The sequence below is a fragment of the Marinifilum caeruleilacunae genome, assembly GCF_013141825.1.
Lineage (GTDB): Bacteria > Bacteroidota > Bacteroidia > Bacteroidales > Marinifilaceae > Marinifilum > Marinifilum caeruleilacunae.
On sequence record NZ_RZNH01000015.1, the window covers coordinates 57,672 to 102,456 of the forward strand.

Consider the following 44,785-nt stretch of genomic DNA (forward strand, 5'->3'; position numbering starts at 1 on the left):
TTTATTTGGTACAAACCACAAGTTTAATGGTCATATGGATTATTTCTACGTTGGAAACCATGTTGGTAATGTTGGTTTGACAGATATTTATGGTGGATTGAACCACTCTAAAGGACAATGGTCTTTTGCAACAGCAATCCACTTGTTCTCAACAGCTGCTGATCTTTATTTAGGTCCTGAAAAACAAGATAAATACTTAGGTACTGAGGTTGATTTATCAGTAGGATACAAATACTCAAAGAATGTTTTGATTAAAGCTGGTTACTCGCACATGTTTGCTACCGATTCTATGGAAGCATTAAAAGGTGGTGACAAGGACGAAACTCAGAACTGGGGTTGGGTAATGCTTGTATTCAAACCAAACTTCTTGAAAAAATAAGGCAAACTCCATACATCAAAACTTTTGCTAATGGTAAGACTATTAAAATTTTTAACACCACCTCCAAAATGGAAGCTTCCGGTTTATGTGACGCTTGGGATATTCTTCGGATTAGGGTGCTATGTGCTTTACTTATCTAAAGCTGCATCTTATTTGTCCGATGCTCCTGAGACCTGTGTGAACTGCCATGTGATGGCTCCACAGTACGCTACATGGAATCACAGCTCGCATCGCGAAGTTGCCACGTGTAACGATTGCCACGTTCCACACAATAACGTCTTTAACAAGTACTTTTTTAAAGCTAAAGACGGTTTACGCCACGCAAGTATGTTTGCGTTAAGAATGGAACCAGAGGTAATTTTTATACTCGATGAGGGTAAGGAAGTAGTTCATAACAACTGCATCCGATGTCACAGTCAGCAGCTGACTGATCCGAAACTGGCAACTAAAGTGCCAAATCACGCTCACAATACTCAGGATAGAGTATGTTGGGAATGCCACCGCGAGGTTCCACACGGAAGAGTGAACAGTTTATCAAGCGTTCCAAACGCCAGAGTTCCACTTCCAGAAAGTCCGGTACCAGACTGGTTAAAAGAATACATGAAAGAATCAGAATTAGAAAACGAATAAAACTTAAACTAAATATACTATGAAACCAATACAAGAATCTGTAGGCAAAAAACCAATGTTGGGATGGTTCATCTTCCTGGTTACTTTGGTGGTTGTATTCCTACTTGGATTGTTAGCTTCATCTATTATGGAAAGAAGGGCAGAATCTGTTTATGCCTATACACCACAAGTGGAGCACGAACAGTGGGAACCAAGAAATGAAGTTTGGGGTGAAAATTTCCCAAGAGAATTTGAATCGTACTATAACACTGCTGACACTACTTTCCGTAGTAAGTATAACGGTGGTGCTATGATTGATATGTTAGAGGTTGATCCTCGACTAGTTGTACTTTGGGCTGGATACGGTTTTGCGAAAGATTACAACCAGGGACGTGGTCATTATTATGCAGTTGAAGATTTGAGAAACACATTACGTACAGGTGGTCCGGTGGATGATAAAACGGGTCCTATGCCATCTACTTGTTGGACATGTAAATCTCCTGACGTACCTCGTTTGATGAACGAAATTGGTGTTGCTGAATACTATGCAGGAAAATGGTCGTCAAAAGGACATGAAGTTGTAAATCCTATTGGATGTGCTGACTGTCATGATTCAGAAACAATGAATCTTAAAATTACTCGTCCTTACTTAATCGAAGCTTTCGAAAGAATGGGTAAAGATATCAATGATGCAACTCATCAGGAAATGCGTTCTTTGGTTTGTGCTCAGTGTCACGTAGAGTACTACTTTAACAAGAATCGTGTAAAAGGATCTGCATTTGTTCAGCTGCCTTGGGATAAAGGTATGGGTGTTGAAGAAATGGAAGAGTACTATGATGAAATGGAATTCAAAGATTGGACTCATGCTTTAAGTAAGGCTCCAATGTTGAAAGCTCAGCATCCAGGTTACGAAGTATACCTGAAAGGGATTCACGCCGATCGCGGAGTATCTTGTGCAGACTGTCACATGCCATACAAATCAGAAGGTGGACAGAAATTCACAGATCACCATATTCAATCTCCTTTGAACAATGTAGCAAACTCATGTCAGGTTTGTCACCGTGAGGAGACAGATAAGTTGATCGAGAATGTGTACACTCGTCAGGATCAGATTATTCACAATCGCGACAAGCTGGAAGAATTGTTGGTACGTGCTCACGTAGAAGCTAAGAAAGCTTGGGATTTAGGTGCTAAGGAAGAAGAAATGAAGCCAGTATTGAAGATGATCCGTCACGCACAATGGCGTTGGGATTATGCAGCTGCTTCTCATGGTGGTTCATTCCATGCTCCAACTGAAACTGGTCGTATTATTACCACTGGTGTAGAGCGTGTACAGGAAGCTCGTATCGCTTTGGTGAAGATCTTCCACAAGTATGGTTTCACAGGCGAAGTTCCTTATCCAGATATTACTACAAAAGCTAAGGCTCAGAAATTTATTGGTTTACCAATGGATAAATTGAATAAAGAGAAAGAAACATTCAAGAAGAACTTAGTTCCAGAGTGGGATAAGAAAGCAAAAGAACGCGAAGCAACTTACCAAGTAAAAGTGCAATAATTTGCAGTTCAAATATCAGGTTCATATGCCGTCCAGTTTTGGGCGGCATATTTTTTAAGTTTCAAAAATTGTTACGATCTTAAGATTCTTGTTAATAACCTGAGTTCGATTAAAAATATTGTCACAGTTTGTTCTGGTTTTGAGTAGAAATTTTCTCAAATACTCGAAGTAATATCGGGATATTTCGAGTATTTGAGGAAATTTATGCCAAAAGCAGGTAAATTCTTTTAAAAACCATCTTCATCCAATCTTTACATTAAAAAATCTTCAAAATACCCCGGTATTCTTTTTGATTTTTTAATGCAAATCCCGAATAAATATGATTTTCTGTGAACGATATTTTTAATCGGACTCAGGTTAATAAATTAAGATATGAGTAAACCCACTAAACCATTATGGCAAACCCCATGGGGATATGCCGAGAGTTTTTTAATAGCATTTGGATTGATAATTATTGGATTTCTTCTTGAATTTACAATACAAAGCTCTACAGGTACATCCATTCGTTATCCAATGAATCTGATTTTAGGAGCTGTATTCCTGGCGCTCTTATTGGGTTTTTACCGATTGATTCGAAAATCAAGTCTGTTCCTGTTTTTATCAGGAATACCCGCTTCAATCGGTGCAATAAGTGTTCTTACACTTTTGGTTATTATAATGGGACTTACTCCGCAAGTGCCAATGCAAGAAGAAAATCTGATCACAAAACTGAGTTTAAATCAGTTGACTACTTCCTGGCCTTTCCTATTCATTAACTTTTACTTGCTAATCGTATTGGCATTGGTCATCATTCGAAAAAGTATTCCATTTAAAATGAAGAACTGGGGCTTTGTTTGCAGTCATTTAGGTTTATGGATTACCATATTTGCCGCAGGTTTAGGTTCTGGCGATCTGATGCGCCTGAAAATGGATTTACATGAGAATAAAACGGAGTGGAAAGCTTACGATGACAAAGGGAATTACTACGAATTGCCACTTGCCATTAAACTGAATGACTTCATGATCGACGAATTTAATCCGAAGTTGGCAGTTGTTGAAAACGAAACAGGAAAACTGTATGAACCAAGCAAACCATCTATGATCATGATTGAAAACGATTTGACTACTCAATTGCATGATTGGTCGGTTACAGTAGATGAGTTTTTACCTGTATCGGGAAGAGCAGGAGATAAATACCATCCATTACATGATTTTGGTGCTGCTCCTGCTGCCAGAGTGAGCGTTAGCACAAGTACCTCAGAAACTCTAACGGGTTGGATTTCTTGCGGTAGTTTCAATCGACCACATGAATCGCTTAAACTAAACGAAAACTATTCCTTGTTGATGACAGTGCCGGAACCAAAGAAGTTTTCTTCTAAGGTTACCATATTTACTCCTGATGGAAAAAAGGAAGAACAGGTTCTTGAAGTGAACAAACCACAAAGTGTAAATGGGTGGAAAATTTATCAATTAAGTTATGATGAGAAAATGGGGAAATATTCCACTTTAAGTGTGGTTGAAGTCGTAAAAGATCCTTGGCAAATTTATGTGTATATCGGCATTTTCATGATGATGATTGGATCCATTTACATGTTTTGGAGAGGTAATAAAGTAACAATTAACAACGAGCAGTAAAAAAGAAGATATGATTTGGAACTATTTTTTAATGGCGGCAGGTGTGAGTTCTGCAAGTTGGATATTATCTGCATTGATACCCAAAAAAGAGATACTTAGAAATGCACTGGTACTTACGGGAATTCTGAGTATGGCCATTTACATTGGCTTTCTATGGACCAGTTTGGAACGGCCTCCTTTACGAACTCTAGGTGAAACCAGGTTATGGTATTCTTTTTTTATTTCTATTATTGGCTTGATTACCTATTTTAGATGGAGATATTTATGGATGTTGTACTACTGTTTGTTCATGTCCTTGCTATTCTTGTTCATAAACTATTTGCATCCCGAAAATTTTTCGAAAACATTAATGCCTGCTTTGCAAAGTCCATGGTTTGTACCACATGTGGTGGTTTATATCATTTCATATGCATTTTTGGCGGCTTCAACTCTTGTAGCCATTTATGGTTTGTACCAAATTAAACGCGATAAATTCGAGGAAAAATATATGCTTGTCGCCGATAACCTGGTTTACCTTGGCTTTGCTTTCCTTACATTTGGCTTGCTGTTTGGAGCTTTATGGGCGAAAGAAGCCTGGGGGCATTACTGGACCTGGGACCCAAAAGAAACCTGGGCTTTTATTACCTGGATGGGATATTTGGTTTACATTCACCGCAGGTATCAGAAACCTAAAAAATATGTATCAGCTTTATGGATATTGGCACTTGCCTTTGTAATTCTTCTGGTTTGTTGGTTTGGTGTTAATTATATGCCTTCAGCACAATTTAGTGTTCATACCTATAGCATGCAGCCTTAAAGCAAACTAAATTCTATAATATAAAAACGCCGATTCATATGAATCGGCGTTTTTTATACTTGTAGCTTAAAGCTTTTAATTATCCTTCAATTTTGTGAAGTACCATTTTCTTTGCAGTTTCGATAGCTTGTTGCAATCCTTTTGGATCTTTACCACCTGCCGAAGCGAAGAATGGTTGTCCACCACCACCACCTTTAATTTCTTTGGCAGCTTCGCGAACAATATTTCCTGCGTGTAAATCGTATTCTTTCACCAGGTTATCAGAGAACATGATTGTTAAGTTTGCTTTTCCACCCAAATCAGCTCCTGCGATAAATACAAGGTTTTCAACCTCACCTTTTAATTGGAAGGCAATATCTTTTAATTCTCCTGCATTTTGAACCATTACCGTATCAGCAATAATTCCTACATTGTTTGTAATAGAAATGTTGGCCTTTAAATCATTCTTGGTAACCTTTAACTGATCTGCCATGAAGGCATCCAGATCTTTTTTCATATCAGAATTTTGAGAAATCAAGTCTTCAATATTCTTAATCAGATTTTGATTAGACTTAAAAATTTTCTCGATATCACGCAAAGTATTTAATTTATCGTTGATGTATTGCTCAGCTTTGTCGGCAGTAATTGCTTCGATACGACGAACACCAGCAGAAATAGCACCTTCTGATGTAATTTTGAATAATCCGATTTGACCCGTTGCATCCACATGAGTACCTCCACACAGCTCAACCGAGTCTTCGAATTTTACAACACGTACCAAATCGCCGTATTTCTCACCAAACAATGCCATTGCTCCCATATTAACCGCTTCGGTCATTGGAATGTTATTGTGAATATCAACAGCAATATTTTCTCTGATCTTCTTATTGACAATTGCCTCTACCTTTGCAATTTCCTCTTCACTTACTTTTTGGAAGTGCGAGAAGTCGAAACGCAAGTGATCAGGATTTACCAATGAACCTTTCTGCTCAACATGATCGCCTAATACTTCGCGTAAAGCGTGGTGCATAAGGTGAGTAGCAGTATGATTGTTGGCTGTAAGTGTTCTTTTACTTCCACTTACTACAGCTTTAAATGTTGCTGTTGGATCGTTTGGTAACTCTTTGGCAAAATGAACAATTAAGCCATGCTCTTTTTTGGTATCGATGATAGAAATTTTCTGACCATTGGCTTCGATATAACCGGTATCGCCAACCTGTCCACCACTTTCTCCATAGAAAGGAGTGATATTGAATACCATCTGATAAGAATCTTTTCCTTTGCTCGAAATTTTTCGATAGCGAGTAATTCTAACATCAGTGCTTAGGTAATTGTAACCAATAAATTCTTCAACATCGTCTTTTAAAAGCTCAACCCAATCGCCAGTATCAACCGAAGTTGCCGAACGAGATCTGTTTTTCTGAGCTTCCATTTCCTTGTTGAATTCCTGGCGATTTACTACCAAATCTTGTTCTTTAAGAATCAGTTCTGTTAAATCCAATGGGAATCCGTAGGTATCATATAACTCAAAAGCCAATTTACCCGACACTACTTTGTAGTCATCAGCCTTTGTTTTCTCAATAATCTGATCCAATAAGCGAATACCATTCGCAAGTGTTCTAAGGAATGAATTTTCTTCTTCCTTCACCACTTTTTCAATCAAAGTTTGCTGCTTAACCAACTCTGGGAAATGCTGTCCCATTACTTCAATTAAAACAGGAATCAAACGATACATGAATGGATCTTTGAAGCCTAAGAATGTATAGCCATAACGAACTGCTCTACGAAGAATACGACGAATTACATATCCTGCTTTGTTGTTCGATGGTAATTGTCCATCGGTAATTGCAAAAGCAATGGTTCTGATATGATCGGAAATTACACGAAGAGCAATATCAATTTCTTCATCCTTGCCATATTCCTTACCACTCATTTTGGCAATAGACTGAATAATTGGCTGGAATACATCGGTATCGTAATTTGAAATTTTGCCTTGCATTGCCATACACAAACGCTCAAATCCCATGCCTGTATCAACATGCTGGTGAGGAAGCGCTTCCAACGAACCATCAGCCTTACGGTTGAATTGCATAAATACAAGATTCCAGATTTCGATAACCTGCGGGTGATCCATATTTACAAGATCTCTACCCGAAGTAATTTTTCTTTCTTCGTCGCTTCTTAAGTCGATGTGAATCTCGGAACAAGGACCACATGGACCCTGATCACCCATTTCCCAGAAATTATCCTTCTTGTTTCCATTGATGATATGATCTTCAGGAAGGTATTTCATCCAATATCCAGCTGCTTCATCATCGCGTTCTAATTTGTCTTCGGCACTGCCTTCAAAAACAGAGGCATACATTCTATCAACAGGAAGTTTGTACACTTCAGTTAAAAGCTCCCATGCCCAGTCTATGGCCTCTTTTTTAAAGTAATCGCCAAACGACCAGTTACCCAACATTTCGAACATGGTGTGGTGGTAGGTATCGTGTCCTACTTCCTCAAGGTCGTTATGTTTCCCCGATACGCGCAAACATTTTTGCGAGTTTGCGATACGATTGTATTTAACTGGTGAGTTACCAAGAAAAATATCCTTAAACTGATTCATACCAGCATTGGTAAACATCAGAGTTGGATCATCTTTTATTACCATCGGCGCCGATGAAACGATTTTATGTTGCTTTGAATTAAAAAAATCCAAAAATGCTTGTCTGATTTCGCTAGAATTCATGAGTCTATTATGTTTTAAATAGATGAGATTTCGATACTTAGCTTGCAAAGTTAGATTAATTCCTTAATTTTGTTGACTTAAATGAGGAAAATTTTACTCCTCTTCTGCAAAATTAATCTAAAAGTATTACATGGCGAAAACCAAGTATCAGTTTAATCCTGAGTCGGTTAGCTACGAAAAGGTAGAAATTAACTTTAAGACACGTTTTGTCAATGTTCTTAAGCACATGGCTTCCAGTTCTGTACTGGCAATTGTGATGGTAGTAGGATTGTTTTATTTCTTTGGTTCCCCTAAAGAAAGATCCTTGGAGCGAGAGAACCAAAGGCTAATAAATCAATACACTTTGCTGAATACAAAATTACAACAAATACAGACTGTATTGGGTGATTTAGAGCAGAGAGACGATAATATCTACCGAGTGATTTTCGAAGCAGAACCCATTCATTCGAACATTAGAAAAGCCGGATTTGGCGGTGTTAACAGATATAAGCATTTAGAAAGTATGGATAATGCCGATTTGGTCATTTCAACCACTAAAAAGTTGGACCAGTTGGCAAAATCCGTTTACGTTCAAACCAAATCTTACGACGATGTGGAAGATATGGTGAACAACAAATTCAAAATGCTTGCTGCAATACCGGCTATTATGCCTGTTGCAATTAAAGATTTTGGACGAATTTCGGCTGGTTATGGTTGGAGAATCCATCCCATTTACAAAACACGTAAATTCCACGATGGAATGGATTTTACGGGAAAAATTGGAACTCCTATTTATGCTACCGGCGATGGTGTGGTTAAGGTTGTGAAAAAGGAGAGAGGTTACGGTAAAAAAATTGTAATCGATCATGGATATGGATACACTACCATTTATGCTCACCTTGATAGCTACAGAGTAAGAAGAGGGCAAAAAGTAAAAAGGGGTGAAATTATTGGAGAATTAGGAAATACTGGGATATCTACGGGACCACATTTGCATTACGAAGTGCGTAAAGGTCGTAAAACATTAAATCCAATTAACTATTATTTTAATGACCTTTCGGCTGACGAATACGACCAAATGGTTGCTTATGCTGAGAACACCGGTCAAGCAATGGATTAGTTCTATCGTAAAAAACCAGGAGAACATAAAAAGTGGCACGGAAAAATTTATTCCGTGCCATTTTATTTATTACTTTTAGTTAATAATTTATTCCCAAATATTTAGCATCGCCCTTCTTTTTAAAAAAGGGTATGAATAAAAATTAATCGACGTGCCTTATAAAGAAAAGAAAATAGAGAAGCTTTATTATTCAATTGGCGAAGTAGCCGATATGTTTAAGGTAAATACCTCTTTAATTCGATACTGGGAAAAAGAGTTCGATATTATTAAGCCAAAGAAAAATAAGAAAGGAAATCGATTTTTCACACAGGCTGATATTGAGAATTTTCATTTGATTTTTCACCTGGTTAAAGAAAGAGGAATGACTCTGAAAGGTGCAAAACAAAAACTTAAGGAAAACAAGGAAGACACGGAAAATAATTTTACCGTTGTTTCGCGCCTGCAAGAGATCAAGGATCTGTTGCTGGAAATCAAAGATGAATTATAATCATTAAAACTTATTAGAATTGAAAGTACGGGATATTATTTCGTCGATAGAAGAAGTTGCGCCATTATCTTACCAGGAATCCTATGATAATGCAGGTTTGATTGTAGGAGATTACAAACAGGAGGTACATGGCATATTAATCTGTCTTGATGTTATAGAAAGTGTAGTTGAAGAGGCGATAACAAAAGGAGCAAATTTGATTATTGCTCACCATCCGATTGTTTTTAAAGGTTTAAAAAGGTTTAACGGATCAAACTATGTGGAGCGAACCGTAATGATGGCCATTAAAAATAACATTGCCATTTATGCAGCACACACAAATATAGATTCGGTTCGTGGTGGAGTGAGCGAAAAAATTTGCGATCTAATTGGACTGAAAAATAAGAAAGTATTATCTCCGCTTGATGAAGATTTAAAGAAGCTGGTTACTTTTGTACCGTCTGCTGATGCAGAAAAAGTGAGAGAATCCATTTTTAAAGCCGGAGCTGGAAGTATTGGCAATTACGATGCGTGTAGTTTCAATTCGGAAGGAACAGGAAGCTTTAGAGGAGGAGAGGATACTAATCCGCATGTGGGAGAAAAAGGGAAACTACATTTCGAAAAAGAGGAACGTATAGAAACGATTTTTCCAAAACATTTGAAAGGAAAAGTGATTGGCGCCTTATTAGATGCTCATCCATACGAGGAGGTGGCATATGATATTTATTCGCTCGACAATACGAATCCACAGGTTGGATTAGGTATGGTAGGAGAGTTGGAAAAGGAAGAAAATGCCATTGAATTTTTAAAGAGAATAAAAGATATCTTCGGTTGTGGCTGCATCAGGCATACAAATATCACAAAAGATAAGATTAGAAAAGTTGCTGTTTGTGGAGGAAGTGGAAGTTTCCTGCTGCGAAAGGCAATTGCTTCAAAAGCTGATATTTTTGTTACCGGAGACTTTAAATATCACGAGTTTTTTGATGCCGAAGACAAATTAATAATTGCCGATATCGGACATTATGAAAGTGAACAATTTACTCGAGATATTTTTTATGAGATAGTTACAAAAAAATTACCTAACTTTGCGGTTCATATTTCTGAGATAAATTCGAATCCAATAAATTATTTGTAAAACATATGACGACACAAGATCCAAAAGCTTCAGATTTAAAGGATATTTCAGTTGAAGAAAAATTACGTACCCTGTACGAAATGCAGTCTGTTGATTCTGAAGTAGACCAGATTAGAACGCTAAGAGGAGAGCTTCCTTTGGAAGTGCAGGACTTGGAAGATGAGATTGCCGGACTTGATACCAGAATCGAAAATCTAAATACAGAGGTTAAAGAACTTGTTGATACAATTGCGAAGAAGAAGCAAGAGATTAAAGAAGCTGGTTTGTTAATTAAAAAGTACGAAGCTCAGCAAATGAATGTTCGCAATAACCGTGAGTTCGACTCTATTTCTAAAGAAATCGAATTCCAGAACCTTGAAATTGAATTGTGCGAGAAGCGCATCAAGGAATTTACTGCTGAGATGGGCAATAAGAAAGCTTTAATCGAAAATTCGGAAGCTGTTTTTGCTGAGAAGAAAGCTGACTTGGAGTCTAAAAAAGGTGAGTTGGATGCGATTGTTTCCGAAACTCAAAAGGAAGAAGAAAAGTTGATTGAAAAGTCGGAAACCTTCAAAACCAAGATTGAAGAAAGACTTTTAACAGCTTATTCAAGAATTCGTTCGAATGCAAGAAACGGATTAGCAGTTGTAACTGTTGAACGTGATGCTTGTGGAGGTTGTTTTAACAAGATTCCACCACAGCGCCAGATGGATATTCGTTCGCGTAAAAAAATTATCGTATGTGAGTATTGCGGCCGTATTTTGGTTGACCGTTATATTTGTGATTACGACCATAGTCTTGAGGAAGCAGATAAAGCTGCAGCTGCTGCAAAACCAAAAAGAAGAACTCGTAAAAAAGAATAGTACGATTTTAAAAAATACAGAAACGGTTATCTTTAAGGTAACCGTTTTTTTTATTCCATATCAAGCTATGAAAATTGAAAACTTGAATGAATTGCTTCGTTTGAAACAAGAAAATGAATCCTTCTATATTTATTTTTCGGCTCCAGGCTGCGGAGTTTGTGAGGTTTTAAGACCAAAACTGGGGGAGATGTTTCAGAATAAATTTCCCAAATTAAAGGGCTTTCATATTGATACTGCCTTGCAGCCCGAAATTGCAGCTCAAGAGGGTTTATTCACCAATCCATCCTTACTTGTTTTTATCGACGGACAGGAAGTTTTAAGAAGAAGTCGAGCCATAGGGCTAGATGAGGTATACGATGCTTTAAATCGTTATTATGAGATGTATTTTTAAAAAATAAAACAGCCGGCTTAATGAAAATTGCCGGCTTATTTGTTACAACATTTTTTAATATGTACCTGTGTTAAGCATCACCAGGGGACAAGCCTCTTCGGTTTCTATGCCCAGGGCATTTGCTTTTTTGTAAAATTCAGGGTTTTCGGTTCCCGGAGGAAATAAAATTCTTTCGGGTTTCAAACCTACAATGTATTCATGATACGATTCTAGGTTTTTTGGCGATAAATAAATGGCAATGGTTTGCAACTTCGATTCGCATGGTCGGCCAGTTTGAATTTCCACATCGGCAATTGTACCAGCTTTATTTCCCAAAGCAATGGTTTCGATATTGTGTTTTCTCAACAATTTTACACATTTATTAGAGTATCGGTCTTCTTTCGTGCTTGCACCGATTACAAGAGTTTTACCTGTATTTTGCATGTCTATTTATTTAGATATCTACATGTAATAAATATAATAAAATAGATGATACATTCGTAGAAAGAGGGCAGAAAAAAGCCTTTCACAAAATGCAAAAGGCCTCTCTAAAATTAAAATTAAAAATCATCTTTGGCATTGCCAAATAGTTTGAAATTGTAGGTTACCGTAAAAATGGGCTTTCCGAAAATAGACATTTTGTAACCATTTACTTTATCTTCTTCTGTTCTGAAAAAGATATTATAGGCATTTTGTCGGCCAAGAGCATTATAAATTGCAAATGTCCATGAACTATGATTCAGTTTCTTCTTGATTAAGCTTCCATTGATGGTGGCGGCAAAATCCAAACGGATATAATCGGGCATGCGCATCGAATTTCTATCGGAGTAGTATACTTTATCAGTACCTTCTAAATGATAGTAAGCTACAGGAGCGGTAAAAGGTCTACCGGTGCTGTAAGAGAAATTTGTTGATACATTCACCCTTCTGCTAAATTTATAATTGGCAACAAATTTAAAGTCGTGTGGTTTGTCGTAATTTGCTGGAAAATATGAACCACCATTTACTCTTTCTTCTTCAAATTCGCTTTCTATTTTGTGCAATATTTTAGAATAGGTGTAGTTGAACCAACCAGTCAACTTTCCTTTTTTCTTCTGGAGCATAAACTCAATGCCATAAGCTTTACCAACTCCGTTCAAAACATCGGTTTCAAGATGTTCATTCATGAGCAATTGTGCACCATCCTTATAGTCTATAATGTTATTGATTTTTTTATAGTATGTTTCCAAGGATGCTTCTAAACTTTTCGATTTTATTTGCCTGTAAAATCCAACGGAGTATTGATGACTGTACTGAGGCTTTAGGTATTTATCGCTTAGTTTCCAAATATCTGTTGGGGTCATTGCAATTGTATTGGAAATCATATGAATGTATTGGCTCATTCCATTGTAGCTTATTTTTAGTGAGTTATAGCTGCCTAACCTGATGTTTGAAGAGATCCTAAATTCAGGTTTAGAGTAAGTTGTAATGAAACCATTTTTTTGCTGGTAGGTACCTATCTGAGACTCGATGGTTCTGGCCTGACCTTCGGCATAATTGTATTGCGTTTTTGGACCAAGATTTCCATATAAGGAATATCGAAGACCAACTGATAATGACATGAAATGTGAGATGTCAAATTCATCACTAAGATATGCTGCCAATTCTAGAGCTTGTTCACTTTCAAGTTTCTTATTGCGAATTAGCGACTCAGAATTGCTGGGCTTTTGGTTTCCAGGCGAAAGGTCATAGTAGATTGCATGAAGACCAAACTCTATTTTGTGGTTAAGATCTGATAAGTATGAAAAATCCGCATTAAAAAGATATTGATTCAAATTATAATCAACACTATAATGTTGACTGGTTTCCTGTCTTGAGAACAAGGTGTAATCATATTTGCTGATAGCAGATGAAAAGGTAGAAAACAGTTTAGAATTGTATTGATGTTTCCATTTAAGTGTAGAGGCCAAGGTTTTGTATTTAAACTCATCTTGTAAATGATAGTCAAACTCATCATTACTTACATAAGCAGATAAATATAAGCTGTTTTTATCATCTAAATCCCATGAGAAATTGCCTTGCAAATCATAAAAGTTGGCGCTACTTTTTCTCAAATCTTTATCATCTAACAGTTTTAATACCCAGTCTGAATAGGTTGTTCGACCAGCAAGAATAAATGAACTTTTTTCTTTTTTTAAAGGGCCTTCCAGGGTCACTCTTCCAAATACCGGACTAACTCCGCCATTTAGTTTGAACTTTTTTCTGTTTCCATCCTTAAGATCCAGATTCATTACCGAAGATACTCTTCCCCCATATTTGGCAGGAACACCACTTTTGTATAAGGTAATATCTTTGATGATATCAGAATTGAAACCCGAGAAGAAACCAAAAAAGTGAGATGTATTATTAATAGGAGCTTTATTTAGCAACACTAAATTCTGATCCGTATTCCCTCCTCTTACATTAAAACCGCTCGAAGCTTCCCCAACACTCTGAACACCAGGCAAAAGTAAGGCGCTTTTAATAATGTCAGTTTCCCCCATTCCCAAAGGAAGTTGTTTTAATGCTTTTACAGTGATCTTATTTGTCCCCATTCTGAGATTTCTTACAGGATCTTCACTTTTAGCTGTAATCACTACTTCTTTTAATGGAGTAGGTTTGCTATGCATTTCAACATTAAGTTTGCCATCGGAATGAATAATAATATTGCGATAAGTTGTTTTCATACCAACTGAGCTGTATTCAACCTTGTACTTTCCAACAGGAATGGAGATAGAGTATTCTCCATATTGATTGGTTGTGCTTCCTTTTTTTAATTCTTGGATGTAAATGACAGTTCCGATTTGAGATTCGCCGCTTTCAAAATCTGTTATTTTACCTCCAAATGTTGCTTTTTGCCTTCTTCGGTTCCGAGAGAAATCGCCAATCTTAAACAATTTGTATTCTTCACTGATATTTTTGTCGGCTTCAACTATTGAAACAGGTGATTTATATTGAACCGTATCCAACGTACTGATCTTGTTTTTTAAAATGAAACTTGCATATAGATCGGAGTAATTGGTTTTGACTTTGTAGTTTTTGGTAAAGATCACTTTTGTACTATCCAGAATTTGATAATGTAATTCAGATTCTTTACCCAACCAATCAATAATCTTTACAATTTTTTCGTTCTCAAAATTGGCATTAAAATAGAGGGAATCAACCCACTCGTTTGCATAATTGAACTTGAATGATGAGGAATCTTCTAATTTTTGAATGAACTCATTAAAGCTTATAGAGTCCTGTTTTATGCTTATAGACTGCCCATAAATTGAGCAGTGAATGCATATAAAGATCAAGGTGATGAGTGATTTACGCATAGTAATTGAATTATAAGCTTTCTGCGTGCTGAAGTAGTTTAACTAATTTCAGTCGATTTGGGAAATCAAAGTTTATCTTAAGTAATCGTATTTTTCTTCGAACTGATTTTTTATGATTTGGGAATTGTCTGATAAACTTTTTCTTTGAGCTTATGTCATAAAAATGATTTTCTCTTTTTAACCATAGTACTTGTTTGTAGGTATAGGTGATCATTACATGATCATTTTGTTTATGCACGAGATGCTTGATGAATAACTGAAGTTTCCCATGATGTGGAATTTCATAAAAACCATCTTCTATTCCATTTGCATTTTTAACATTTGAAAGATTGTATATTTTGTCATTGAAACGGATGGAAAAAGAATCAACCTTCTCTTTGTTTATTTGAACATAGAATTTCGAAAAATTCTCATCATTTAGGTCAACGATTACCTCATCACGAAATATATCGTACATTATTATGCTAGCTTTAAATGTTCTTCCATTGCTATAAATCCTTCCAGTGCCCATGCTTGAATTTAGATAGGGTTTGTCCTGCCTTAATATATGATATGGTTTATACTCTTTCCCAATTATGTAATCATATTTTGAATAGTGTAAATTGTTATAATATGAAATCAAAGAATCTTCAGGAATATTGTATGCGGACTTAAGAGTCTGATTGAAAGAGGTAAGAGGCAGGTGTAAGAGCAGGGATGCAATAAACACATAAATTTTCATAGTGTTACATTAAGTTAGGTAAAGGGTTGTATTAAAAATAGAAAAAATATTTATTAAAATTATTAGATAGAAAAAAAAATGCTTAATTTAAAACAGTTCTTTTGTATGAAAATACAATTTTGATTGATTTTTTTATTGTGTTATTAAAAAATTATGTATATTAAAACCGACTCATTAAAATCCCTGTTAACAATATTATTACTAGTGTTTGCTTCTTGCTTAGATCCCTATGAAGTTGAAGTTAATAATTATGAAAATTTACTTGTAATTGAGGCAATGGTAACTGATGAATTTAAAACTCATAAGGTTCAAATTACTCGATCCATATCAAATCTTGATGAAATTCCACTACCAGAAGAAAATGCGCAGGTAACTATATCCTGTAGCGATGGAACTAATGAAGTATTAAAAGAAATTACACCGGGGGTTTATGTTACAGATAGCACAAAATTTAGAGCTACATTCGACAAATCTTATAAATTGCAAGTGAAAACTTCGGGGGGTGCAATCTATGAGTCAAACAATTGTAAATTAGCCAATCGCACTACCATTTCGGATATTTATTACCAAAGAGATGTGGAATACAATCGGGAAAACAACAGAATCGAAGGGGTTCGTTTTTTTGTTGATGGAATTGCAAAAGATGGAGATCATATTCGTTGGATATACGAAGAAGATTGGAAATTCTCGGTACCATTTCCAAGTCAATATGAATTTACCACAGAACAGGAATTGGAGCCGATATCTGCCTATAACAAGTATTGTTGGAAAAAAAATAAATCCATTAACATCACCTTAGCTTCGTTTAGCAATCAGGAACTGCCGATCATACAAGGAAAAGAAATTTGCTTTATTCCTTCAACACTTAGCGATCGATTTAGTTTGAAATATAGTATTCTGATTAAACAATTATCAATTTCAGCAGAAGAATATAATTATTGGAATAAAATAAAACAATCGAGTGAAAATGTTGGTGGTATATTTGGGAATCAACCTTTCCATGTTCAAGGGAATATAAAGAATATTGCCAATGATAAAGAGGTTGTTTTAGGATATTTTCAGTTGGCTACGGTTTCGAGCGAGCGAATTTATATAGATTATAATGAAGCCTTTTCGATGGGAATGACAAGTATGAACGTAAAATCAGGCTGTAAAACCGATACAATTTTTATAGGTAATGATGAATTTTATTCCTTGTATGAGATATACGATTACCATGTTTTAAACGGAAAGTTAGCACTTTTTGATCTTACCTATGATCAGGATGGACTCATATTGACTGACCCAGAATGTGCCGACTGTTCTTTATCGGGTTCACCTAGAAAACCATCATTTTGGGAGGATTAACTATGAATAAACAATGTGTACATTTCGGAATTGTATTGATCTTGCTTTCGCACTTCTTATTTGGCATGAGCAAAGACCTTTGTGCCCAGGAAAAGGTGCGATTTACAACCGATAGAGATTTTTATATTGCTGGTGAAAATATTTGGTTTGGATTAGGAATTTTTGATTTAGAGGGAAATGATAAGTCAAAGCTAAGCAAGGTGGTTTATCTAGAGCTATTAAACAAAGAGAATAGCCCTGTAGTGAAGCATAAGTTCTACCTGAAAAATCAAAATATACAATCATGTTTTCAATTGCCTGATGACTTGCCTACGGGCAATTACCACCTAAGGGCCTATACTCGTTTGATGAAAAATAGAGATGCAAGTTTATTTGCAACAAAGTATATTGGCTTATTCAATCCATTTTTGAGAAAAAATTTTCCTAAAGGGGATAAACGATATAATCGGGATACAGTCTTTTATTATATGGAAAATGAGAGGCTACTTGCCAATGAAAGTAATCAATTACTTATTTATGCATGCGATCAATATGGGAAACCAAAATCGATAAAAGGGAGCGTACTCAATAAAGCTGAAGAGCCAATTGAAGTATTGAATACTGAAAGTTCGGGCTATGGTGTATTAAACATTGTACCCAAAATTGATGAGAAATACATGTTAAGCATCGACGGCCTTAGAATTCAATTGCCCGATGTGACTACAGAAACCTGGATTTTGAAACTTGTAGAAACTGATGAAAGTTATACCCTTAGAGTATTAGGTAAGGATAAGGAGGGTTTATTTTTAGATATTTTAAATGGTGATGGCAAGTTTATTAAGCATTATAAAATACAGGCGAATAAGTCGATTCGAATTGAAAAAAAAGACCTTCCAAACACTCTGCTGTATGCATTACTGGTAAACGAATCGAAAGAAATAAAAGCATTTCGAGGATTTCAGAACTACTCCAATTCCCATCAGCTTAAAATTTCACACGATCATAAAAACTATAAAACAAGAGAATTGGTTAAAGTTCATACGAGCGGATTGGATTCCATAAAAAATATAAGTGTGTCTGTTGTTAAATCTTGCTTGATAAATGATATATCAGATCAAAATTATACTGAAAATAAGGAGCAGTTATTGATGCTAAAAAAACCATCTTTTCTAATTCAAAGACGAGGTGAGAATATATTGCTACCAGAGATTGATGGTGATTTAATTTCCGGGGAAATTATAGATTTAGATTCAGGATTGCCAATAAAAAATGAGGAGTTCACATTAAGCTTTGTATCCCAAAATCCGAGTTTAAATGTTCTTACCACCGATTCTTTGGGCGCTTTTAGAGCGGTTGTTAATAGATACGGGAGAGAAGAGTTGGTGATACGACCTAAATCAGAGATCCCTTTTTCTAACTATAAAGTAAATCTGAACGATGATTTTTCTTACCAATTACCCGATACAAAACTGACAGACCTTATAATAGACACAATTCAAATGAAGAATATCAATAAGGCGATAATCAACATGCAGGTGAATTCTATTTATGGCAAGCATTTGTCAAAAACTGTCGATAAGATACTGATAGATGCCAATCCTCCTTTTTATATCAAAGCTGATCACACAATTAAAATCGATAAGTTTATTGAATTACCGACGGTAGAGGAGGTAATTCGGGAAATTGTACCTTTTGTAAATCTAAGGAAGAATAAAGATTCATACGAATTTGTAGTATTTGAGGAATTATCATTGTATCCAAGATTCTGTGAAACAATGGTGTTTTTTGATGGTGTTCCCATAAAAAATACTCAGGCAATTTTAGATATTAACCCTCAGTATTTGGATAGAATCGAAGTAGTTAACCTTGATTTTTTTCTGAAAGGAGAAGGATTGGGATTTTTATTATGTTTTTACAGCAGGAATTCCGATATGGCTAATTTAGATTTTGACAATAGTATCTTTAGGCAAGTACACCAGGGATATCAATATGAATACAAATATAATAGTCCTGATTACTCAAAACCGGAATTGAAAAACTCACGCCTGGCTGATTATAGAAACCTGCTCTATTTTAATGTTTGGGACAAAGGAAATGCAGACGGAACAATTGATTGGGAATTTTATACCTCTGATGATGAATCGGAGTATACAATAATAATCAAAGGCATTGATAAGAATGGAGATTCGGTGAGTACAAGCACCACTTTTAATGTTGCAAATTGATTTTACCAGGCTCATAAATTAACATTAAAAAGCCTTTCACAAAATGCAAAAGGCCTCTCTAAAATCAATTTTAAAAATCATCTTTGGCATTGCCAAATAGTTTGAAATTGTAGGTTACTGTAAAAATTGGTTTTCCGAAAATGGACATTTTGTAGCCTTGTACTTCTGTACCATCATTTCGAAAGAAGATATTATAAGCATTTTTTCTACCCAGTAGATTAAATACAGAAAAAGTAAAGGAGCTATGATTTAGTTTTTTTGCAATTAAATTCCCATTTAGTGTTGCAGCAATGTCAAGTCTGCTGTAATCAGGCATTCTTAATGTGTTTCTGTCGGAATAGTGCACCTTGTCGGCTCCCGAAAAATTATAATAAGCAATTGGAGGCGTAAATGGTCTGCCTGTGCTGTATGAATAATTTATCGAGAAATTGAATCTTCGACTCACCTTATAATTGGTAACCAGGTTAAAATTATGAGGCTTGTCGTAGTTGGCTGGGAAGAAATCTCCTTTATTAATTTTTTCTTCGGCAAACTCCCCATTTACCTTGTGCAAAATTTTCGAGTAAGTATAGTTGATCCATCCGGTAAGTTTCCCTTTCTTCTTTTGCAGCATTAACTCTAAACCATATGCTTTACCTTTGCCATTTACTACATCTCTTTCCAGGTATTCATTCATTAATAACTGAGCTCCACCTTTGTAATCCAGAATATTGTCAAGCTTTTTATAATATGACTCTATCGAAGCTTCAATACTATTTTGTTTGAAATTTTGATAATAACCTATTGAAAATTGATGTCCTTTCTGCGGCTTAATATATTCATCACTTAGCTTCCAAATATCTGTTGGTGTCATTGTAGCCGTATTCGAAATCATTTGAATGTACTGGTGAATTTTATCGTATCCCAGTTTTACCGAGCTGTTATTACTAAGTTTTATATTCGTTGAAATTCTAATTTCCGGACCTGAATATTTATTAATTAAGCCTGATCTGCTTCTTTCGTCCTGAACAAATGTTTGCTGATTTCTAGGTGAATCTTCCAAATAAACAGCTCTGCTATTAGGGCCAATATTGGCAAAGAAGGAATATCGGATTCCTGCCGATACCGACATAAAATGCGTAAGATCAAATTCATCGCCAATGAATAACGCCATTTCCAAAGCCTGCTCTTTTTCAAGTTTTTTGTCACGAATTAGTGATTCTGAAGTATATGGACTTTGAATTCCTGGCGAAAGATCATAAAAAGTTGAGTTAAGACCGAAGTCCAGTTTGTGATTCAGGCTCGACAAAAATGAAAAATTTACATTAAATAGGTATTGGTCCAACTTATATTTTACCTGGTAAGAATTGCTTGGTTCATGTCCCGAAACATTAGTGTAGTTGTACTTACTAATGGCTGAGGAAATGGTTGAAAATAACTTTGGATTATAAATGTGTTTCCACTTTAAAGTAGAAGCAAATGTGTTGTAGTCAAACTTATCCTCTTCGTAATAGTCAAACTTGTCATGACTGTAATATCCAGATAGGTAAATGCTGTTTTTCTCATCCAAATCCCAGGATATATTACCCTGTAAGTCGTGAAAATTAGCACTACTGTTTTTTAGCTTTTTGTCGTCTAATAATTTAAGAACCCAATCGGAATAGGTGGTACGACCGGCTAAAATAAAAGAAGCTTTATCCTTTTTTATTGGACCTTCGAACGACACCCTACCCGAAACTGGGCTAATGCCACCACTTAATTTATAATTTTTTCGGTTGCCATCTTTCAATTTTATATCCATAACGGAAGATATTCTTCCGCCATATTTTGCCGGAATACCACTTTTATATAAAGTAATGTCCTTTATAATATCGGAGTTAAAACCCGAAAAGAAACCAAAAAAGTGGGATGTGTTAATAATTGGAGCATCATTTAATAGTATTAGGTTCTGATCGGTATTTCCACCTCTAACGTTAAATCCGCTAGCCGCTTCGCCAACGCTTTGAACACCTGGTAGTAATAAGGTACTTTTTATAATGTCGGCCTCGCCCATTCCCAAAGGCAATTGCTTAAGCGTTTTGAGCGTGATTTTCTCCATGCCCATTCGCAAATTTTTAACCTGGTTTTCGGATTTGGCAATTACGGTGACTTCTTTTAATGAAGTAGGCTTGCTTTTTAATTCTACATGTAAACTTCCATTGGAATGAATATTAATTTGGCGGAAAGTTGTTTTCATACCAACCGATCGAAATTCTATTTTATGACTGCCAACTGGTAAAGAAATTGAGTATCGTCCATATTGGTTGGTTACAGTTCCTTTTTCTAAGCCTTCGAGATAAACAATAGCACCAATAATTGATTCTCCTGTTTCCAAATCGCTTATTTTACCACTCAATGTTGCAATTCCATCTTTTGCTGTTTGCTGTTTATTACCAATGGTAAATATTTTGTATTCATCACTTATTGTTTTTGTTTTTTCAACTGCATGCAATGTTCTAACATAAGTAGTAGTATCTATTATTTTCTCATTTGCTTTTGAAATATGGCTCAAGTACTGATCGTAAAAATTAGTTTTTATAACATTGTCCTTTGAAAAAATTACGTTTTTCTGCTTGATTATTTTATAATTCAACTGAGCTTCCACTTTCAGCCAGTTTAATATTGTTAGAGGTTTTGCATCTGCAAAATCAGGTGAAAAAGTAATCTGATCAACCCAATTGCTTTGATAGAAAAATCGATATTCGCTTTCTGCTTCCAGGATATTAATGATTTCATTAAAACTTACCGAATCCTTTTGCAGTTTAATCGTTTGTGCTTGAATTATTGGCAGTTGAATTATCAAGCATATAATAATTGCAATATAACGCATGTTGTTTTTTATAATGATTCAAGATATTTGATGATATCAACCAGGTGTGACGTTGAAAGTTTTTTATAACTACACTGAAAGGAAGAAACTTTCTGTTTTATCATCTTCTTTTTTTCAGGGAAAAGTTTGAATAGCTGTTGTTTAGAATTGATTTTATACAATTTATTATCGATGGCTAAATATTTATGAATCTCAGGAACATAAATTGTTAATCCTTCTTCAACCAATTTACGCGAACGATGTTTGTATACCAGTTGCAGTTTATTTTGATAAATAATTTCGTAATAACCACCTAATGCATCACTTGCAGTATATTCCTCAGGATTTAAATATTCAAAATGATGTGTTGTTAGATCTGTATTGATGGCAAAGGAATCAATCCTGTTTTGCGATAGCACCACACTTGCGGTAACACCTGACGTAAATAATGAACGTACGATAATTTCATCTTTAAATGTATCGTAGCTTATAAGCAGATCTTTAAAAGTTCTGTTTTTCCAATACAATGTACCATTGCAAAATTTTCCATTAAAAATTGGGCTGTGTTTTTTTTGAAAATGGTATGTTTTATACTCTCGTCCAATTAAAAAATCGTATTCGGTGTGGGTTGCATGATTGTATATCGACCTTACCGAATCGATTGGAATTGTATATTCAGTTTTATGTTCTTGTGAGTAAATAGAACATGGTAGAACTACTAATATTAATAGTTTTAAAAATTTATACATAATGACATAGCTTGGGTCAGCGGTTGATTATTGTCTAATTCACAATTAAGAATACAGATTTGATGTGAAAAATACTTTATAAACTTAGGTAAAATATACTTCAATATATTAAAATGTTAAATTAATTTTTAGAACTTTAAGAAGTAATATATTTAATAAAATTATGAACCGTAACAATACAATTATTGTTTTATTTATTCTCTTTTCTATATGCTTTGGTTTAACCAAGTGTGTCGATCCATATCATGTAAATGTTACCAATGGTAAAAATGTACTGGTAGTTGATGCTTTAATTACCAACGAGGATAAATCTCACTTTGTAAAACTATCAAGATCCAGAGCCAATCTCGAAGATGAAAACCTTATGGAAACTGGAGCTTTTGTTTCTATAAAAGGAGATCATGGAGAAAACGAAGTCTTAAAAGAAACGGAACCTGGAGTTTATAAAACCGATCAATCAAAATTTATTACTAGAATTGGTGGGAAATACATACTATCCATTATCACATCCGATGGAAAACATTATGAATCTCAGGAGTGCGAAATTTTACAACCTTCAGAAATAAATAATGTTTATTATAAAGCCGATACGATTATTAATGGAAACAACGAGGAAGTTGAAGGGCTTCGTTTCTATGTTGACGGAACATCAGCAAATAATGATTATCTAAGGTGGTTGTGCGATGAGAACTGGAAATTTAACGTTCCTTATGCTACCAAAATTGCTTTTGATGAGAACAAGCAGTTATATCACATTCCCGAGATTAATAAATTTTGCTTTAAATCTTTTGCCCCATACGAAATAAGTATACAGGCTTTGAATGAATATACTTCACGTGAAATTGTTGGAAAATCGGCCTGCTTCATCCCTACGAATTATAGTGATAGATTTCAGATCAAATATTCTATATCCATCAAACAGATGTCGATTTCGGCCGAGGAGTATGAATTCTGGAGCAAAATGAAAAAAGTGAATGAGGATGGAGGTGATATGTTTGGAATTCAGCCATTTTCGATACCCGGAAATATTGTGTGTATGGATGACGACAATGAAGAAGTACTTGGGTATTTTCAAACCGGTGGAGTTGCGTCGAAACGTTTGTTTATCACCCGTGCGGAAGCCAGAGATTTGGGTTTGAGACTTTTATATGATCATGGATGTGTGACTGATACTGTTATGGTAGATGAATGGCATCCAAGCTTGTATGAGTTGTATGAGAAATATGTTTTAACCGATGGCTATGGCTTGTATGATCAGCCTGTGGGTGAGATGGGATCTCCTCTAAATGGACTGTTGATTGTAAAGAAAAAATGTACCGACTGTCGACTTACAGGATCAAGTGAAAAACCTTTGTTTTGGGAGGATTAATAATGATGCGGAAAACTATATTACAATATATTACAGTTTTACTATTGCTAATAAATTGCTTTAGTGGCATTGTTGTTGCACAGGAAAAAGTGCTAATTACTACAGATAGGGACAATTACATTGTTGGTGAGGATTTGTGGTTTAATGTAGGCGTGTATCAACTAGATTCTCATGCTTATTCTGATTTAAGTAAAATCGTGTATGTTGAGTTGCTGAATCAAAAAAATATCCCAGTTTTTCAATGTAAGTGCAATACGAAGAAAGCAAGTATGCAATCGAGAATTATATTGCCCGATTCGATTTCCACGGGTAATTATAATATCAGAGCTTATACACGTTGGATGAAAAATAAGGATGTTAGCTTATTTGCAACAAAAAGTATAAGCATTATCAATCCGTTTGCACAGGATTTTAACGACAATAAAGTTAAATATTACAGTAAGGATACAATATTTACCTATCCCGAGAGCGGTTACTTATATCCTGGGGTAGAGAATAAAATTCTAATTCGATCGGTCGATAAGTTTGGTGTAAATAAAAAAATCAAAGGAAAGATTGTTGAGGAAAATGGGAAAGAAATCAAAGTTTTCTCTACAAATGAGAAGGGAAGTGGCATCATATACTTTAGGCCTGAAAAGAATAAAAAGTATTTGTTTGTGTATGATCATAAAACAACACAATTTCCTGATATTGAGGTGAAAGATTCTTATTTAAAATTAGAGAATGAAGGAATCGACTATTACAAATTCAAAATATACGGGAATTTCAAAAGCTTAAAATGTGTTGATATTGTAAGTAAGGATGGAGCTTTAGTAAAACGATATCAAATTCCTGAAAACGGATTGGTAAATGTAAGTGTTAAGACTTTGGAAAATAACAAGCTATTTGCATTGTTACTAGATCAAAATAAGGAAATAATTGCCAGTCGTGCCTTTTACCCGAAAGCTAAAAAGTCTATCGACTACATTGCCTTGAAAAAAAGTAAGAAAACTTATGGAATTCGGGAGTTGGTTAACTTAAAGCTTGATGCTTTCGACAATTTTGAGGAGCTTTCTGTTTCGGTTGTGAAAAAGTGTTTGCTTAAGGATCAGAACAAGAAATTAATTACCAATGATGATTTGCTAGCTGCGAAATCACCCAATTTTATTGGTTATTCAAAGGATTTTCTTTTGCCAGAACTCGAAGGTGAGATAATAACAGGTAGAATTACCAATTCCCTAAGCAAAGAGCCGATAGTTGATGAAGAGTTTGTTTTAAATTTTGTTACGCCAATTCCAGAGCTTAAAGTGGTTACTACCGACTCTTCAGGTCGTTTCAGGTTTATTGTTGATCGATATGGCGCAGAGGAAATGGTAATTCAACCACTTAAAGACGATTCGACCTTAATGAATTATAATGTTTGGCTTGATAATACATACTCTCAGGTGTATAATGATAGTTCTGTTCTTCCTTTTGGCCTTGATTCCCTAAGGGCAAAAGGAATGAATGAGGCCGTCATTAATACGCAGATAAATGCTGTTTACAATTCGCACATTAAGGATGTTGCTTTTGCAGATTCTATTGGTAAAACCGATGCTTTTTATGGTAAGCCAAACCATACTACAATCGTAGATAAGTATATTGAACTACCAACAGTAGAAGAGTTGGTTCGCGAGCTTGTTCCGCTTACTGTTGTCAGAAAAAAGGCTGGATCGTACTATTTTAAGGTGATGGGTGATTTTTCAAATGACTTATATAAAGGTAGAACTTTAACTTTTTGGGATGGAGTGTTATTGAAAAATATCGATGAAATCATAAAACTTAGTCCCTTAAAAGTAAAGAAAGTGGAAGTTGTAAATTCCAAATTTTTTCTTCAGCATGTCGATTTTGGTTACCTATTGAGTTTTACTACTAAAGAAGGAAATATGGCGGATATAGAATTTGACTCCAGGATTTTTCGACAAATTCATAAGGGATACGTTAATAGTTACAGGTTTAAAGGTCCTTCTTACTTAACACAAAATGAAAAGAAATCCCGACTGCCAGATTTTCGAAACACCTTGTACTTTAATACTTTTAACAAGCAAGATTTGTTAGAGCCGCTAAATATTAACTTCTACACTTCAGATGAGGAAACTGAGTTCACAATTATTATAAAAGGGATTAATAAATTTGGCCAGGTAGAAGAAAGCAGGGAAGACTTTGTAGTGAGCGATAGAAAATAATTTAGTAGAGTTATTCCATAAAATAAAGGGCTGTCTCAATGGAATGAAACAGCCCTTACATATTTTTTATTCAACAAATTTACTTCTGTATAAGTACCGTGGCATAGGCCGATATTCCATCTTCTGTTCCAACAAATCCCAATTTTTCGGTTGTTGTAGCCTTAATGGCGATATCTTCAATATCAATGCCCATTACTTTTGCCAGTACTTCCTGCATTTCGGCAATTAAAGGCTTAATTTTAGGTTTTTGCAAGGCAATGGTCGAATCGATATTGCCAATGGAGTAGCCTTTTTCACCTATTATTTCAACTGTCTTTTGAAGTAGTATTTTACTATCAATTCCTTTAAAATCGTTTGAAGTATCAGGAAAATGATACCCGATATCCCTCATGTTGGCAGCGCCTAAGAGTGCATCGCATATGGCATGAATCAATACATCTCCATCTGAATGAGCAACACAACCTTTGTGATGCTCAATCTTAATTCCTCCCAACCAAAATTCTTCTCCTTCAGCCAACTGATGAACATCATAGCCAAATCCAACTCTAATCTTCATTATTTAATTATTTTATCAAGATTAGCAGTTAAACTGAATCTTAAAGTGTTTTTAAGAGGATTGTTCTGAGTAGTAGGAATCAAGTATGAAAAATCAAGATCAAACATATTTAGTTTTACTCCCAAACCAGCAGTAAAATATTTACGATTTCCCTTGTCTTCGTGTTCGTAGTAATATCCACCTCTTAATGCAAATTGCTCCTGATACCAGTATTCTAAACCAAGCGACCATGCAATTTCTTTAAATTCTTCGCCCATTCCACCCGGAGCATCGGAGAACGAACTAAAAATACCTGAAACAACCGATTTGTCAGAAGTTTCGCTTCCAACAATAACACCGCCATCTTCACCTTCTTCTAAATTCCCGCTATTTGGAGTTGGAACCAAAAGTTTGTTCATGTCGGCAGCAATGGTAAGTGTATTGTATCGGTCTAATTCCATTTTTAAAGCAGTTCCTAATTTCAGGTTGGTAGGAATAAACTCTTTCTCATCATCATTGGTGTAACTAATTTTAGAACCGATGTTCGAGATGTTCAAACCCCAAGACCATAACATGTCTCTGCGATTTCTTCTGAATTCATGCTGATAGTATACCGAAACATCGGCAGCAAAAGCGTTACCAGCTTGTGTTTCTAAACCAGAAACAAATTGCGATTGGGTTAAATCCGATCTGATGTAACGAAATGCAATACCACCCGAAAATTCGTCGCTTAACTTTCTTGAGTAGGCAATATCAAAAGCCCATTCGTTTGGGTTTTGAGCAACAGGAATGTCTTCTGCTCTTTCTAAAAATGCAATTTCACCTAGCGAAAAATAGCGAAGAGAGGCTCCGATAACTTGATTCTTGTCTAATCGGTAATATCCCGTTAGGTACGAAATACTCATATCATCAACCAATTCGCGCAACCATGGAGTGTAAGATGCAGATACGCCATATTCGCCATCAATCATTGCGAATTTGGCAGGATTCCAATGCATTGAATTTACATCAGGAGATGTAGCAACACCGGCATCACCCATAGCTCCAGCTCTCGAATTAGGAGTAATTGTTAAAAAAGAAACGGCAGTAGAAATGTAATTTGCACCAGAGGTTGAAGTCTGGGCAGAAACCTTACCAATGCCTGTAAAAATTAAAAGACATAGCAAGCTCGTGATCTGAGTCAGTTTTTTAGTCATAATATTAATGTGTAGTAAAATACAAATATACTTCAAATAACTAATAATGCTGATTTTTATTATTTCAGGATCACCAATTTTTGAAATTTGTTCACGGTTTTTCCATTATCGGCACGAACCTTTACACGATAGAAGTAAACTCCACGACCAATGGAATTTCCAAAATCGTCTTTTCCGTCCCATTGAATGGGTCCAACCCTGTTTCCAGATGAATTAATTGTGGTTTCGATTGTTTTTATCAGTTTTCCGGATACGGTAAGAATTTGAATAAGCACATCCAATTCGCTCGATGCCTGGTTGTGTTCAAAATAGAAACCAGTATTGGTGGTAAAAGGATTCGGATAATTCAGCACATGTTTAATGACCAAATCAGCCGTTTCTGCAACCACAAAATCAAGCGTGGCCACCGAAGAATTGTTCACATTATCCCACACTTTCAATTGAATTTCATGCTCTCCTGTTTCCAATTCACTTAGTTGGTAGCTTACTTTTCCTTTTTTATAGTTATCAAGGTCAGATTCATAGAAATCGTTTAGTTCGATGGGGGCATCGGTTTTCTGGTCTAAAATGGCAACCAGGTCGTGACCAATTGCATTGCCCACCGTATTAATTCCACTTGAATCTTGCACAATAGCTAGCAATAGCGGATTTTCATTGGTCATGCCTCCAGGTGTAAACTGTTCGTCGTTCATATACAGTTCAATTTCAGGACCAATTTTATCATCGCTCGCGTTCGGATTTGTACCACCTACAATAATCGAATTGGTGTAACCTGCAGCATCGGTATTTGCGCCAGATGCGTAGTAAGAAATTTTACCATTTCCATATTGATAGTTAATATCTTTAGGAACAAAGAAAGAAAACTCAAAATTTCCATTCTTAATGCTTGCTTTTCCTTTGTACAGAATACTTGTCTGGCTTGTATACTCGAACTGGTTTCCATCGTTCCCACGAGTCGTTTTGGCCGTAGCTTTATCGTATACAGTTGGGTAAATAGTGCCGTTAAAATTACTGATATCCGAACCAGAACCGGTTACAATTTTCCCCGAAACTTTTACTTCGCTTAAAGCTTTTAAAGTATCAATTGGTTGAGAGATGCTAACATCGTTTACATGAGTGCTGATGGCATTATGCTCAGGGTAATTAAGTTGTAGTGCCGGATCGCCAAGAAGCGTAAAATTTCGTTTGTTAATTCCCGATGAAGTGGCATTTTTTGTCATTCTCATAATATCACCCAATCGGTAATAATTCCCATCAGTTCCTCTCTCAAAAGCAAAGTCGTAAAAGTTTTGATTGAGTGTAAAGTTGGGCGAAGAAAAAACCAATCGAGTAGTGGTAAACAGGCCAATTCCACCACCGTTTTCGCGTAGGAAAATGATTTCGCCTGCCGAAAGTTTTTTGTAATTATCAAATCGGCTAAACTCACAGGTTGCTGTCATAAACAATGGAAGCTTTACAGGATTTTGCCAGGAGTAAATATCATCGGTCATCAAAATGTGTTCGTGCGCCAAACCATTTTCGTTCCCATGTCCCGTGTAATTCATCAACAAGGTTCCTTTGTTTACACTTTCGTTGATTTCAGTATTGACATCAGGATATTCCTGACCTGCAGAAGTTGTAATCTGTTCAAAATCATCAAGAAAAATTCTTTGAACCTGGTATTGTGGATAAGCACTTTCAACTTTTACGGCAAGCCTATTGGCATCTCGCATGTGGGTGTTGTTGTCTTCATCGTCGCCAATAAAACAAAGCATACTTTGCCAATCGCCTTTTTCTGCCGAATTATAGTTGATGATTTTATTCACTGCAATTTGAGCTTCTTCGCTAGTGTTCACTGGCAATCTTCCAATTCCAATATCGACCAGGCCACTTGCTTCACCTTCATCATTGTCTAATAAACCGTAAAAATCGTCGGTTACAAAAGATTGAGTTGGGCTCAAAGAATTTTCAGATTGATAAGTCAATATTTTATTGGTATTACTTTCCCTATCGGAGATATTATCGAATGAACCATCGCCAAAAAGAAGCAAATATTTTATCATGTCCGCTTCTCCCGATGCACGATCATAAAACATTTTTACGAAGTTTCGAATGGCCGATACATCCGGTGTTCCCGACGAGAATTCATTAAAAATTACATCCTGATTAACAACAATTACACTCATGCCATCCTTGTTTCTGTGGAAATCGGCAATTTGCTCGGCATAAGATAAAAATTGACCATTGCTAACAATCAACATATCGGTTTGAGGCAAAGCATGCAGGTTTTGATTTGATACATTTCCAATAACTACTGGAGTAGGGAAATTGGCTTCAGGATCGAAAACAATAAACTCTTTCAGGCTGTTTGTTGATACATTAAAACTTCCGGTAGAACCCGATAGGCTAAGCGGTATTTGCTGTACACTATTTTGATTGCTAACATCCCAAACCAAAGTAGAGCTGTTACAGTTCTGAACCTGAAATCGTGAGATATTGCCTGCACCAACCGATTCTGCATCTCGAAATGCCATTTGAGAACCTGAGAATACCAGGTTTCGGCGAGTGTTAACCCTCAAATAATCTAACCAACCAACCGATGAGGCCGAACTTTTCTGATAATCCAATTGAATTTGTAAATCGTCGGAAGAAGGTGAGAAATTGGTAAAACTTTGCTGTTTTAACGAAGCATAAGTAGCTGTGTAACTTCCTGTATTTACAGCCGCAATATTCAGATCGCCGATGCTGGTTGAACCTGAATTTACATGCAGAGTTGTTGCCGACGAAGATCGGGCAGCAAAACTTAGCGAAACAATACTATTGCTGGCAGTATTTACATTAGGAAAGTTAAAAGTATAATTGAATTCCGTGTCCACATCATACTCCTGGCCAAACCATAATCTACCCGATTCTAATAGGTTGGTTTCATCTATGTCGATCACCCTGTAATCGTTAAAGGTGTTTACCGTATTGGTATAGCTAGCTTCCGAATTTTGATTTTGAACCAACTGGGGGTTTCCCATATCAGAGCTTAAAAAATAAAACGACTGTTTCGAATACAAATGATTTTCGTGGATAAACTCCGAAGTAGATGGATTAAAGGTCCAGCTTCTCGGTCCGTTGGCGTAAAAAAGCAGGTAATCACCACTGTTAAAAATGCCATCCTCGCCCAAATGAAAATAAACAGGAACAACAGGCAAATCGTCAATTGAATTATCTGAATTCATTTTCGGAAGCATTCCACCATAACCATATACGCGAACATTGGCAGGATTCGTAATTCCCATATCAATTAAATCAGAGTAGGTAATTTTGTGAATAGCCGTTGTATCTACCGCCACTTTTACCCAATTTCCTGTACTTAATACAGAATTGCTGGCATAGTTTTTTGCAGATTTCACAGAACTCCCTTGTCCAATCTTTTTAAAGCGCAGTGTGAAACTGATTAATTTTTCAAGACTTCCGTTGGCCGGATTTTTTCGAATGGGAACAAATTGTACTTTTTGATATTGCGTTTTTCGAATGGTAACACTTTCAACTTTAGCTTCGATTACTGATGATAAAGATTTATTTCGTAAAATTTGCTGTTCAATGGAACTTAACTGTTTAAATTGCGTATCCAATAACTCAACAGAGAATATTTCTCCGTTCGAACCAGTTCTTTGTAAGTTGTAAAATTCGGGTAACCAGTTGTTATTCAGGTCGAGAGATGCGCCATTAAAACTTATTGTTTTTATAATTTCACCATCTGGGGATGTAATCGAGGTTTCATACCAATCCAGGTTGAAAGTATCGGATGTTTGAGAAAAACCTATTTTTCCGATCAATAAAGTGAGAAGTAAAAGTAGATAGCGCATTGTCTGTATTAAAATTTTTGTTCTTGAAAACAGAATTAATGCAAAATAAACAAAAGTTTACACAATGACGATGAATCTGCTTATGATATCTGAAACTCGAAAACTTTGCTTGTAATTAAAAATATTTTATTAAAAAATCAGGATACATATTTTTAGAGCTAATCAGTTAGTAAGCTTTAGTTTCAGAGAATCAGACAGATGAAGAGGAATTAAAATTTACAGAGAAAAATGTTAAATAATTAAATGAAAAACTAAAATCAGATACAATAAATTTATAGCACTTTTAGTTATATTTGTTGAGTTAAGTATTTTTGAAGATAAACTACATTCAATCTATTATGAAACTAAATTATAGCATAGTTATTGCTGTTTTTGCTGCCGGTTTAATGATCTTCCCATCGTGTTCGAAGGTTAAGAACCTGGTAGGTAAAGGTGAAAAGTCAAAAACTACGGGTTGGGCATATAACGATCCTGATAATGGAGGCTTTGAATATCATAGCGGTTATGAGCAGGCTACTGGCCCAGGACTTAAATTTGTACAAGGTGGTACATTCACAATGGGAAGAACCCAACAAGATGTGATGTACGATTGGAATAATGTACCCAGAAGAGTAACAGTTCCTTCATTCTATATCGACGAAACGGAAGTTCGTAATGTTGATTATCTTGAATACTTACATTGGACAAAAAGAGTATACGTTTCTTACCCGGAAGTATATAAAAAGGCATTGCCTGATACTTTGGTATGGCGCGACGAGTTGGCTTACAATGAACCATATGTAAACAACTACCTTCGTCACCCAGCTTATGCAGAATATCCTGTTGTTGGTGTATCGTGGGAGCAAGCTATTGACTACTGCGAGTGGCGTACCGATCGTGTTAATGAACAAATTCTGATTGATAAGGGCATTTTAAACCCGGATCCTGCACAGAGAGACGAAAATAACTTTAATACTGAAGCATATTTAGCCGGACAGTATGAAGGTTCTGTAAACAAGAATTTACCAGATTTAGATCCAGATAACGAAGAAAGACAAGTTCGTTGGACTGATGGTATTTTACTTCCTAAATACCGCCTTCCATCTGAAGCAGAGTGGGAATATGCTGCCAGTGCATTAATTGGTAACTCTGAAGAAGAGAGAATTACAGATAAAAGAATTTTCCCATGGAATGGTCACTGGGTGAGAAACGAAAACAAAAAAGTTCGCGGTCAGATGATGGCTAACTTTGCTCGTGGACGAGGTGACTATATGGGTACTGCTGGTGCATTGAACGATGCCGGTGATGTTACCGTTCCTGTAAACTCGTTCTGGCCAAACGACTTTGGTTTGTATTGTATGGCAGGTAATGTAAGCGAATGGGTAGCTGATGTGTACCGCCCAATGTCGCCGGAAGATATTGCAGAATTTAATCCATATCGTGGTAACGTATTTAAAACAAAAGTACGCGACGAAGAAGGAAATATCGCTGAAAAAGATAGTTTAGGACGTATTCGTTACAGATTACAAAAAGATGAGGAATTGGTAGGACGTGAAAATTACAAGACTGCCGATAACCGTAACTATCGTGATGGTGACGTGTCTTCAAGTATTGTTTCTGATTACGAATGGAACAACCCTGAGCACCAAACGCAAGGTTCAAGCCGCATGTATGTTCAAGGTAGAGGACAGGATGGTAGCGATTTCAGTTCTATGGTTACCGATAACTCGAGAGTTTACAAAGGTGGCTCCTGGAAAGACAGAGCTTACTGGATGGCTCCAAGTGCACGCCGATTCCTTGATCAGAAAGAAGCACGAGATGATATTGGTTTCCGTTGTGCGATGACACGCGTTGGAAGACCAACTCAAAAATAGAAAAGTAGTTTTTTCGAAATAAAACAAAACCTCATCCTTATCGGGATGAGGTTTTTTATTTGATTTTATTAATTTCGTTCATTGAATTAACAAGAGGATATTTCTATGCAAAATTCTAAACTATACAGCTTATTTAAGCAGTTTCCTACTGTTGTTACAGACACCAGAAAAGTAGTTCCGAATTCTATTTTCTTTGCCCTGAAAGGAGCAAATTTTAATGGCAATCGTTTTGCCAAATCGGCACTCGAAAACGGATGTAAATATGCGATTGTTGATGAAAAAGAGTTTGCACTGAATGATTCATACCTTCTTGTTGACGATGTACTAACAGCCTTACAGGATTTGGCAAGGGAACATCGCAGAAACCTGGCGATTCCGATTTTGGCCATTACCGGAACCAATGGTAAAACAACTACCAAAGAACTGGTGAATGCTGTTTTATCCAGGAAGTACAAAACCTTCGCGACACAAGGGAATTTGAATAACCACATTGGTGTTCCATTAACGCTTCTTTCGATGAGCGAGGAAACCAATTTTGGTGTTGTTGAAATGGGAGCGAATCATCCTGGTGAAATTAAATTTCTGTGTGAAATTGCCGAGCCCGATTTTGGAATCATTACCAATGTTGGGAAAGCACACCTTGAAGGTTTTGGTTCCTTCGAAGGGGTTAAAAAAACCAAGAAGGAACTGTATGATTATCTGCAAGGAAAAGGAAAGGTGTTTGTGAACTGCGAAAACGAGCATTTAATGGGCATGCTCAACAATCAGGAAATTTATAGCTATGGCAACACCGAAGAGGCGGACAGCAAGGCTAAATTCCTGCAAGCTGCACCTTATTTGGTTCTGGAACTAAGATCACCGAAAATTGGCAAGTTGTACATCAAAACCAAATTGATTGGTGGCTACAATTTTGAGAATGCACTGGCTGCAGTAACAGTTGGTAGGTATTTTGATATCAAAGAATCGGATATTAAAGAGGCATTGGAGAACTACGAGCCAAACAATAATCGCTCACAATTAAAAAAGACTGAAAAGAATGTTTTATTCTTAGATGCATATAATGCAAACCCAACAAGCATGGGAGTTGCAGTAAATAATTTTGCCGATTTGCCAATGAAAAACAAGTTGGTGATTTTAGGCGATATGCTGGAATTGGGTGAAGACTCCGAAAGTGAGCATCAGCAATTGATCGAATTATTGCAGGAGCGATCCTTAGATCATGTGTATTTGGTAGGAGATATTTTTAGCAAAGTGAATAAGGTAGATCAGTTTAAAACTTTCCTTAAGGCAGAAGAAGTATCGATATTATTAGAAAAGGAAGCTGTTTCTAATCATTATATCCTGATAAAGGGATCGAGAGGAATACAGTTGGAGAAGTTGGTTGAAAAATTGTAATTATGGGAATAGCTTGGATTTATTTAATTATTGCGGGACTGTTTGAGGCTGTATGGGCTATTGGACTTAAATATGCACAAGGATTCACAAAATTGTGGCCCAGTGTAATTACCATTGTGGCAATGGCCATAAGTTTGTACTTCCTGGCATTGGCCATTAAGAATTTACCGGTAGGTACAGCTTATGCCGTATGGACAGGTATTGGAGCTTTTTCTACTGCAGTGCTGGGAATTATTCTATTTGGAGAACCAGTGCATTTCTCCAGAATTTTCTTTATGCTTTTACTCCTGGTGGCAATTATTGGTTTAAAATTTACAGCCCAGGCTTAGAATTTCAGTTCAGAAAATTTCTTTTTCTTTCTGAAATAGTAATCGAAGATCATGCTCTTTTGATAGATTTCTGAGTGCTGACTTTTGCTTACAAGCGGAAGCAATTCTTTTCTCTTTTTACGAAATTTACCTATCATTGAATAGAATGATATGTGCGCCTTAAATACGGCTGCAAAATTGGCAAATTCGCCACCAAGCAGAAATTTGAATGCGGCCACTCCATCCAGAATCATTCTGAAAAGGAAGGTTGAAATGAACACATTGCCTGGTAAGTTTTTAAACAACATCAACAAATTATTGCGGAAATTCAGGAACAGTTTTCGTGAACTGTGGTTGGGAAGGGTTGCTCCACCAACATGATAAACCTTTGAATGTGGATCACAAATAATTCTGTGTCCCTGGTTTTTAATTCTCCAGCACAAGTCAATTTCCTCCATGTGGGCAAAGAAATCACCATCTAAACCACCAATGTTTTTGTAAATTTCCGACCTAATGAATAAGGCAGCACCACTAGCCCAGAACACATCCATGTTCTGATCGTATTGCCCATGGTCCTCTTCAATTTCATCAAGAATTCTGCCGCGGCAAAAAGGATAGCCAAGGTAATCGATAAAACCACCCGCAGCACCTGCATATTCGAAACCCGATTTGTGATTGTATGCTTTAATTTTGGGTTGAGCCGCAGCAATATCCGCATGGTTCTCGAATTGTTGGTAGATGGAATCTAGCCAGTTTTCGCTTACCTCAACATCCGAATTCAGGAGCACAAAATATTCATGATCGAGTTGTGCCAAAGCCCTGTTGTAACCTTCGGCAAAACCGTAGTTAATATCAAGCTGAATAATTCTGATACCAGGATATTCTTGCTCAAGAAAAGCAATAGAATCATCGCTTGAAGCATTGTCGGCAACAATTACTTCAGCCCATTCTCTTTTGGAGTGCTTGATCACCGATGGCAAAAATTTTTCTAATAATTCTTTACCATTCCAGTTTAGGATTACAATTCCAATTCTATTCATTTCCTTTAAAAATATCTAAGTCAGTTGTATTCATTAATTTTTAAGCAGTTCACCCTTTATTGCTTCTTGTGTTTCCAACGCTTATGCGACCAAAGCCAATAAGCAGGATTTTTACTGATGTACTCTTCTAAAATTCGGGTATGTTTCTCAGTAATTTCAAACTCTTCTGTTTCTTTAGGATTGTCAAATAAAGGGATGAATTCAACCTCGTAATAACCACGCTTTACCTTTTGCATGTTGATAAAAACCACTGCCTGGTCTAATTTTTTAGCAATTCGTTCTGTTCCCTGCAATATAGGAGTATCCTGGTTTAAAAAACTGGTCCAGTAATGAATGTTCCTCTTGTTTGGTGTTTGATCACCCAGGAAAACAGTTACTGTAAATTCCTTTCTGTTTCGATATCCCAACATGGTGCGCAAAGTGTCATCCTTCGGAAGTGTTTTGGCACCAAAGCGTTCTCGCAATTGGATATATAATTTATCAAATACCTTATTGTGTAAAGGCTTGTAAATGGGTAAAAGATTCACATCGGCCCAGGCAGGATAAGAAGTCATCCATTCCCAGTTGCCATAATGTCCCAGAATTGCAATTACACTTTTCCCGTCTTGCTTGTATTGTTCGAAAAAATCGGCTTGCAAAAATTTACATCTTTTTTTTATTTCTTTCTCGCTAATGGTCCACAGTTTAATCGTTTCAATAAAACTATCGCAGAAGTGGGAGAAAAACTCTTTTCTTATTTGTATGATTTCCGCATCTGATTTGTGTGGGAAAGAATTTTTTAAATTTGTTGTAACAACCTGTTTTCTATAACCAACCAAATGGTATACCATAAAGAAAATCAAGTCTGAAAAAATATAGAGAACTCCCAATGGTAAATAGCTAATCAGTTTTAGAAAAGCATACGCGATATAGGAAAAAAACTTCGTCATGTTTTATGAGGTCAAAAAAAGAGATTTATTTAAGCATGTATTTCTGAACCACCGATTTGAATTCTTCCTGAACCAATCCGTTTGATGCAATAATTTCTTTTCCAAAGATATAATCTTCACCACCTTTAAAATCGCAAACAGCTCCTCCAGCTTGTTTTACCAGGAATGATCCGGCAGCAACATCCCAGGCTTGAAGGCTGTACTCGTAAAATGCTTCGAATCTGCCACAGGCTACATAGGCCAAATCGGTAGCTGCAGAACCAGGACGGCGCACACCGTGCGAGTTAATGATGAAATACTCCAATGTTGCCATGAAATTCTTCAACAAGTCGTAATCGTAGTAAGGAAATCCTGTAGCAATTAAAGAAGCATCAACAGTGTTTGCTTTGGAAACATGTATCGCATTGCCATTTAAGTAAGCTCCTTCTGCACCTTTCCACGAATAAAAACACTCAGCTAAACTAATTTCGTATACCACTCCCAAAACAATCTCATCATTCTCCTGCAAAGCAATGCTTACAGCAAAAGGGGAGAATCCATGAATGTAATTTGTTGTGCCGTCAAGCGGATCAATAATCCAATTGAAACGATCTGCACGATAGGTTTCAGTTCCCTCTTCGGCAATAAAACCAGCTTCGGGAAGAATTTTCTTTAATTCGCTAACAATTAATTCTTCAGCAGTTTTATCAACGTAGGTCACAAAGTCGTGCATGCCTTTTGTTTCAATAACATCGGCTTTAATTTTACTTTGTTGTTCTTTGATAAATGCGCCGGCTTTTTTAGCAATTTCCTTGGTTTTCAGACACAATTCTTCAAATTGGTTCATGACAAGTGCAGTTGGTATTTAATTAAAATTGATATTTATAAATCAAAGCTAATACCATTTATCTAAATATGGTTAAATAATTGGCTTAAAACTGAATTCAGCAGCATTTATTAACTCGGCATTAACATTTCCCTTATCGTTGATATTCTTAAGCTGTACTTTTGCCAGCTGATTACCCAGGTTTTGATTGTATGGAATTTCAACTTTGATGTAATTTTCCGTAAATCCATACATTTTACCATTGTCGTTAAACCCTTCAAATAAAACTTCAAGCTTTTCATTCAGGTGTTCCTGGTAAAAGGCTCTTAGTTTCTTTTCAGACAAGATCTGGAACATTTTGGCTCTTCGTTTTCTCTCTTCAACAGGAACACTTTCTTTAATCTCCAAAGCCTTTGTTCCTTGTCGTTCCGAGTACGGGAACACATGAAGCTGGCTAATTGGCAATTCGTTAATGAATTTGTAAGCGTCGTTAAAATCTTCTTCGCTCTCACCACGACTACCCGCAATTACATCAACTCCAATAAAGGCATCAGGAAGTAATGACTTGATTTTCTCAATTCTCTGAGCGAACAATTCCCTGTCATATCTTCTCTTCATCAATTTCAGCACCTTGTTCGAGCCGGCTTGCAGCGGAATGTGAAAATGATTCACAAACTTTTTCGATTGGGCAACAAAATCGATAATTTCATTGCTCAGTAAATTTGGTTCTATCGACGAAATTCTGAAACGTTCAATGCCATCTACCTTCTCCAGTTCTTTAATCAGGTCAAGAAAAGTTTCATTGGTACTTTTCCCGAAATCACCAATGTTCACTCCTGTAAGAATAATTTCTTTTGCTCCTTCAGCAGCAACCTTTTCGGCTTGTTTTACAGTATCTGCAATGCTATTGTTTCTACTTCGACCTCTTGCATAAGGAATGGTACAATAGGTGCAGAAATAATTACAACCATCCTGAATTTTCAGGAAACATCGGGTTCTGTCACCCATCGAGTAGGAAGAATGAAAATCTTTAACCGATTCTACCTCGCATGGCTGAAGATCTCCAGTTCCATTTTTTTCCAAATGATCGATGTATTTATGGATATTGAACTTTTCGTTGGCACCCAGAACCAAATTGACTCCTGGAATTTCAAGAATTTCCTTTGGCTTTAATTGCGCGTAGCAACCAATTACTGCAACAAAGGCATTCGGATTGGTTTTTATTACCTTTTTAATGGCTTGTCGGCATTTTTTATCGGCCTGATCGGTTACCGAACAGGTATTGATTACGTATATATCAGCTTTTTCGGTCATTTTCACCGTTTCGAAACCCATTTCTTTAAAAGACCTTCCGATGGTTGAAGTTTCCGAAAAATTCAACTTGCACCCTAAAGTGTAAAATGCAACTGTCTTACCTTGCAACATATTCTTTCCCTCTGCTGAATCAATGATCATGATAAAAAAAGAACTGAATCAATTTCAATTGAATCAGTTCTAATTATTACAAATAAAATAGTTTGCAAATTTATAAAAAGAATTAGGTTTTCGGGCAATTCCTAACTAATTAGAAGCCTGTTCGACTTATATTCTTTATACAATTGATGCACAATACCATCTGATACACCAATTTTCGGAACATGAATTCTTTCCGCTTTTGCCCATTCCATCACACTTAGGAAGATTGTGGCAGCTGGAATAATTACATCGGCCCTGTCGGGATTCATGTTGTAATGAATCATCAATTCTTCGTGAGTGTACTGCTTTAAATCGTAATAAATATTCTTTAACTCCTTGTAGCTTAAATATTTTTCTTTTCGAGGAGTGGCAAGCTTTACCAATCGGTTGATGTTTCCTCCCGATCCGATAATCTCAATATTTTCGCAATTTGGACAGATGTCAAGCAAGCACTCTTTAATTCTTATGAATTCACCCTTAGGCACACAATCTTTCAAGATTTTAATGGTTCCAACATTAAAGGATGCAGAGAAAGTACAGACTCCCTTGGAAAACAAAGTGATTTCGGTACTACCACCACCAACATCAACATAGAGGTAATCTTTATGGGGCTCTAAAGTATCTGCGATTTTATTGTCAAAAATGATACTTGCCTCTTCTTTGCCGTCAATAATATCGATTTTTATATCAGATTCTTCTTCGATACGCCTGATAATTTCGGGGCCATTAGCGGCTTCACGCATGGCGGAAGTGGCGCATGCCCTGTAATTTACAATTTCATGAACTTCCATCAAATGCCTGAAGGCTTTCATTGATTTAATTAACTTTTCGCCTTTAGCTGGAGAAATGAATTTATCGATGAAAGTATCAGTACCCAATCGAATAGGAACCCTGATTAAAGATGATTTTTTGAAATGCGTATTTCCGCCCTCCTCAAATACGTTCATAAACAATAATCGGATGGCATTCGATCCGATGTCTATGGCAGCAAACTTCATTATTTTCATACGCGGTGGTTTTGATTATAAATTTTGGTGTCAAGCATTGATTAATATATGCTTTTCACTAATCAATTTAAAGGAAATTTAGGAGTAATGCAACTTGTTACTTTATAGCAAATTACTGGCTAGTTCGGCAAGATGACTTCTTTCTCCTTTTAACAAGTTAACATGAGCAAAAATGTCCTGACCTTTCATGCGATCCGACAAGTATGCCAATCCGTTTGATTTTTTATCCAGATAGGGTGAATCGATCTGTTCGATATCTCCTGTAAAAATCATTTTTGTTCCTTCGCCAGCCCTGGTAATTACAGTTTTTATTTCGTGCGGCGTAAGGTTCTGAGCCTCGTCTACAATAAAGTAGGTATTCGATAAACTCCTACCACGAATGTATGCCAAAGGCGTAATTTGTAACTTCTCTTCTTTCAGAAGTTCATCAATCTTCAGAAATTCTTTACTGTGGATATTAAACTTGTGTTTGATTACACTCAGATTGTCGAACAATGGCTGCATGTAAGGGCCAATTTTTTCTTTGGCATCACCAGGCAAATAACCCAAATCCTTATTGGCCAAAGCAACAATTGGGCGTGCCAAAAAGATTTGATCGTACATATCATTCTGCGCGAGGGCAGAGGCTAGTGCCAGAAGAGTTTTTCCTGTTCCAGCCTTCCCGGTTAAGGCAACTAATGATATTTTTGGATCCAACAATGCATTCATCGAGAAAGTTTGCTCGGCGTTTCTTGGATAAATGCCATAAGCATTTGGTTTTTCAACCCTTGTAATTAATCGTTCCACCGGATCGTAGTGTGCCAGTGCACTGGAGTTGCTGCCTTTCAAAATGAAATATTCATGTCCCGATTTTAACAGGTCCACTCCAAATTCTTCTTCCGGAATGCCTTCATGACTTTTGTACAAAGATGAGATTTTTGCGTCATCAAAATTTTCAAGAGTCGTAATGCCCAGACTCATTACATCATCCAGATCCTGAACCTGGTCATTTTTATAATCTTCAGCAAGTATTCCAAGCGATTTGGCCTTCATTCTCAGGTTAATATCCTTGGTAACAAGAATTACTTTTTTACGCTTGTATTGCTTAAAAATATGTTCGGTAATTGCCAGTATTCTATGGTCGGGAATATTTTCGTGGAAGGATGCCTTCATTGTTGGAGAAAACTCCTTTCCTGTTTCAATAAAAAGAGTTCCTAAGCCTTTACCAAGATTGGCTCCATCTTTAAATAGGTTATCTCCCGAAATTCTATCCAATTCCCGGGTAAATTCTCGTGCATGAAAATTAATCTGATCGTTACCTTTTTTAAATTTATCTAATTCTTCAAGTACGGTTATTGGAATCACAACATCATTCTCTTCAAAATTGTAAATAGAATTAAAATCGTGAAGGATTACGTTTGTGTCCAAAACGAAAATCTTTTTGAGTTTTGCCATATTGGGAAGTTCTAAGAGGTTAATTTCGACCTTTTGAATGTCGAATTTTTATTGCTTTCAAAAACTATTTCAATTCGAACTGGTTAGACTTCTGCTTTCTGATTAATAATCAATATGTAAGGATTTCTTTCTTTTAGGATTTCAAACCTGATAGCTTTTGATACTTTTAATTTAGCAAAAAATAAAGGAAAATAACGCTATGAAATATTTTTTTAAGATTTTTTATCCTTCTTTGCATTGGATTTAAAATCAGTAAAGATTTTTAGCATGACTTATCAGGAAACACTCGATTATATGTTTACTCAGCTACCCATGTACCAACGCACAGGGAAAGCTGCTTACAAGGCCGATTTGGACAATACTTTGGCCATGGATTCTTATTTTAATCATCCGCATAAAAAATTTAAGTCGGTTCATGTTGCAGGAACCAATGGTAAAGGCTCTGTATCGCACTCTATTGCTTCGGTATTGCAAAAATCTGGTTTAAAAGTTGGATTGTACACCTCGCCTCATTTGCGCGATTTTCGCGAGAGAATTAAAATTAACGGGGAGGTAATTTCCGAATCGGCTGTAATCGATTTTATTGCAAATCACAAAGAAAAATTTGAAGAGTTGAAACCGTCATTTTTTGAAATGACTGTAGCATTGGCTTTTGAATACTTTGCAAAAGAAGAGGTTGATATTGCCGTGATTGAAGTTGGTTTAGGGGGAAGGTTGGATTCTACCAATATTATTACTCCACTGGTTTCGGTAATTACCAATATCAGTAAAGATCATACCAACTTATTGGGGAACGATATTGCCACCATTGCCAAAGAAAAGGGTGGTATTATAAAACCAGGTATTCCCGTTGTAGTAGGAGAGAGACAAGAGCTTATCGAAGATGTTTTTAAATCGATTGCCCAGGAAAGAGGATCGGATATAGAATTTTCCGAGGATTGTTACCAGTTAAAAAATGCTGTGATTAAAGCAGGAAGACAGGAACTGGATTTTGTATCCGTAAAGGATGAGGGCAAATTCAAGATTGAATGTGATCTGCTGGGAAAATACCAACAGAAAAATATCAGAACTGCAATTTGTGCGATTGATCAGCTTAGGAAGAAGGGAATAGATATTAGTGATGAGAATTTGCGTTCTGGTTTATCAGAAATCGTAAAGGAAACGGGGCTTTTGGGACGCTGGCAGATTTTGCAGGAGGAACCAAAGGTAATTTGTGATACAGGGCATAATGCAGCAGGCATTAGAGAAATAATTGAGCAAATCGGCATGACTGATTACAGAAAACTACATGTTGTTTTTGGCCTGGTTGATGATAAAAATACCGATGAGGTTCTTTCTTTAATGCCAAAGGAAGCAGTTTACTATTTTACCCGTGCAAGTATTCCTAGAGCATTGGATGAAATGAAATTAAAAGAGCTTGCCAATGCCTATGATTTACAAGGGAAAACCTACCCAAGTGTAGAGGAAGCCTTATGCGCAGCAAAACAAGAATCGGAAAAAGAAGATTTAATTTTTGTTGGAGGCAGTACATTTGTTGTAGCAGAGGTTGTGTAAACAAAAACAAAAAAAATATTGCATCGTAAATTTTTCTGTTTATATTTGCACACTCATAGGGGCGATTAGCTCAGTTGGTTCAGAGCACTTGGTTTACACCCAAGGGGTCATAAGTTCGAATCTTATATCGCCCACTTTTTCAGTTGTTTAGCGTTGAAAAACGAACAACTCATCCCCAGCGCCAAAAAATCATTTATAAGTAATTCGTAAAAAAATCATTAAAGAAATTTTTCTTTAATGAAAACTTCTTTATTTTTGTCTTGATTTTGGTATAAGAAAATTACTATGGTTCAATATTCTAAAAAAATTCAGGGGGTTCCAGAACCTACTATCAGACGTATGCCTTCTTATTTGGCTTTTGCTGAAGGCTTGTTGCGAAAAGGACAGCAGTTTGTATCATCTACACAAATTGCAAATTACATGAATATAGATCCTACGCAGGTTACGAAGGATTTATCCTACACCACAATTGTAGGTAAAACCAGGGTAGGCTACGAGGTAAAAGCAATTGTTGATGTTCTATCTGAATTTCTTGGATTTTCGGTAATGGACAATGCATTTCTTGTAGGTGCAGGTTCTTTGGGTTCAGCACTGCTGCACGATAGTGGATTGAATCATTTTGGACTAAATATCGAAGCGGCTTTCGATGTGAATCCGGCAACTATTGGACGAAAAATAAACGATGTAGAAGTTTTTCACATCGACCAGTTTAGAGATTTGGCACAGGAGTTAAATGTAATTATGGGAATTATTACTGTTCCAGCCGAAAATGCACAAACAGTAGCCGACTTAATGGTTGCATGGGGAATTAAGGCAATTTGGAATTTTACGCCTGCAAGAATTAAGGTGCCAGATGATATTATTGTACAGAATACCACTTTGTATTCGAACCTTGCAATTATTTTTAACAAGCTGCACCACGAAAGAAAAGAAGAATAAGTATTGTAATATGATTGAGTCGTCCTAAAATAGGTTGACACATTTATAAATTAATTATATGATCCAGTGAGGCTAGCCTCACTGGATTTTTGATGTATAAAATTAGGTGTTTTATAATTCAAACTCAAATGAGGTCTCTTGTTATTATAGATCCAAACAGAT

Annotated in this window: 34 protein-coding genes and 1 tRNA gene (1 of these 35 running past the window's edge); 20 read left to right on the forward strand and 15 right to left on the reverse strand. The window is 36.2% G+C overall.

The features are described 5' to 3' along the window. The 5 genes from ELS83_RS10570 to ccsA form a co-directional block, all read left to right on the forward strand. Nucleotides 1–379: the 3' portion of an alginate export family protein gene (locus ELS83_RS10570; protein WP_171595542.1), read on the forward strand. It extends 881 nt beyond the left edge of the window; 379 of the gene's 1,260 nt are visible here — the last part of the coding sequence; its start codon lies beyond the left edge, outside the window; it ends in the stop codon at nucleotides 377–379. A gap of 30 nt (nucleotides 380–409) precedes the next feature. Next, nucleotides 410–1,009, forward strand: a complete 600-nt coding sequence (gene nrfH, locus ELS83_RS10575; protein WP_171595543.1) for a cytochrome c nitrite reductase small subunit — start codon at nucleotides 410–412, stop codon at nucleotides 1,007–1,009. 19 nt (nucleotides 1,010–1,028) lie between these two features. Then, nucleotides 1,029–2,543 carry an ammonia-forming cytochrome c nitrite reductase gene (gene nrfA / locus ELS83_RS10580; RefSeq protein WP_171595544.1) on the forward strand — a complete coding sequence of 505 codons (1,515 nt, stop codon included), beginning with the start codon at nucleotides 1,029–1,031 and terminating at the stop codon, nucleotides 2,541–2,543. Between the two features lie 372 nt (nucleotides 2,544–2,915). Further along, nucleotides 2,916–4,157 (forward strand): cytochrome c biogenesis ResB family protein, encoded by a 1,242-nt coding sequence (locus ELS83_RS10585; RefSeq protein WP_171595545.1) that lies wholly within the window; start codon nucleotides 2,916–2,918, stop codon nucleotides 4,155–4,157. Between the two features lie 10 nt (nucleotides 4,158–4,167). Further along, nucleotides 4,168–4,953: a cytochrome c biogenesis protein CcsA gene (gene ccsA, locus ELS83_RS10590; RefSeq protein WP_216616488.1), complete on the forward strand. Its 786-nt coding sequence runs from the start codon at nucleotides 4,168–4,170 to the stop codon at nucleotides 4,951–4,953. Nucleotides 4,954–5,032: 79 nt separating this feature from the next. Here the strand turns inward: ccsA and alaS are convergent, their stop codons facing one another. Further along, nucleotides 5,033–7,666 carry an alanine--tRNA ligase gene (alaS, locus tag ELS83_RS10595; RefSeq protein ID WP_171595546.1) on the reverse strand — a complete coding sequence of 878 codons (2,634 nt, stop codon included), beginning with the start codon at nucleotides 7,664–7,666 and terminating at the stop codon, nucleotides 5,033–5,035. 130 nt (nucleotides 7,667–7,796) lie between these two features. On the opposite strand from alaS, the gene ELS83_RS10600 reads away from it, so the two are divergent. The 5 genes from ELS83_RS10600 to ELS83_RS10620 all read left to right on the forward strand — a co-directional run bounded on the left by ELS83_RS10600 (nucleotide 7,797) and on the right by ELS83_RS10620 (nucleotide 11,599). Then, nucleotides 7,797–8,765 carry a M23 family metallopeptidase gene (locus tag ELS83_RS10600; protein WP_171595547.1) on the forward strand — a complete coding sequence of 323 codons (969 nt, stop codon included), beginning with the start codon at nucleotides 7,797–7,799 and terminating at the stop codon, nucleotides 8,763–8,765. A 151-nt stretch (nucleotides 8,766–8,916) separates the two neighbouring features. Beyond that, nucleotides 8,917–9,252, forward strand: a complete 336-nt coding sequence (locus ELS83_RS10605; RefSeq protein ID WP_171595548.1) for a MerR family transcriptional regulator — start codon at nucleotides 8,917–8,919, stop codon at nucleotides 9,250–9,252. A gap of 19 nt (nucleotides 9,253–9,271) precedes the next feature. Beyond that, nucleotides 9,272–10,366: a Nif3-like dinuclear metal center hexameric protein gene (locus ELS83_RS10610; RefSeq protein WP_171595549.1), complete on the forward strand. Its 1,095-nt coding sequence runs from the start codon at nucleotides 9,272–9,274 to the stop codon at nucleotides 10,364–10,366. Nucleotides 10,367–10,371: 5 nt separating this feature from the next. Continuing rightward, the gene (locus tag ELS83_RS10615) at nucleotides 10,372–11,208 is read left to right on the forward strand and encodes a zinc ribbon domain-containing protein (RefSeq protein ID WP_171595550.1); all 837 of its coding nucleotides are present in this window, start codon (nucleotides 10,372–10,374) and stop codon (nucleotides 11,206–11,208) included. A 67-nt stretch (nucleotides 11,209–11,275) separates the two neighbouring features. Continuing rightward, the gene (locus ELS83_RS10620) at nucleotides 11,276–11,599 is read left to right on the forward strand and encodes a thioredoxin family protein (protein ID WP_171595551.1); all 324 of its coding nucleotides are present in this window, start codon (nucleotides 11,276–11,278) and stop codon (nucleotides 11,597–11,599) included. 54 nt (nucleotides 11,600–11,653) lie between these two features. Here ELS83_RS10620 and ELS83_RS10625 read toward each other — a convergent pair whose 3' ends face one another. The 3 genes from ELS83_RS10625 to ELS83_RS10635 all read right to left on the reverse strand — a co-directional run bounded on the left by ELS83_RS10625 (nucleotide 11,654) and on the right by ELS83_RS10635 (nucleotide 15,373). Next, nucleotides 11,654–12,022, reverse strand: a complete 369-nt coding sequence (locus ELS83_RS10625) for a CoA-binding protein (RefSeq protein ID WP_171595552.1) — start codon at nucleotides 12,020–12,022, stop codon at nucleotides 11,654–11,656. A gap of 116 nt (nucleotides 12,023–12,138) precedes the next feature. Then, the gene (locus ELS83_RS10630) at nucleotides 12,139–14,916 is read right to left on the reverse strand and encodes a TonB-dependent receptor (protein WP_171595553.1); all 2,778 of its coding nucleotides are present in this window, start codon (nucleotides 14,914–14,916) and stop codon (nucleotides 12,139–12,141) included. 10 nt (nucleotides 14,917–14,926) lie between these two features. After that, a complete protein-coding gene (locus ELS83_RS10635; protein WP_171595554.1) occupies nucleotides 14,927–15,373 on the reverse strand; it encodes a hypothetical protein in 447 nt (148 codons plus the stop codon). Between the two features lie 468 nt (nucleotides 15,374–15,841). On the opposite strand from ELS83_RS10635, the gene ELS83_RS10640 reads away from it, so the two are divergent. Both ELS83_RS10640 and ELS83_RS10645 read left to right on the forward strand, forming a co-directional pair. Continuing rightward, a complete protein-coding gene (locus ELS83_RS10640) occupies nucleotides 15,842–16,984 on the forward strand; it encodes a DUF4249 family protein (RefSeq protein ID WP_171595555.1) in 1,143 nt (380 codons plus the stop codon). A gap of 2 nt (nucleotides 16,985–16,986) precedes the next feature. Beyond that, nucleotides 16,987–19,188, forward strand: coding sequence for a hypothetical protein (locus ELS83_RS10645; protein ID WP_171595556.1), 2,202 nt, complete (start codon nucleotides 16,987–16,989; stop codon nucleotides 19,186–19,188). Nucleotides 19,189–19,258: 70 nt separating this feature from the next. On the opposite strand, the gene ELS83_RS10650 is transcribed toward ELS83_RS10645, so the two are convergent. Together ELS83_RS10650 and ELS83_RS10655 are read right to left on the reverse strand one after the other, a co-directional pair. Beyond that, nucleotides 19,259–22,036 (reverse strand): TonB-dependent receptor, encoded by a 2,778-nt coding sequence (locus tag ELS83_RS10650; RefSeq protein ID WP_171595557.1) that lies wholly within the window; start codon nucleotides 22,034–22,036, stop codon nucleotides 19,259–19,261. Nucleotides 22,037–22,044: 8 nt separating this feature from the next. Continuing rightward, entirely contained in the window at nucleotides 22,045–22,764 is a 720-nt protein-coding gene (locus tag ELS83_RS10655) for a hypothetical protein (RefSeq protein ID WP_171595558.1), read from the reverse strand. 163 nt (nucleotides 22,765–22,927) lie between these two features. On the opposite strand from ELS83_RS10655, the gene ELS83_RS10660 reads away from it, so the two are divergent. Then, nucleotides 22,928–24,133 carry a DUF4249 domain-containing protein gene (locus ELS83_RS10660; RefSeq protein ID WP_171595559.1) on the forward strand — a complete coding sequence of 402 codons (1,206 nt, stop codon included), beginning with the start codon at nucleotides 22,928–22,930 and terminating at the stop codon, nucleotides 24,131–24,133. A 44-nt stretch (nucleotides 24,134–24,177) separates the two neighbouring features. Continuing rightward, complete coding sequence (locus ELS83_RS10665; protein ID WP_171595560.1) at nucleotides 24,178–26,337, forward strand: hypothetical protein; 2,160 nt, start codon at nucleotides 24,178–24,180, stop codon at nucleotides 26,335–26,337. A gap of 79 nt (nucleotides 26,338–26,416) precedes the next feature. Here ELS83_RS10665 and ispF read toward each other — a convergent pair whose 3' ends face one another. From ispF to porU, 3 genes are read right to left on the reverse strand one after another with little or no spacing between them, the layout of a single operon-like run. Continuing rightward, a complete protein-coding gene (gene ispF / locus ELS83_RS10670) occupies nucleotides 26,417–26,893 on the reverse strand; it encodes a 2-C-methyl-D-erythritol 2,4-cyclodiphosphate synthase (RefSeq protein ID WP_171595561.1) in 477 nt (158 codons plus the stop codon). After that, nucleotides 26,893–28,068 carry a type IX secretion system outer membrane channel protein PorV gene (gene porV, locus ELS83_RS10675; protein WP_171595562.1) on the reverse strand — a complete coding sequence of 392 codons (1,176 nt, stop codon included), beginning with the start codon at nucleotides 28,066–28,068 and terminating at the stop codon, nucleotides 26,893–26,895. The genes ispF and porV overlap by 1 nt, the downstream gene beginning before the upstream one ends. A gap of 59 nt (nucleotides 28,069–28,127) precedes the next feature. Then, complete coding sequence (porU, locus tag ELS83_RS10680; RefSeq protein WP_171595563.1) at nucleotides 28,128–31,904, reverse strand: type IX secretion system sortase PorU; 3,777 nt, start codon at nucleotides 31,902–31,904, stop codon at nucleotides 28,128–28,130. A 338-nt stretch (nucleotides 31,905–32,242) separates the two neighbouring features. Here porU and gldJ point away from each other — a divergent pair, with 338 nt between their 5' ends. The 3 genes from gldJ to sugE all read left to right on the forward strand — a co-directional run bounded on the left by gldJ (nucleotide 32,243) and on the right by sugE (nucleotide 35,481). Then, nucleotides 32,243–33,757 carry a gliding motility lipoprotein GldJ gene (gene gldJ / locus ELS83_RS10685; RefSeq protein ID WP_171595564.1) on the forward strand — a complete coding sequence of 505 codons (1,515 nt, stop codon included), beginning with the start codon at nucleotides 32,243–32,245 and terminating at the stop codon, nucleotides 33,755–33,757. A gap of 105 nt (nucleotides 33,758–33,862) precedes the next feature. Continuing rightward, complete coding sequence (locus ELS83_RS10690; RefSeq protein ID WP_171595565.1) at nucleotides 33,863–35,152, forward strand: UDP-N-acetylmuramoyl-tripeptide--D-alanyl-D-alanine ligase; 1,290 nt, start codon at nucleotides 33,863–33,865, stop codon at nucleotides 35,150–35,152. 2 nt (nucleotides 35,153–35,154) lie between these two features. Beyond that, nucleotides 35,155–35,481: a quaternary ammonium compound efflux SMR transporter SugE gene (gene sugE / locus ELS83_RS10695; RefSeq protein WP_216616490.1), complete on the forward strand. Its 327-nt coding sequence runs from the start codon at nucleotides 35,155–35,157 to the stop codon at nucleotides 35,479–35,481. On the opposite strand, the gene ELS83_RS10700 is transcribed toward sugE, so the two are convergent. From ELS83_RS10700 to ELS83_RS10725, 6 genes are all read right to left on the reverse strand, one after another. Then, nucleotides 35,478–36,500, reverse strand: coding sequence for a glycosyltransferase family 2 protein (locus tag ELS83_RS10700; RefSeq protein ID WP_171595566.1), 1,023 nt, complete (start codon nucleotides 36,498–36,500; stop codon nucleotides 35,478–35,480). The two genes, sugE and ELS83_RS10700, sit on opposite strands and share 4 nt — an antisense overlap. Nucleotides 36,501–36,556: 56 nt before the next feature. Continuing rightward, nucleotides 36,557–37,429 carry a lysophospholipid acyltransferase family protein gene (locus ELS83_RS10705; protein WP_171595567.1) on the reverse strand — a complete coding sequence of 291 codons (873 nt, stop codon included), beginning with the start codon at nucleotides 37,427–37,429 and terminating at the stop codon, nucleotides 36,557–36,559. A 25-nt stretch (nucleotides 37,430–37,454) separates the two neighbouring features. Next, nucleotides 37,455–38,255 carry an inositol monophosphatase family protein gene (locus tag ELS83_RS10710; protein ID WP_171595568.1) on the reverse strand — a complete coding sequence of 267 codons (801 nt, stop codon included), beginning with the start codon at nucleotides 38,253–38,255 and terminating at the stop codon, nucleotides 37,455–37,457. Nucleotides 38,256–38,327: 72 nt separating this feature from the next. Beyond that, nucleotides 38,328–39,689 carry a tRNA (N(6)-L-threonylcarbamoyladenosine(37)-C(2))-methylthiotransferase MtaB gene (mtaB, locus tag ELS83_RS10715; RefSeq protein WP_249414439.1) on the reverse strand — a complete coding sequence of 454 codons (1,362 nt, stop codon included), beginning with the start codon at nucleotides 39,687–39,689 and terminating at the stop codon, nucleotides 38,328–38,330. Between the two features lie 101 nt (nucleotides 39,690–39,790). Next, nucleotides 39,791–40,696 carry a Ppx/GppA phosphatase family protein gene (locus tag ELS83_RS10720; protein ID WP_216616492.1) on the reverse strand — a complete coding sequence of 302 codons (906 nt, stop codon included), beginning with the start codon at nucleotides 40,694–40,696 and terminating at the stop codon, nucleotides 39,791–39,793. Nucleotides 40,697–40,798: 102 nt separating this feature from the next. Next, the gene (locus ELS83_RS10725; RefSeq protein WP_171595569.1) at nucleotides 40,799–42,130 is read right to left on the reverse strand and encodes a PhoH family protein; all 1,332 of its coding nucleotides are present in this window, start codon (nucleotides 42,128–42,130) and stop codon (nucleotides 40,799–40,801) included. 267 nt (nucleotides 42,131–42,397) lie between these two features. On the opposite strand from ELS83_RS10725, the gene ELS83_RS10730 reads away from it, so the two are divergent. The 3 genes from ELS83_RS10730 to ELS83_RS10740 all read left to right on the forward strand — a co-directional run bounded on the left by ELS83_RS10730 (nucleotide 42,398) and on the right by ELS83_RS10740 (nucleotide 44,623). Beyond that, entirely contained in the window at nucleotides 42,398–43,684 is a 1,287-nt protein-coding gene (locus tag ELS83_RS10730; protein WP_171595570.1) for a bifunctional folylpolyglutamate synthase/dihydrofolate synthase, read from the forward strand. Between the two features lie 59 nt (nucleotides 43,685–43,743). After that, nucleotides 43,744–43,818: transfer RNA gene (locus ELS83_RS10735), tRNA-Val, on the forward strand. Nucleotides 43,819–43,969: 151 nt separating this feature from the next. Continuing rightward, nucleotides 43,970–44,623, forward strand: a complete 654-nt coding sequence (locus tag ELS83_RS10740; protein WP_171595571.1) for a redox-sensing transcriptional repressor Rex — start codon at nucleotides 43,970–43,972, stop codon at nucleotides 44,621–44,623. The last annotated feature ends 162 nt before the right edge of the window (nucleotides 44,624–44,785 follow it).

Excerpts from the sequence above, each read along its gene's own strand:
- nrfH (WP_171595543.1), top strand. The coding sequence starts at position 410 with ATGGTAAGACTATTAAAATTTTTAACACCACCTCCAAAATGGAAGCTT.
- nrfA (WP_171595544.1), top strand. The coding sequence starts at position 1,029 with ATGAAACCAATACAAGAATCTGTAGGCAAAAAACCAATGTTGGGATGG.
- ELS83_RS10585 (WP_171595545.1), top strand. The coding sequence starts at position 2,916 with ATGAGTAAACCCACTAAACCATTATGGCAAACCCCATGGGGATATGCC.
- ccsA (WP_216616488.1), top strand. The coding sequence starts at position 4,168 with ATGATTTGGAACTATTTTTTAATGGCGGCAGGTGTGAGTTCTGCAAGT.
- alaS (WP_171595546.1), bottom strand. The coding sequence starts at position 7,666 with ATGAATTCTAGCGAAATCAGACAAGCATTTTTGGATTTTTTTAATTCA.
- ELS83_RS10600 (WP_171595547.1), top strand. The coding sequence starts at position 7,797 with ATGGCGAAAACCAAGTATCAGTTTAATCCTGAGTCGGTTAGCTACGAA.
- ELS83_RS10615 (WP_171595550.1), top strand. The coding sequence starts at position 10,372 with ATGACGACACAAGATCCAAAAGCTTCAGATTTAAAGGATATTTCAGTT.
- ELS83_RS10620 (WP_171595551.1), top strand. The coding sequence starts at position 11,276 with ATGAAAATTGAAAACTTGAATGAATTGCTTCGTTTGAAACAAGAAAAT.
- ELS83_RS10625 (WP_171595552.1), bottom strand. The coding sequence starts at position 12,022 with ATGCAAAATACAGGTAAAACTCTTGTAATCGGTGCAAGCACGAAAGAA.
- ELS83_RS10630 (WP_171595553.1), bottom strand. The coding sequence starts at position 14,916 with ATGCGTAAATCACTCATCACCTTGATCTTTATATGCATTCACTGCTCA.
- ELS83_RS10635 (WP_171595554.1), bottom strand. The coding sequence starts at position 15,373 with ATGTACGATATATTTCGTGATGAGGTAATCGTTGACCTAAATGATGAG.
- ELS83_RS10645 (WP_171595556.1), top strand. The coding sequence starts at position 16,987 with ATGAATAAACAATGTGTACATTTCGGAATTGTATTGATCTTGCTTTCG.
- ELS83_RS10650 (WP_171595557.1), bottom strand. The coding sequence starts at position 22,036 with ATGCGTTATATTGCAATTATTATATGCTTGATAATTCAACTGCCAATA.
- ELS83_RS10655 (WP_171595558.1), bottom strand. The coding sequence starts at position 22,764 with ATGTATAAATTTTTAAAACTATTAATATTAGTAGTTCTACCATGTTCT.
- ELS83_RS10660 (WP_171595559.1), top strand. The coding sequence starts at position 22,928 with ATGAACCGTAACAATACAATTATTGTTTTATTTATTCTCTTTTCTATA.
- ispF (WP_171595561.1), bottom strand. The coding sequence starts at position 26,893 with ATGAAGATTAGAGTTGGATTTGGCTATGATGTTCATCAGTTGGCTGAA.
- porV (WP_171595562.1), bottom strand. The coding sequence starts at position 28,068 with ATGACTAAAAAACTGACTCAGATCACGAGCTTGCTATGTCTTTTAATT.
- porU (WP_171595563.1), bottom strand. The coding sequence starts at position 31,904 with ATGCGCTATCTACTTTTACTTCTCACTTTATTGATCGGAAAAATAGGT.
- gldJ (WP_171595564.1), top strand. The coding sequence starts at position 32,243 with ATGAAACTAAATTATAGCATAGTTATTGCTGTTTTTGCTGCCGGTTTA.
- ELS83_RS10690 (WP_171595565.1), top strand. The coding sequence starts at position 33,863 with ATGCAAAATTCTAAACTATACAGCTTATTTAAGCAGTTTCCTACTGTT.
- sugE (WP_216616490.1), top strand. The coding sequence starts at position 35,155 with ATGGGAATAGCTTGGATTTATTTAATTATTGCGGGACTGTTTGAGGCT.
- ELS83_RS10700 (WP_171595566.1), bottom strand. The coding sequence starts at position 36,500 with ATGAATAGAATTGGAATTGTAATCCTAAACTGGAATGGTAAAGAATTA.
- ELS83_RS10705 (WP_171595567.1), bottom strand. The coding sequence starts at position 37,429 with ATGACGAAGTTTTTTTCCTATATCGCGTATGCTTTTCTAAAACTGATT.
- ELS83_RS10710 (WP_171595568.1), bottom strand. The coding sequence starts at position 38,255 with ATGAACCAATTTGAAGAATTGTGTCTGAAAACCAAGGAAATTGCTAAA.
- mtaB (WP_249414439.1), bottom strand. The coding sequence starts at position 39,689 with ATGATCATTGATTCAGCAGAGGGAAAGAATATGTTGCAAGGTAAGACA.
- ELS83_RS10720 (WP_216616492.1), bottom strand. The coding sequence starts at position 40,696 with ATGAAAATAATGAAGTTTGCTGCCATAGACATCGGATCGAATGCCATC.
- ELS83_RS10725 (WP_171595569.1), bottom strand. The coding sequence starts at position 42,130 with ATGGCAAAACTCAAAAAGATTTTCGTTTTGGACACAAACGTAATCCTT.
- ELS83_RS10730 (WP_171595570.1), top strand. The coding sequence starts at position 42,398 with ATGACTTATCAGGAAACACTCGATTATATGTTTACTCAGCTACCCATG.
- ELS83_RS10740 (WP_171595571.1), top strand. The coding sequence starts at position 43,970 with ATGGTTCAATATTCTAAAAAAATTCAGGGGGTTCCAGAACCTACTATC.